At 66.8% G+C, this 57,252-nt stretch carries 47 protein-coding genes, 1 tRNA gene and 1 pseudogene (1 of these 49 only partly in view); 26 read left to right on the forward strand and 23 right to left on the reverse strand.

The annotated features are described in order from the left end of the window. A partial coding sequence (locus V3B48_RS13285) for a host specificity factor TipJ family phage tail protein (protein ID WP_329893866.1) occupies window positions 1-2,981 on the forward strand: 2,981 nt, incomplete at its 5' end. A 21-nt stretch (window positions 2,982-3,002) separates the two neighbouring features. Then, window positions 3,003-6,044 (forward strand): hypothetical protein, encoded by a 3,042-nt coding sequence (locus tag V3B48_RS13290; RefSeq protein ID WP_329893867.1) that lies wholly within the window; start codon window positions 3,003-3,005, stop codon window positions 6,042-6,044. Between the two features lie 31 nt (window positions 6,045-6,075). Here V3B48_RS13290 and V3B48_RS13295 read toward each other — a convergent pair whose 3' ends face one another. From V3B48_RS13295 to V3B48_RS13305, 3 genes are all read right to left on the reverse strand, one after another. Continuing rightward, window positions 6,076-6,741, reverse strand: coding sequence for an SOS response-associated peptidase (locus tag V3B48_RS13295; protein ID WP_329893868.1), 666 nt, complete (start codon window positions 6,739-6,741; stop codon window positions 6,076-6,078). A gap of 72 nt (window positions 6,742-6,813) precedes the next feature. Next, window positions 6,814-7,590, reverse strand: coding sequence for a hypothetical protein (locus V3B48_RS13300; RefSeq protein ID WP_329893869.1), 777 nt, complete (start codon window positions 7,588-7,590; stop codon window positions 6,814-6,816). Window positions 7,591-7,673: 83 nt separating this feature from the next. Beyond that, a complete protein-coding gene (locus tag V3B48_RS13305; RefSeq protein WP_329893870.1) occupies window positions 7,674-8,678 on the reverse strand; it encodes a P63C domain-containing protein in 1,005 nt (334 codons plus the stop codon). Window positions 8,679-8,827: 149 nt separating this feature from the next. On the opposite strand from V3B48_RS13305, the gene V3B48_RS13310 reads away from it, so the two are divergent. Continuing rightward, window positions 8,828-9,340, forward strand: coding sequence for a hypothetical protein (locus V3B48_RS13310; RefSeq protein WP_329893871.1), 513 nt, complete (start codon window positions 8,828-8,830; stop codon window positions 9,338-9,340). A 3-nt stretch (window positions 9,341-9,343) separates the two neighbouring features. Here the strand turns inward: V3B48_RS13310 and V3B48_RS13315 are convergent, their stop codons facing one another. The 5 genes from V3B48_RS13315 to V3B48_RS13335 form a co-directional block, all read right to left on the reverse strand. Then, complete coding sequence (locus V3B48_RS13315) at window positions 9,344-10,552, reverse strand: integrase arm-type DNA-binding domain-containing protein (RefSeq protein ID WP_197656602.1); 1,209 nt, start codon at window positions 10,550-10,552, stop codon at window positions 9,344-9,346. A gap of 156 nt (window positions 10,553-10,708) precedes the next feature. Continuing rightward, window positions 10,709-10,784: transfer RNA gene (locus V3B48_RS13320), tRNA-Ala, on the reverse strand. Window positions 10,785-10,879: 95 nt separating this feature from the next. After that, window positions 10,880-11,812: an alpha/beta hydrolase gene (locus V3B48_RS13325; RefSeq protein WP_329893872.1), complete on the reverse strand. Its 933-nt coding sequence runs from the start codon at window positions 11,810-11,812 to the stop codon at window positions 10,880-10,882. Then, the gene (locus V3B48_RS13330; protein ID WP_329893873.1) at window positions 11,802-12,695 is read right to left on the reverse strand and encodes an alpha/beta hydrolase; all 894 of its coding nucleotides are present in this window, start codon (window positions 12,693-12,695) and stop codon (window positions 11,802-11,804) included. The genes V3B48_RS13325 and V3B48_RS13330 overlap by 11 nt, the downstream gene beginning before the upstream one ends. Before the next feature lie 20 nt (window positions 12,696-12,715). Next, window positions 12,716-13,771: a sugar phosphate isomerase/epimerase family protein gene (locus V3B48_RS13335; protein WP_329893874.1), complete on the reverse strand. Its 1,056-nt coding sequence runs from the start codon at window positions 13,769-13,771 to the stop codon at window positions 12,716-12,718. A gap of 101 nt (window positions 13,772-13,872) precedes the next feature. Here V3B48_RS13335 and V3B48_RS13340 point away from each other — a divergent pair, with 101 nt between their 5' ends. Together V3B48_RS13340 and V3B48_RS13345 are read left to right on the forward strand one after the other, a co-directional pair. Then, the gene (locus V3B48_RS13340; RefSeq protein ID WP_049461862.1) at window positions 13,873-14,454 is read left to right on the forward strand and encodes a TetR/AcrR family transcriptional regulator; all 582 of its coding nucleotides are present in this window, start codon (window positions 13,873-13,875) and stop codon (window positions 14,452-14,454) included. A 180-nt stretch (window positions 14,455-14,634) separates the two neighbouring features. Continuing rightward, complete coding sequence (locus V3B48_RS13345) at window positions 14,635-16,965, forward strand: TonB-dependent receptor (RefSeq protein ID WP_032130294.1); 2,331 nt, start codon at window positions 14,635-14,637, stop codon at window positions 16,963-16,965. Window positions 16,966-17,039: 74 nt separating this feature from the next. On the opposite strand, the gene V3B48_RS13350 is transcribed toward V3B48_RS13345, so the two are convergent. After that, window positions 17,040-18,113 (reverse strand): hypothetical protein, encoded by a 1,074-nt coding sequence (locus V3B48_RS13350; protein WP_329893875.1) that lies wholly within the window; start codon window positions 18,111-18,113, stop codon window positions 17,040-17,042. A gap of 90 nt (window positions 18,114-18,203) precedes the next feature. Then, window positions 18,204-19,283 carry a ribonuclease D gene (gene rnd, locus V3B48_RS13355; RefSeq protein ID WP_032130292.1) on the reverse strand — a complete coding sequence of 360 codons (1,080 nt, stop codon included), beginning with the start codon at window positions 19,281-19,283 and terminating at the stop codon, window positions 18,204-18,206. Window positions 19,284-19,367: 84 nt separating this feature from the next. Between rnd and V3B48_RS13360 the strand changes: the two genes are divergently transcribed. Further along, window positions 19,368-21,254 (forward strand): formylglycine-generating enzyme family protein, encoded by a 1,887-nt coding sequence (locus tag V3B48_RS13360; protein ID WP_049423890.1) that lies wholly within the window; start codon window positions 19,368-19,370, stop codon window positions 21,252-21,254. A gap of 89 nt (window positions 21,255-21,343) precedes the next feature. Further along, the gene (locus V3B48_RS13365; protein ID WP_032130290.1) at window positions 21,344-22,240 is read left to right on the forward strand and encodes a M48 family metallopeptidase; all 897 of its coding nucleotides are present in this window, start codon (window positions 21,344-21,346) and stop codon (window positions 22,238-22,240) included. Between the two features lie 563 nt (window positions 22,241-22,803). Here V3B48_RS13365 and xseA read toward each other — a convergent pair. Continuing rightward, a complete protein-coding gene (gene xseA / locus V3B48_RS13370) occupies window positions 22,804-24,135 on the reverse strand; it encodes an exodeoxyribonuclease VII large subunit (protein ID WP_329893876.1) in 1,332 nt (443 codons plus the stop codon). A 44-nt stretch (window positions 24,136-24,179) separates the two neighbouring features. Next, window positions 24,180-25,250 (reverse strand): tRNA epoxyqueuosine(34) reductase QueG, encoded by a 1,071-nt coding sequence (gene queG / locus V3B48_RS13375; protein ID WP_107431255.1) that lies wholly within the window; start codon window positions 25,248-25,250, stop codon window positions 24,180-24,182. A gap of 23 nt (window positions 25,251-25,273) precedes the next feature. Here queG and V3B48_RS13380 point away from each other — a divergent pair, with 23 nt between their 5' ends. The 6 genes from V3B48_RS13380 to V3B48_RS13405 all read left to right on the forward strand — a co-directional run bounded on the left by V3B48_RS13380 (window position 25,274) and on the right by V3B48_RS13405 (window position 32,810). Continuing rightward, entirely contained in the window at window positions 25,274-26,758 is a 1,485-nt protein-coding gene (locus tag V3B48_RS13380) for an NAD(P)H-hydrate dehydratase (RefSeq protein ID WP_329893877.1), read from the forward strand. Beyond that, window positions 26,755-27,237 (forward strand): tRNA (adenosine(37)-N6)-threonylcarbamoyltransferase complex ATPase subunit type 1 TsaE, encoded by a 483-nt coding sequence (tsaE, locus tag V3B48_RS13385; protein WP_032130506.1) that lies wholly within the window; start codon window positions 26,755-26,757, stop codon window positions 27,235-27,237. The genes V3B48_RS13380 and tsaE overlap by 4 nt, the downstream gene beginning before the upstream one ends. 82 nt (window positions 27,238-27,319) lie before the next feature. After that, on the forward strand, window positions 27,320-28,882 hold the full coding sequence (locus V3B48_RS13390; protein ID WP_329893878.1) for an N-acetylmuramoyl-L-alanine amidase: 1,563 nt from the start codon (window positions 27,320-27,322) through the stop codon (window positions 28,880-28,882). Window positions 28,883-29,003: 121 nt separating this feature from the next. After that, the gene (gene mutL, locus V3B48_RS13395; RefSeq protein WP_121505054.1) at window positions 29,004-30,911 is read left to right on the forward strand and encodes a DNA mismatch repair endonuclease MutL; all 1,908 of its coding nucleotides are present in this window, start codon (window positions 29,004-29,006) and stop codon (window positions 30,909-30,911) included. An 11-nt stretch (window positions 30,912-30,922) separates the two neighbouring features. After that, a complete protein-coding gene (locus tag V3B48_RS13400; RefSeq protein ID WP_049401240.1) occupies window positions 30,923-31,855 on the forward strand; it encodes a DUF1684 domain-containing protein in 933 nt (310 codons plus the stop codon). A 1-nt stretch (window position 31,856) separates the two neighbouring features. Next, complete coding sequence (locus V3B48_RS13405; RefSeq protein WP_285301632.1) at window positions 31,857-32,810, forward strand: TraB/GumN family protein; 954 nt, start codon at window positions 31,857-31,859, stop codon at window positions 32,808-32,810. 74 nt (window positions 32,811-32,884) lie between these two features. Here the strand turns inward: V3B48_RS13405 and phaR are convergent, their stop codons facing one another. From phaR to gluQRS, 3 genes are all read right to left on the reverse strand, one after another. Continuing rightward, a complete protein-coding gene (gene phaR, locus V3B48_RS13410; protein ID WP_032130258.1) occupies window positions 32,885-33,424 on the reverse strand; it encodes a polyhydroxyalkanoate synthesis repressor PhaR in 540 nt (179 codons plus the stop codon). 183 nt (window positions 33,425-33,607) lie between these two features. Then, the gene (gene phbB, locus V3B48_RS13415) at window positions 33,608-34,348 is read right to left on the reverse strand and encodes an acetoacetyl-CoA reductase (RefSeq protein ID WP_049401241.1); all 741 of its coding nucleotides are present in this window, start codon (window positions 34,346-34,348) and stop codon (window positions 33,608-33,610) included. 17 nt (window positions 34,349-34,365) lie between these two features. After that, window positions 34,366-35,286 (reverse strand): tRNA glutamyl-Q(34) synthetase GluQRS, encoded by a 921-nt coding sequence (gene gluQRS / locus V3B48_RS13420; RefSeq protein ID WP_277779460.1) that lies wholly within the window; start codon window positions 35,284-35,286, stop codon window positions 34,366-34,368. Window positions 35,287-35,379: 93 nt separating this feature from the next. On the opposite strand from gluQRS, the gene htpX reads away from it, so the two are divergent. Further along, complete coding sequence (htpX, locus tag V3B48_RS13425; protein WP_032130252.1) at window positions 35,380-36,246, forward strand: protease HtpX; 867 nt, start codon at window positions 35,380-35,382, stop codon at window positions 36,244-36,246. A 655-nt stretch (window positions 36,247-36,901) separates the two neighbouring features. On the opposite strand, the gene V3B48_RS13430 is transcribed toward htpX, so the two are convergent. Next, window positions 36,902-37,729 carry an inositol monophosphatase family protein gene (locus V3B48_RS13430; RefSeq protein WP_049401244.1) on the reverse strand — a complete coding sequence of 276 codons (828 nt, stop codon included), beginning with the start codon at window positions 37,727-37,729 and terminating at the stop codon, window positions 36,902-36,904. Between the two features lie 120 nt (window positions 37,730-37,849). Here V3B48_RS13430 and V3B48_RS13435 point away from each other — a divergent pair, with 120 nt between their 5' ends. From V3B48_RS13435 to V3B48_RS13445, 3 genes are all read left to right on the forward strand, one after another. Beyond that, window positions 37,850-38,620 (forward strand): RNA methyltransferase, encoded by a 771-nt coding sequence (locus V3B48_RS13435; protein WP_049423915.1) that lies wholly within the window; start codon window positions 37,850-37,852, stop codon window positions 38,618-38,620. 76 nt (window positions 38,621-38,696) lie between these two features. Then, window positions 38,697-39,599 (forward strand): phosphate/phosphite/phosphonate ABC transporter substrate-binding protein, encoded by a 903-nt coding sequence (locus tag V3B48_RS13440; RefSeq protein ID WP_032952775.1) that lies wholly within the window; start codon window positions 38,697-38,699, stop codon window positions 39,597-39,599. After that, window positions 39,596-41,722 carry an EAL domain-containing protein gene (locus V3B48_RS13445; RefSeq protein WP_032130248.1) on the forward strand — a complete coding sequence of 709 codons (2,127 nt, stop codon included), beginning with the start codon at window positions 39,596-39,598 and terminating at the stop codon, window positions 41,720-41,722. Before V3B48_RS13440 ends, V3B48_RS13445 begins: the two co-directional genes overlap by 4 nt. Before the next feature lie 73 nt (window positions 41,723-41,795). Here V3B48_RS13445 and epmB read toward each other — a convergent pair whose 3' ends face one another. Next, a complete protein-coding gene (gene epmB, locus V3B48_RS13450) occupies window positions 41,796-42,812 on the reverse strand; it encodes an EF-P beta-lysylation protein EpmB (RefSeq protein WP_049401246.1) in 1,017 nt (338 codons plus the stop codon). Window positions 42,813-42,932: 120 nt separating this feature from the next. On the opposite strand from epmB, the gene efp reads away from it, so the two are divergent. From efp to V3B48_RS13475, 5 genes are all read left to right on the forward strand, one after another. Continuing rightward, on the forward strand, window positions 42,933-43,499 hold the full coding sequence (gene efp / locus V3B48_RS13455; protein ID WP_014037874.1) for an elongation factor P: 567 nt from the start codon (window positions 42,933-42,935) through the stop codon (window positions 43,497-43,499). 197 nt (window positions 43,500-43,696) lie between these two features. Continuing rightward, entirely contained in the window at window positions 43,697-45,040 is a 1,344-nt protein-coding gene (locus tag V3B48_RS13460; protein ID WP_014037873.1) for a TRZ/ATZ family hydrolase, read from the forward strand. A gap of 24 nt (window positions 45,041-45,064) precedes the next feature. Continuing rightward, on the forward strand, window positions 45,065-45,781 hold the full coding sequence (ubiG, locus tag V3B48_RS13465; protein ID WP_049401248.1) for a bifunctional 2-polyprenyl-6-hydroxyphenol methylase/3-demethylubiquinol 3-O-methyltransferase UbiG: 717 nt from the start codon (window positions 45,065-45,067) through the stop codon (window positions 45,779-45,781). Next, the gene (locus tag V3B48_RS13470; protein ID WP_110712927.1) at window positions 45,778-46,473 is read left to right on the forward strand and encodes a phosphoglycolate phosphatase; all 696 of its coding nucleotides are present in this window, start codon (window positions 45,778-45,780) and stop codon (window positions 46,471-46,473) included. The genes ubiG and V3B48_RS13470 overlap by 4 nt, the downstream gene beginning before the upstream one ends. An 11-nt stretch (window positions 46,474-46,484) precedes the next feature. Beyond that, on the forward strand, window positions 46,485-47,189 hold the full coding sequence (locus V3B48_RS13475) for a squalene/phytoene synthase family protein (protein ID WP_071229708.1): 705 nt from the start codon (window positions 46,485-46,487) through the stop codon (window positions 47,187-47,189). Window positions 47,190-47,302: 113 nt separating this feature from the next. Here V3B48_RS13475 and V3B48_RS13480 read toward each other — a convergent pair. The 3 genes and pseudogenes from V3B48_RS13480 to yidD all read right to left on the reverse strand — a co-directional run. Continuing rightward, window positions 47,303-48,127: pseudogene (locus V3B48_RS13480) on the reverse strand (M23 family metallopeptidase); the annotation flags it as partial. Further along, complete coding sequence (locus V3B48_RS13485; RefSeq protein ID WP_010486624.1) at window positions 48,127-49,473, reverse strand: dihydroorotase; 1,347 nt, start codon at window positions 49,471-49,473, stop codon at window positions 48,127-48,129. The pseudogene V3B48_RS13480 and the gene V3B48_RS13485, both read right to left, overlap by 1 nt. Before the next feature lies 1 nt (window position 49,474). Continuing rightward, complete coding sequence (gene yidD, locus V3B48_RS13490; RefSeq protein ID WP_014037867.1) at window positions 49,475-49,729, reverse strand: membrane protein insertion efficiency factor YidD; 255 nt, start codon at window positions 49,727-49,729, stop codon at window positions 49,475-49,477. 272 nt (window positions 49,730-50,001) lie between these two features. Here yidD and dksA point away from each other — a divergent pair, with 272 nt between their 5' ends. Further along, on the forward strand, window positions 50,002-51,231 hold the full coding sequence (dksA, locus tag V3B48_RS13495; RefSeq protein ID WP_329893879.1) for an RNA polymerase-binding protein DksA: 1,230 nt from the start codon (window positions 50,002-50,004) through the stop codon (window positions 51,229-51,231). A 509-nt stretch (window positions 51,232-51,740) separates the two neighbouring features. Here dksA and V3B48_RS13500 read toward each other — a convergent pair. Genes V3B48_RS13500 through cysS form a run of 3 tightly spaced genes read right to left on the reverse strand, consistent with a single transcriptional unit; the run spans window position 51,741 to window position 54,867 of the window. Then, complete coding sequence (locus V3B48_RS13500; protein ID WP_032129395.1) at window positions 51,741-52,988, reverse strand: MFS transporter; 1,248 nt, start codon at window positions 52,986-52,988, stop codon at window positions 51,741-51,743. Further along, a complete protein-coding gene (locus tag V3B48_RS13505; RefSeq protein WP_049423936.1) occupies window positions 52,985-53,437 on the reverse strand; it encodes a SufE family protein in 453 nt (150 codons plus the stop codon). Before V3B48_RS13505 ends, V3B48_RS13500 begins: the two co-directional genes overlap by 4 nt. Before the next feature lie 53 nt (window positions 53,438-53,490). Further along, entirely contained in the window at window positions 53,491-54,867 is a 1,377-nt protein-coding gene (gene cysS / locus V3B48_RS13510) for a cysteine--tRNA ligase (protein WP_329893880.1), read from the reverse strand. A 188-nt stretch (window positions 54,868-55,055) separates the two neighbouring features. Between cysS and V3B48_RS13515 the strand changes: the two genes are divergently transcribed. From V3B48_RS13515 to V3B48_RS13525, 3 genes are all read left to right on the forward strand, one after another. Further along, window positions 55,056-55,625 (forward strand): hypothetical protein, encoded by a 570-nt coding sequence (locus V3B48_RS13515; RefSeq protein ID WP_032129397.1) that lies wholly within the window; start codon window positions 55,056-55,058, stop codon window positions 55,623-55,625. Window positions 55,626-55,942: 317 nt separating this feature from the next. After that, window positions 55,943-56,953, forward strand: a complete 1,011-nt coding sequence (locus V3B48_RS13520) for an N-acetylornithine carbamoyltransferase (RefSeq protein WP_032129398.1) — start codon at window positions 55,943-55,945, stop codon at window positions 56,951-56,953. Window positions 56,954-57,072: 119 nt separating this feature from the next. Further along, on the forward strand, window positions 57,073-57,252 hold the 5' portion of the coding sequence (locus tag V3B48_RS13525) for an argininosuccinate synthase (protein ID WP_049401153.1). It continues 1,017 nt past the right edge of the window; the window shows 180 of its 1,197 coding nt (coding positions 1-180); the start codon lies at window positions 57,073-57,075; its stop codon lies beyond the right edge, outside the window.

Here is a 57,252-nt window from a genome sequence, read left to right on the forward strand (position 1 = left end):
TGCGGGCGAACGTGCGTGGCTACACCGGAGAGGGTGAGCAGCCGATTGAGCTGGAGGTGGACGGCGCGCAGGTTGCTCCAGAGGCGTGGGCAAGCGCCTGGATCGACAACGGCAGCGACGTGCGCATCTACCCGGTCCCTCATTACGAGGGCATTGCCGCAGTGATCTATTGGGTTGTGGTTGCGGTGGTGGCTGCGTATGCCATCTACATGGCCAACAACCTGCCTGGCAGTCGGAACGGGCAGGGCGACAGCCTCAGTCTCGACACGGCGCGGGCGAACACCGCGCGGCTCGGGAGCCCGGTCCGGGAGGTTCTGGGGCGATGCCGCGTTTGGGCCGACTATCTGGTGCAGCCGGTGTCTCGCTTCGTAGGTGAGAAGTCCTATCGAACCCACATGTTCGTGTGCGTGGGGAAGGGCCGACACATCATCCCCGTGGGTTCGGCCCGGCTGGGCAACACGCCCATCAGCTCGTTCGGCAGTGACGTGCAGATGACCATCTACCCACCGGGTGCAGATGTGAGCGGCGACGTGCGCTCCGAGAACTGGGTGAATTCTACCGAGGTGGGGGCTACCGCCTCCGGCACCGCCGGTCTGGATCTGAGCGACACGGCAGACGTTTCTACGGGCATCAACGCAGACTCGGTGACGGTATCGGGGAATGTGATCACCCTGAACAACGCGACAGTCACCGACGCGAACGGTAACGAGCGGCCGACCAGCTCCGTGCCCAGCAGCTGGGTTGTCGGCGCCGTGCTCACGCTAAAGGTCGCGGCTTCCTTCAACGCGACCACCAGCGGCCTTTACTCGATCATCGCCGGCAGTGCTGTGGCGGAACTGGCGCCCTACGTGGGCATGCCGGTTCTGCTGACCTACAACGGAGCCGATTACGCGTTGTTCGTGGCCAGCTACGTTCCCGGCTCTCCCGCAGTGCCCGGTGTTGGTGGCAGCGCGGCCCGTGTGACGGGCTCGGCTGCTGCGAGCAACTTCGACTTCAGCGGTTCTCCGGTCACATTCGGGATCAGCTGGCGGGGAACCACCTACAGCGTGGCGCTGGTGGCCAATTACATCACCTTGGGCGTGCTGCTGACTGCCATCAACGACCAGTTGGTGGACAGCGGCTTGGTGGCTACTCAGTCCGGCGGTGTGGTGACGATTGCTGAGGCGGCCAGCCCGTTTGCTGGCGGGAGCATCACCTACAGCGGACTGCCGGCGCCTGTCTTCGGCAGCAGCCCAACGTCTACAGCAGGTGTGGCCACGACCGGTGGAACGCCGGCAACGCAGCCTCGTATAACGCTGGCCTATGACGGCCCGACCGGAACTGCTTTTGGAGGCCTGCCGCCTGGTGTGGTATCGCTGGCAATGTCGCGCGGCCAAAGTGATTATCGAATTGCGGCCGTGTCCGGGCTCACCTTGGCCGTGGAACGGCTTACAGAGGCTGGCGTGGTCGACACGAGCTGGCCGGGCTGGACCAGCCGGACGGCCACTGACTACAGCGCCACCGGGTTCCAGGAGGGCGAGGATTGGTTGGGACCATTCCTGGTGTGCCCGAACGGCGAAACCACCGATGCGTTTGAGTACGACTTCAACTTCCCCAGCGGCCTGATCTGGTACACCAGCAAGGGCAACAAGCGCACGTTCACGGTCAGCATCCGCGTTGGGTATCGGGTGTATGGCTCGGGCGCGCCCTGGACGGTTCGGACCCACACGTACACGGGATACTCCGAGGATGCGGTGGGCTTCACCGAGCGCATCACCCTCGGAGCCCCTGGACAGGTCGAGGTGCGGGTCAGGCGGGTGACCGAGCGCGGGGGCAATTCGGCACGGGATGCCTGCTACTGGCAGGGCCTGCGCGCGCGCCTGTCGCAGCGGCCGACACGCTACGACGACCTGACGACCATCGGCCTGACGGTGACCACCGGGACGAAGTTGGCGGCGCAGACCGACCGCCGGTTCAACGTGGAAGCTACGCGGCTGTATGACCAGGGCACTGCGCGCAGCATCAGCGGCGCCATGATCCACGTCATGCGGTCCCTTGGACTGCCGGCGGACCAGATCGACACGGACACGCTGCAGCATCTGGAGGACACCTACTGGACGCCACGAGGGGAATTCTTCGACTTCAGCGCGGAGAAGTCCGGCACCAGCGCACTGGACTTGCTGCAGATGGCGGCGCAGGCGGGCATGGGCTACTTCCTGCTGATCGATTCGATGTGTTCGGCAGGGCGGGAAGGGGTGAAGGGGTGGCGAGGCGGGATCTCACCGCAGCGCCAGCTTGAGCCGCTCAGCACGTCGTTCATTTCGCCGGGCCCGGACGACTACGACGGCGTGGACGTGACCTACGTCGACGAGGTGACGTGGGCGGCCGAGACGGTGGAGTGCCGGCTACCGGGTGTGACCGAGCCGTGGAAGGTGGAGACCTACGAGCTGCAGGGTGTCGGCACGCGCGATCGCGCGTACCGGATCGGCATGCGCCGGCTGATGAAGCACCAAGGCCAGCGCCTGACCTACAAGACCAAGACCGAGATGATGGGGTTGGTCTACCAGTATGGCGACCGGGTGAAGCTGTTCGATGACATTCCGGGTTCGAGCACCACCAGCACCATGATCGAGTCGGCCAGGCTGGACGGTACTCGGCTGCTGATCGAGGTGGGTGAGTACCTGGACTGGAGCCTGCCAGCGCCGCGGTGCCTGGTCCGGTTCCAGGACGGAACGCTGTCCGGCGTGATGGTGCCCACCCGCGTGGACGACCACCGACTGACCATCGCCGCCTCGGCACTGCCGGGGGACCACGCCTTCAACACCTGGATCATGGACGACCCGACGATTGACCCGCCCGAGCTGATCTTCTGCGACAGCACGCGCACTGGGTACGACGCCGTGCTGGCCGAACTCACGCCCGGCGAAGACGGCTCGGTGGAGCTGACCGCCCTGCAGTACGACCCCGCCTTCTACCAATACGACGACGCCATCGCGCCGTAGCGCCACTGGAGACGCAGCAACATGACGACCTTCAACACCGGCAATCCGCTGGGTTCGAACTCGCCCAAGGACCTGTACGACAACGCCGAGAACCTGGACAACGGTATCAACGGAACCGCGTTGACGTGGCAGGATCGCCGCGGGGTTACGCGGAAGAGCTGGAACGGTATTGAGACGGATTTTCAGCAGTTCCTTGCCGATGGCAGCACCATCGAGTTTCCGACCTGGGCGGCGGCCAGTGCTGCGGCGGGGGCGGGACAGATTCCGCTGAACCGGCAAGTGGCAGTGATCGGTGATGGCGGAAGCCACACTGACCCTGTTTCCGGTCTGACCGTGAGCAACAGTGGCCGCTATGTGATGGTTGCGGCCGGGTTGCAGTGGCGGGATGCGGATGTGATGTCGCAGAAGGCCAACCGTTATGAGGTTCGCCCAGCGATCAGCCAAGTCGACCCCCTCACTGATGCGGTGCGATCCGGCATGTACGACGAATTGATCTCGCGCGCGCCGACCGCCATTGTCGCGGCCAGCTTGGGGTACTCGTCGTGGACGCAGGCCTTCGATGTGGGAACCGACATTGCGGCCGGTGCCAGTTTCGACGGCGTACGTGCACAGCTGCAGCTCGGGGCAGGGACGACTCACCTGCGCATCTCCGTGTGGCGCCGGTCACTCGCAGTGACTACTCAGGACCGCGCGGGGCCAGGCCTGGCCGGTGACGTGCTGCTATCCCGCAAAGCAGTGCCCGTTTCTGATCTGGGCCTGGCCATCGGTTTTGCGGCGCGGGTGTGGGTTCCGATTCCGGTGGTGATCGCCGAGGCTGGCTACACCTACCTGATCACGCTTGATGCGCGAGACGCATCCGACGCGGCGCTGGGCATGGGTATGGGCTACCTGAGCACCACCGGCCTTTCGCAGCGGCGTATGGGCTACTACCTTTCCACCCCCTCGGCCGGCTTCTGGAGCAACATGGGCGCAGGGTCGGCAATTGCGTGGAGCCTGGGCGCAGCGCAGCTGGTGAAGTCTGCCGATCTGGATGCTCGGGCGACCTCACTGGAAACGTTCCAGGCTGCTATCGATCAGGTGATTCCCAGCGCGCCGCAGACAGTGGCCGCCTTGGCAGGCGAGAGTGCTTTCACGCTCCCCACCGGGCGATACACCTGGGCCATTGGGATCGTCGGTGGACTGGATGTTCCCGACGGCGTTGTGGCAGATGGCGTGAACGTCCCGCTGATCGTTGAGGCAGGCACAGCGAAGGTTGCCGTATGGCTGTACTCGCGCCCGCGCGGCGCGGCGTGGGAGGTGCAACCGCCGGGGTTCACTGGCGACATTCTCGTGGCGAGTGCACAGGGTACGGTAGATGATCTTGGCATCGTGCCCGGGGCGCCCTCGATGGCGACGGTGAATTTTGCGTTGTCGCGCTTCACGGTGGAATCCGGAACTATGTACTACCTCGTCGTGGAGGCGCAGGACGCGAGCGGTGCACGGCTCCTCTCGGCGATCACCTATCACAGCGTGGTGGGTCTGGTTGCCGATCAGTACCGCAAGTTCTGGCGAAGCGGATCGGTGTCGTCATGGTCCAATGGTGCATCTTCGACCACCTTCCGGTTTGCTTACGACCTGACCCTCACTGGCTACCAGCTCGATCAGGACGAAGTCGGCGCCGACGTTTGGCTGGGTGACTCTATTCTTGAGGCGACAGCGCGCTGGCAGGGCACCGAGCTTCGCGTGAAGGGAACTGCCTTGCGCAGTGGCGGTAGGCGAGCCTTGGATGCCACAGTGAGCTTGGCAGCGCTGACCGGCGGCACTGTGACCGATGAACCGCTCACGCTACGGCCGGCGGCCGGAACTGCCAAAACTTGGAGCTACATGCGGGATCGTGTGGCACATGCCGCCCTGACCGGGGTTACCGTCACGGATGCCGCCACCGGCGGTGCTTTGGGCGTGGACACCGATTATTGGGTCATCCCTGCGCTGGGCGCGTTCTCCCTTCCTGGCACCAGTGGTGCGGAAAGGGCGGTACTGGTCAGCTACAGCTGGAAGGCGCGGCGTTACGACTTGGTGGTCTATACCCCGCTTACGGGTGCGGTTTCAGTGATCACGGGAACCGAGCGTGTGCGAGACGCCAGCGAGTTTGTTCCAGCGGCCGGTGTCGGCCAGCTGCCGCTCTTCGCGATCGACGTCGAGGCCAGGGTGATCCTGCCGCTTTGGGACAATGCCCCGGAAGGGGTGAAGCGTCAGTCGCTTGCGGAGTTCCGCGCTGAGCTTGCACGTAACCGGAAGCTGCTCAAGTCGGTGCTGCGCAAGTTGCGGCAGGGCCTGCCGCTCAAGGTGTTGGCCTACGGCGATAGCAACTTCGCGCAGATGGGTGGCCCCTACAGCCTCGCTGCTGTGCGTTCGTCATCCAATACCGTGTTCCATGACCGCACCAAGGATACGGGCGGGCTGCTGGCAAACCCGCCATATGGCGCGGATGTGCTGGCTACGGTTCCGGTGTACGACACGGGCGATGGGGCTGGGGCAGTGCACACCCGGTTTGGCATGGTCTGGGAGCTGGTGCGTGCCATGCAGGCGGCGTACGGCAGCGCCGTGACGCTGAGTAATCGGAGCATTCCCGGCACCACATCGGCAAATGGGACCTACCAAGGGCAGGACAGCGTCAGGCTGGCTGCCGCAGTAGCCGATGTGGGCGCCGGCGATCTGGTGCTTGTGGGGTTCGGCCAGAATGAGTTGGGCCAAGCGTCGACCCGGGCAAACATCATCGCAATCTGCCAGGCCTTCCAGGCAGCGGGTGCTGCGGTGGCGGTCGTAGGCTGCTTCCGGCCGAACGCCAACGACCTCAACGCGGTTCACACCTACGGAAACTGGCGTTACACCCAGCGTGCACTCCGTGAAGCGGCCTTCGCATGTGGGGCAGCGTATGTATCGACCGAGATGCTCTATGACGATGCCGTACAGGGCGCCATGGGGCTTTCGGCGAACGACTTCAGTGCCGCAACCTTCGATGTGCACCCTGGCCCACGCGAGCACGTCCTCTTGGGCGCGCGTCTTTCTTCGTGGTTGGACTGACGATATGGGGCGGGTCCGAATCGGCCCCGCTTTATTCCACCTGCATCAGTAGATCGTCTCGGTTATTGCGCGGCGTATTCACTGCGCGGCTGACGCGATAGGCCTCCATCGCCGGCGGCTCGCTGGCCAGCAGCATCGCCATGGCATCGTCGGGGCTCGCGGCTATCCACTCATCGATCTGGCCGGCCTGTAGCCACACCGGCATGCGGTCGTGGATGTCGGCCGAGACGCCGCTGCTGTCGCCGGTGATGATGGTGAAGGTGCCCAAGTTGCCGTCGGGCAGCAGGGGGCTGGTGCCCTCCCACAGACCAGCGGCCAGCAGCGGCCCCGTGGCGTGGATGAACCAGGGGTCTTTCTTCCCGTCCCCGGGGCTGACCGACCACTCGTAGTACCCGGCCATGGGGACCACGCACCGGCGCTTTTTGAACGCAGACCGGAAGGCGGGCTTGGTGGCCACCGTCTCGATCCGCGCGTTGATGGTCGAACCCTGCAGGCCCTTGGCCTTGGCCCAGAAAGGCAGCAGGCCCCACGCCAGCCGAGTTACCTGCCGGCCTTCGCCGCGGTCCAGGATCACCGACGCGCGCTGCGTGGGCGCCAGGTTGTAGCTGGGCTGGATCTCGGCCAGGCCGGGGGCAAGGTCAGCCAGCCCCGGCTGGCCGAGGTCGACAACGGGGAGCTGGACGAATCGGCCGCACATCCTAGTAGGGTAGGCCTATGATGTTAGTTCGACGTGTTGGGATGTCCTGACTCTGCATTCAGTCGCGCTGATCTAACTGGAAAACAAGGCGAGTTCTTCTGCTTTTTCCTGGATCGTGTCCAGTATTTGTCCAACTTTCGACTCTGCGTGAAGGAAGACGGGTTCGACGTTCATCCCTTCCAGGCCTTCAATCTCGCCGAATATTAGGCTCACACCAAACTGCATATCTCCAATGGATAAATCGGAGTCTGCATCGACCTCCGCAATCATCAACTCACCTCGGGCCTCGTTCCACGGCCCCAGGAGGCTGCCCGAGCCGTTGAGGACAATCTGGCTAATGGTTGCGCTGGAAACAGGCGTTGGATACGCAATGGTCACTCGATGCTTGCTGTGGTTGGCAATGGCATTGATTGCCCACAAGAATTTGTCGCCATCGAGCCTCGGCTGAAACGCGAGAATTGCATCAAAAATCTCCTTTGGGATCTCACGGCTTATTCCAGTCAGTCTCCCAGCAAGCTCTTGCTCTGTTTCACCAAAGGGGAATGCACATTTCCTGCCACTTTTACCTGCCGCCTTTGCAACGGCATAACACGCCTGGTCTAGGGCCTTTCGCAGTTCCTCAAATGCATCGTTTACCGTTGCACCGACTGCGATTGGCGTTCTCTTTGTCCTTCTCAATACAGTTCTGCGTTTCCCGTTCTCGGGGTCTGTTTCTGTAGTTAATGAGAAGGCTCCGGACTTGGCATGTTGCTCAACATGACGTCTGATCTCGCGAAATCGGACGTTTGCGCGCGCAAGGTGATACCTCGGGCTCTCCATCGGATGCACATTGTAAATTCCGTTTGCCATTGGTCAGTGATTCGATCTGCAGGTTGAATGTAGGTGAGAACACGCTTGTCAGTGATCGTGCGTCGCTTTAGTGCTGTACCTGCTCAGTCTGGATCACTGAGGGGGAGCTCCAGCGTGTCACCCTTCTTGGGGAGCACTTGGTCGACCATCTTCACGTATCTCTGCCACCCATGCCCGCTGGCAATCGCCAAGCGCTGGAACATGATCAGCGAATGGAGGTGCTGGGCAAGAAGAGGGTGGCCGACGTCATCCGATAGCCACTGATGCAGTTTGTTAGGCCGGGCGCCGGTCTCGTTCTTAGGCGAGCGCATTTCGAGTTCTTTTAGGACACCGGTTCCGAGCCGGTCATAGACCAAGTCACGAGTGTAATGCGCGACTACGCTGAACCGGTTCTTCTTCATCCCGGGCCAAGTCCAGCCCTTGAGCTTATAGATGTTCTCGTAGAACTCGTCTGGGAAGCGCTTGCTCCACGCGGCAAGCTCTTTGCGAAGAACCGCGTCCAGGTACTGCTGAAGAGCATCGCGCGGCCTGACTTCCTGATAGCCCGTCGCCTCGTCGACCAAGGCGATAATGCCGAGTTGAGACAGTGCCCGAACAAGGACTTCAGCCTGCTGCGCCACGACGAGCTGCGTGGCCGTCAGAGCCTTGGCCTCACGCGCGCGCAAATAGATGTCGCAGACGGCTGGAAGAGCCTCAGCGCGGAAGGCTTCTGACACGACCCCCTTGGTGCTACGCACTTCGGTCCCGGTCAGTATCTCTTTCAAGTCATTGTTTATAAAGGGGTGAAGGTTCCCGGCCTCGATAAAAACCGGCAGTTCGGTCCCGGTGTATTTGCGGCCTCGCCATGGGCGCTTGAGCGCCTTCATGATTCCTCGCGTGCTGATGTAGCGGTTGCCGTCTTCCAGCACGTAGCAGGGGATAGGAACTCCAGCGATGGTGAGCGTCCCCTCATGGGTTGCCTTCTGGGCGCCTCCCCACCGCGCTTCGGCGGCCTTCCTAGCAATCTCGGAGCGCTTGCTTTCAGACAACGCAGACGCCCGAGCCTTACCCCCGGCGGACTGTGGACTCTCGGTGGATTCGTCGGTCATAGCAAGCACTCCTATGGTTGATGCTTGCAATATGCCCTAGCAAGCATGACGACGCAAGATGCGTGCGATGTGAGGTCTAGTCCAAACGGTTCAGGCGAGTAGCGGCCGCGTTCGCAGCATCTGCGACGGTCGGCCGTATCCTTCCGGCCATGCTTCCCTCGCACGGCTACCAAGGCTTCCGCACCGCCCCGATCCCCTCTGGCTGGGTCCAGACGGGTGAGCGCTGGGCGCTCTGGTTTAACGGCCGCGAGACGGCCAGCGTTACGCCTGATGACGGCCCTGGCGTCCGGCTATGGATGGAAGGCCAGAAGATGTGGCAGGTGAAGGAAGTGCGCGCGGCCAACGTCCGGCAGGCGAAGCGCTACGCCGAGCGCTGGTGCGCCGCCAGGCTGTATCCCGAGCTGCCTCTGCGTGAGGCGGTCGCTCGGCTGACCGACAGCACGCCGATCCAGTTGCCCCCGCCACTGCCCGGTCTGCCGCCAACCCGCGAGCAGAAGCAGCAGGCCCGGCGCCTGGCCGAGGCCGGAGCGAAGGAGGTCGAGCGGATCAAGGCGGCGCTTGAACCGCGTAAGCCGCCGGCAGAGACGAAACCTCGAGCGAGGGACGTCCGCAGCAAGGCGTGGGTGAGGGCGGGGCTGCAGCAGTTGCGGCGAGGCGTGTAGGCGTCAGGCGACCCGCAGCTGCACCACGTTCCCATCGCGCAGCCGGTCCAGGTAGTCCGCCCACTCCTGCATCATTCGGGCGCGCTCTTCCAGGTGCTTGGTCCGGTTGTATGCTCGGCCGTCCGGGTCCTTGACCATATGCGACAGCTGGTGCTCGATGATGTCGGGCCGGAATCCCAGCACCTCGTCAAGGATGGTCCGCGCAGTAGCGCGGAAGCCGTGCCCGGTCATCACGTCATCCTCGAACCCCATCTTGCGCAGCGCGGTGTTCACCGTGTTCTCGCTCAGCGGTCGCTTCGGGCTGTTCCGCCCTTGGAAGACATACTGCCCTTTGCCTGTGAGCGGCTGAATCTCGCGAAGGATGGCCAGGGCCTGCCTCGAAAGCGGGATCAGGTGCTCCCGGCGCCGCTTCATGCGGCCGGCAGGGATCAGCCACTGCCCGGCGTCCAGATCGAATTCCGACCATTCCGCCTTCCGCAGTTCGCCGGGGCGCACGAACACCAGCGGCGCCAAGGCCAATGCCCAGCGTGTAACCTGCCTGCCGCGGTATGCGGGGATGGCGCGCAGCAGCGGCACCAGCTCTCGGGCCTCGGTGATCGCTGCATAGTGGTTCCGTGGCGTCGGCTGCAGTGCGCCGCGCAGGTCTGCCACCGGATTGCGCTTGGCCATGCCGCAGGCGATGGCGTACCGCATCACCTCCCCGCACTTCTGGATGACCCGGTGCGCTGACTCGATGGCGCCGCGCTTCTCCATCCGACGGGCGAGTGCAAGGAAGTCGGGTGCCTCCAGCTCAGCGGCTTGCCGGCTACCGATCCACGGCAGGATGTCGTTCTTCATCCAGGCCTCGACCTTTACCCGGTAGTCGTCGGACCAGATCCGGCCATCCATGAACTCGCGCGCGATCGCGCCAAAGGTCTGAGCCTCCATGCCCGCCTTCGCCGCGGCGGCCTCCTTCTTCTGCTGGTTCGGGTCCACGCCCTGGGCAAGCAGCCGCCTCGCGTCTTCGCGACGGTTCCGTGCCAGCTGCAGGGGCACCTCGGGGTAGACCCCCAGCGCTAGGCGCTTCTCCTTCCCGTCGAAGCGGTACTTCATTCGCCACCAACGGCTACCGCTCGGGGAGATCTCCAGGTAGAGCCCGCCGCCGTCGAACAGCTTCTGGGTCTTTCCAGTCGGCTTTGCGCGCCGAATTGCGAGGTCGGAGAGTGGGGGCATCGATCTTGGGGGCATTGGGCGGATGCCCCAAAATATGCCCCCGCCGTCTCACCAGCTGCAACGCATTGGACCGGTCTGCACCGTGCAACGAAAAAGGCCGGAAGCCCTGTTATTTCAGGGGTTCCGGCCTTCTGAGTGCATTGCCGCACTGAATAGTGGTGGAGCCAAGGAGGATCGAACTCCTGACCTCGTCATTGCGAACGACGCGCTCTCCCAGCTGAGCTATGGCCCCACGGCAGGCTTTCAGTGTAGCGCCGCCTGCCGGGCTTGCCAAGCGCCGGACCGGGACGGCGGCAGGCGTTGATCTGCCGCCGTCCCCCAGCCGGTTCAGGCCAGCGCCTGGCGCAGCAGATCGCCCGCGCGCTGTATCGCCATGCCGGTGGAAGCGGCCACGCCCTGCAGGTGGATGCAGGCGTGGATCATCCCCGGCAGCCGCTCCAGCATGCAGTCGACACCCGCAGCCTGCAGGCGGTGCGCGTACTGCTCGGCCTCGTCGCGCAGCGGATCGTGCTCGCAGCTGAGTACGGAGGCAGGCGCCAGCCCCTGCAGGTCGGTTGCGTGGGCGGGCGAGGCCAGTGCCGGCGGTGGATTCAGATCCATCCCACTCAGATAGGCCTGCCAGCAGCGCTGCATCAGTTCGGCGCTGAGGTAATAGCCCGTGGCGTAGTCGCGGTAGGAACCGCTGCCCATGCCGGCATCCAGCGCCGGGTACAGCAGCAGTTGGTGGCACGGTTGCGGCAGGCCCCGTTCGCGCAGCAGCAGGCAGCAGGCGGCGGCGAGGTTGCCGCCGGCGCTGTCGCCACCGATCGCCAGCCGCCGTGGGTCCAGGCCGAGGCGCTCGGCGTTGTCCTGCAACCACCGCCAGGCGTCGGCGACGTCATGCAGTGGAACCGGGAACGGGTGCTCCGGCGCCAGCCGGTAACCCACGGCGACAATCACGCAACCGCTGGCATTGGCCAGCGCGCGGCAGGGGCCGTCATAGACCGCCAGCGAACACTGGAACCAACCGCCGCCGTGGGCGAACAGCAGAGCCGGTACCGGTCCATCGGGAAGCCCTTCCGGCGTGTAGAAACGCAGCTCCAGCGCATGCCCGTCGCGCGCGATTACCGTGTGTTCGATCACATGCGCAACCGGCTGTGGTGCTCCCTGCAACTGTGGCAACGCGCTCTCGCTGATCGCCCGCAGTTCGCGCAGGTCTTCCGGCAGCGGATGGACGGCGACGGCGTCGACAAACTGCTGCAGCGCCGGTTCAAGCAGCATGGCGTGCCTCCTGCAGGAACGGCAGCAGCTGTGCAAGGAACGCCTGCGGCGCTTCTTCCATGATGAAGTGGCCGCAGCCCGGCACGATGCTGCCGCGCACATCATCGGCATGCGGCTGCAGGGTCAGCATCGGCGCATCGCCAGTGGCGTGTTCGGCGCCGATGGCCAGTACCGGCATCGGCAAACGGTGCTGCGCACGCTGCTTGTTCTGGCGGATCGTCTCCGGAATCGCGCGATACCAGGCGAATCCTGCGCGCAATGCGCCCGGACGGCTGTAGGCGGCAATGTAGGTATCGGCGGCCACCGCATCGCGCCGGTACGACCAGCGATCGAACATGAATTCCAGGTAGGCGCGCTCGCGACCGGTGATGAGCGCCTCGGGCAGGTCGGCCACCTGGTTGAACATGAAGTGCCAGAGGAAGATGTTGTCGGCCGGTGCAGCAAAGATGCCCGGTTCCGTGGCCAGGCCGGGAATCACCGCTTCGGTGACGGCCAGCTGGCGCACCGCCTGCGGCTGGTCGCTGGCCAGTGCATAGGCGATCCACATGCCGATGTCATGGCCGACTACCTGGTAACGGTCATGGCCCAGCGCCTGCATGGTCCGGTGCAGTACGGCGGCGGCGCTGCCGGTGTCGTAGCCGTGGGTCGGGCGATCGGATTCGCCGATGCCCGGCGGATCCACGGCAATCGCTTCGAAGCCGGCTTCGGCCAGCGCATGCAGCACGTGGCGCCAGGCATACCAGGTCTGCGGCCAACCGGGAATCAGCAGCACCGGCTCGCCATGGCCGGCGGAAACACAATGCACGCGCTGGCCGTCGATACGCAGGTAGTGATGGCGCAGGGCATCGTCGCCGGCAGTGCCAGCGGAAGAAAGGGTGTTCATGGGGGTTGCTCCGTTGGGGCTCAGGCGATGCCGAGCATCTGCTGCATCTGTGCGGTGCTGATCGGTGCACCGGCGAAGTCGTCGAAGATCTTGTCGGTGACCGGAATGATGTGGTCGCGGATGAATGCGGCACCTTCGCGCGCGCCGGCTTCCTGGTCCTTCAGGCAGCACTCCCATTCCAGCGTTGCCCAGCCCTGGTAGTCGTACTGGGCCAGCTTGGAGAAGATCGACTTGAAGTCGACCTGGCCGTCGCCCAGTGAGCGGAAGCGGCCGGCGCGCTCGGTCCAGTCGGCATACCCGCCATAGATGCCCTGGCGGCCGCTCGGGCGGAACTCCGCATCCTTGACGTGGAACATGCGGATCAGCGGGTGGTAGATGTCCAGGTACTCCAGGTAGTCCAGCTGCTGCAGCACGAAGTGGCTGGGATCGAACAGGATGCGGCAGCGCGGGTGCTGGTCGACGCGTTCGAAGAAGCGCTCGAAGCTGGTGCCGTCATGCAGGTCTTCGCTGGGATGGATCTCGTAGCAGAGGTTGATGCCGTTGTCCTCGCAGGCATCGAGGATCGGCCGCCAGCGTCGTGCCAGTTCGTCGAACGCCGCGTCGATCAGGCCCGGCGGGCGCTGCGGGAACGGGAACAGATACGGCCAGGCGAACGAGCCGGAGAAGGTGCCCATGTCCTGCAGGCCGAGACGGCGTGACGCGCGGGCGGCCAGGTGCAGCTGCTGCTGCGCCCATTCGCTGCGGGCCTTCGGGTTGCCGCGCAGTGCTTCGGGGGCGAAGCCATCGCAGAGTTCGTCGTAGGCCGGATGCACGGCCACCAGCTGGCCGAGGATGTGGGTGGTCAGTTCGCTGACCTGCAGGCCGTGCTCGGCCAGGGTGCCGCGGAGGTCGTCGCAGTAGTCCTGGCTGTCGGCAGCCGTGGCCAGGTCGAACAGGCGTGCATCCCACGCGGGAATCTGCAGCGCCTTGAAGCCGTGGCCGGCGGCCCACGCGGCAATGCCGGCGAGGCTGTTGAACGGGGCCTGGTCGCCGGCGAACTGCGCCAGGTGCAGGCTGGGGCCCTTGAGGGTCTGCATGTGTTGCTCCAATTATTTGTTGATCAACAAAGAATAGGCGCGACCCTCGCGGTGGTCAACACCCGCGTTACACTGCGCGCCTCACTGGAGCAGGCAGGCAGATGGCAGGGCGACCGCGCGAATTCGACAGGGACCAGGCGTTGCGCAAGGCGATGCTGCTGTTCTGGCAGCACGGCTATGAAGGCACGTCGATGTCGGCACTGGTGGAAGCACTGGGCATCGCCTCTGCACGCATCTATGCCGCGTTCGGCAGCAAGGAGCAGTTGTTCCGCGAAGCCGTTGCGCTGTATGAGGAAGGCGAGGGCGGCTTCGCGCCGCGCGCGCTGGAGCAGGCCACGCTGCGCGAGGCGATCGGGTCCATGCTGCGTGACGCCGTGTTGACCTACACCCGGCGCGGGCGGCCACACGGTTGCCTGGTGGTGTCCTCGGCCAGCAGCGTGTCGCCCGATGGCGAGGGCGTACGGGACTGGCTGGCCAGCCATCGTCGCCAGCGTACGGCGGCGATCATTGCGCGGCTGCAGCAGGCGCAGGCCGAAGGGCAGCTGGCCGGCGATGTGGCGGTGCAGGCACTGGGCGATCACTTCGCCACGGTGCTGCACGGCATTTCGGTGCAGGCCCGTGACGGCATCAGCCGCGAGCGGCTGCTGGCGATGGTCGATGTGGCGTTGACCCCGCTGCCCTGAGTCAAGCCTTCGGGGCGTGCCGAATGCCCGGTGACTGTGCCGAAACCGCTTGTTTCGCCGGGTTTGGGTGCTACGCAACGAAATCGTAACAATTTGGGGGATAATGGCGGCTTGCGCAGTTATCCTCCTTTTTGCCGCCCGGCTCGCGCAGGCCGCACGGACGCCTCCTCAGAGCATTTCATGCCCTCCCATTCCGATTCCCGCCGCCTGTCGGGTATGTCGTCTTCCTTCGTTTCCTTCCGCCGCCATCCGCTGGCCCTGGCCTGTGCCGGCCTGGCCCTGGTCGGCAGCTTCGGCGCCGCCGCACAGGACAGCGCGCCGACCCCGACCGGCCTGGACACGATCACCGTGACCGCCGAACACCGTGAGCAGAACCTGCAGGAAGTGCCGGTCTCGGTGGGCGTGGTGCAGGGCGAGCGCATGCGCGACTTCACCGCCGGCGGCGACGACACCCTGCTGGCGCTGTCCGGTCGTGTGCCGAGCCTGTATGCGGAAACCACCACCGGCCGCATCTTCCCGCGCTTCTACATCCGTGGCCTGGGCAACATCGACTTCTACCTCGGTGCCTCGCAGCCGGTGTCGATCATCCAGGACGACGTGGTGCTGGAACACGTGGTGCTGAAGTCCAACCCGGTCTATGACGTGGACCAGGTGGAAGTGCTGCGCGGCCCGCAGGGCTCGCTGTTCGGCCGCAACACCACCGCCGGCATCATCAAGTTCGACACCCTGAAGCCGACCCAGGACTACACCGGCCGCGTCAGCGCCAGCTACGCGTCCTACAACAGCGTGTCGATCGACGGCGGCTTCGGTGGCCCGATCAACGACATCGCCTCGTTCCGTGTGTCGGCTCTGTACCAGCACCGCGACGATTACGTCGACAACACCTACAAGGGCCCGAGCGCCGACGGCACGGTCAGCCCGAAGAAGAACGCCATGGGCGGCTTCGATGACCGCAACGTGCGCGCCCAGCTGCTGCTGACCCCGAGCGACCAGTTCTCGATCCTGGCCTCGGCCCACGCCCGTGATTACGAAGGCACCTCAACCCTGTTCCTGCGCGGTGCGCTGACCAAGGGCTCGAACAAGACCGACGTGCCGCGCGACAAGGTCGCCTACGACGAAGCCGGCAACAACCCGCAGGCGTACAAGACCTATGGCGGTTCGGTGAAGGCGCGTTATGACTTCGGCGCGATCGACTTCACTTCGATCACCGCCTACGAAACCACCTCCGGTTACAGCCGTGGCGACACCGACGGCGGTGCCGCGGTGAACTTCCCGGTCAACGGCGTGCCGAACGGCTACGGCCAGTCGATGGGCCGCATCCGTGACCTGGACCAGTGGACCCAGGAATTCCGCCTGGCCAGCCATGACGACAGCGCCCTGCAGTGGCAGGCCGGTGCGTTCTACTTCAACGGCAGCGACACCACCGACTTCTACCAGCGTGCATGGTTCCTGCAGGGCGCGGCCCGCAACCCGAACAACTGGGTGCGCCTGCGCAACAAGAACACCTCGTGGGCCGGGTTCGGCCAGATCAGCTACGCCTTCACCGACAAGTTCACCGTCACTGCCGGCCTGCGCCAGACCAAGGACGAGAAGCACACCCGCCTGCTGAAGACGGCTGACACTGCCGCTGGCGTGGTCACCTACAAGGGCCGCACCGACGTCAAGATGTCCGACACCACCCCGAGCTGGGATCTGAGCGCGATGTATCAGATCACGCCGGACGTGAGCGTCTACGCCAAGGTCGCACGCGGCTTCCGCGGCCCGACCATCCAGGGCCGTTCGGCGGTGTTCAATGCCGACTTCACCACCGCTGATTCCGAGACCATCCTGTCCTGGGAAGCGGGCGTGAAGAGCAGCCTGTGGGACAACCGCCTGCGCCTGAACGCCACCGCGTTCACCTACACCGTCAACGACATCCAGCTCAACGGCAACGATTCGGACGGCAACGGCGTGCTGTTCAACGCCGACAAGGCCAAGGCCTACGGTTTCGAAGCGGACATGGAGCTGCGTCCGATCCCGAACCTGACCCTGAGCGCCGGCCTGAGCCTGCTGCACAGCGAGATCAAGGACAAGCGCGTGTACGCGCAGGTCTGCGGCCTCAATGGCCAGGTGGTCTGCACCGTCGGCGACCCGACCATCAAGGTCGGTGCCAACACCTTCGCGCAGATCGACGGCAACCCGCTGCCGAACGCGCCGAAGTACAACGTCAACCTGGCGGCCCGCTACGACTTCCCGGTGAGCGACGCCGGCACCATGTTCGTCTCCACCGACTGGAACAAGCAGGGTTACACCAGCTTCGTGCTGTACGACAGCAAGGAGTTCAACTCCAAGGGTGACTTCGAGGGTGGCCTGAAGATCGGCTACTCGGGCAACTACGGTGCCTACGAAGTGGCGCTGTTCGCGCGCAACATCACCAACGAGAAGAACCTCAAGGGTGTGATCGAGAACTACATGGCCGCGGTCTACAACGAGCCGCGTACCGTCGGTGTCTCGCTGAACATGAACTGGTAAGCCCACCCCGTCGTGTAACGGAAACGGCGCTCATCGAGCGCCGTTTTTCGTTGCTGGCCAGGCATCATCCGTGCTCAAGGCGTGGCGCTGACGCCCTTGCCCAGCGCTGCATCGGACGGCGCACTGGGGCCCAGCACCTGCAGCTGCATCGCCTCCATCCGCTCCAGTACCTTGCGGTGCTTGCCGTTGAGGCCGCGCGAGGTGATTGCGATGTGCTTGCGTGCAGCGTCCAACGGCGCGGGTTGGTAGTGCACCCTGAAGCGGCGCAGGGCGCAGCCCGTCAGCTTGTCGACCGGTGCGCAGTCGTTCGCGTTGAAATCGATATCGCCGTCGGCGGCAACAATGAAGGGGCTGAGCAGGATCTGCCCTTCGTGGGCAGTGAAGGCCAGTGGCGCGTGGGCCTTGGCGATGACCGCCTGGATGCGTACGGCAGGGATGTCTTCAGGGACGATCCTGTCATCCCAGTAGCCTTCGGTGGGGCGCGAGGTTTCATAGTTCTGGGTGCCCCATGCCACGCAGTTGCCGGAAGCCACGTGCACCGAGATGCAGACCTGCTGGGAGTGCTGATCGGTCAGGACGCCCGGTGGTACCCAGACCTTCTTCCAGGAATAGAAACGGTAGTCGACGTCGGCAAGGCGGGTGGCGCCGATGTCCTTCGATACTTCGTCCATGGTCCCCAGCGGCTTCAGCTTGGCCACGCGGGTGTTCAGGCGGTAGTTCTCCGCACCGTTCAGCAGATAGGTGCCCGGCGGAATCAGATGCACCTCGAACACGTCCATCAACACCGTCCGCTGCGGGCCGGTTTCCAGTTCGTTGGTGTTGAACAGCTGCACATAGCCCTGGGAGGGAATGTCCTTGTGCTGGAAGGACACCCGCGTCGAGAACCCGGGCAGGTCGGTCGAGCGGTTGCCCAGATGAAAGCCGGGGACCGGAGAGCCGACGCCTGGCCCGCCGTTGTGCACGACATACGGGGCCGGCACCAGCACGGCAACCAGACCATCGCGGGTGGCACCGTCAATGATGTCCACCAGCTTGGCTGTGTTCTCCTTTTCCTGTGCATAGGAAAGCGGTGCGGCCTGCCCAGCGCATGCCAGGACCAACGGGGTTAGCAGCAGTGCGCAGGCGGTCGCGATCTTGAGGGTCTGCATCGACGTCTCCTTGTCAGTACCGGCAAACCCTAGCACGGCCCCAGCAGGCCTGAGGTGCACGGCGCCGACGTGGTCCGGCGCCTTGTGCCATCAACGTGCCGGCAGCAGCGCCTGCAGTCGCGATTCCAGTTCCTGCTGGCGCCAGCCGGCCAGTGCTGCCGGCCATTGGCGGCGTTCCAGATAGCTTTCCAGATGCTTGCGGGAGGCCAGCACGCCATCCGGCAGGCCCAACTCGCGGCTGCGCTCGGCCACCGCGTCTTGAAGCTTCTTCACCGCCTGCTTGTTGCTGTCGTTGGCGGGTAGCGCCAGCGGTGCCCCGGCCTCATCGGCCAGCGGTGTGGACAGCGCCTGCCAGACCGCGCCGGCCAGCTTGCGCGGTGCCTTCGGGAACTGCTCGAACAGCTTGCCCAGCGCAGCCTCGTCGGCCGGTGGCGTGCGCGCCAGGGTGGCGGCCAGTTCGTTGTCCAGGATCCAGCTTCGCGGGCGGTCGCTGTTGCGTGCCTGCACATCACGCCAGCGCAGCAGGCGCAGCAGGCGGTGCTGTGCGGCCGCGTCGAGGAACTGCGCCGAGCGCATCGCCAGATGCGGCCAGCGGTCTTCGTCATTGGCGACGCTGGCCAGCAGGCGCTCGCCATCGTCGTGCAGCCACTGCTGGCGGCCGAGTGCCTGCAGCTTGGCATCAATGGCATCATGCAGCGCGAACAGGTGCTCGACGTCGTCGGCGGCATACTGCAGCTGCGACTCCGAAAGCGGGCGGCGCATCCAGTCCGAACGGGTTTCGCCCTTGGCCAGGGCGACGCCGGTGATTTCCGCCACCAGCTTCTGGTAGCCCATGCCGCCGCCGATGCCGGCCAGCGCAGCACCGATCTGGGTGTCGAACAGCGGTCGTGGCAGCACGCCGCACGCCCACTTGAACGCGACCAGGTCTTCGCTGGCGCTGTGCATCACCTTGGTGATGGATTCATCGGCCAGCCACGGCGCCAGCGCCTCGGTCATGCCGGGAATCAGCGGGTCGATCAGCAGGATGTCCTGCCCGACCGCCATCTGCACCAGGGCCAGCTGCGGCCAGAAGGTGCGCTCACGGATGAATTCGGTATCCAGGCCGATGCGGGTCGGGCGCTGCTGGAAGTACGCATCCAGCTCGGCGGGGGTGGTGATCCAGGTTGCCACGGGTCAGGGCCTACTACTCGGGTTTGCTCAGGCAGGGGAGAATAGCCTAACGTCGGTGCGCGTCCGTGCCGAAGGAGGCTCTGCTTGCGTTTTTCGTTGTCGCCCGTGCTGTGCACCGCCCTGGCCTTGGCCCTGGCCGGCTGCACGCCGTCGCCCCCCACGGCAACGGACCGGAGTGCCGGGGAACAGGCGCGCCCGTCCGCGGACGCAGACAGCGACGAGCGCCCGCAGGCCGGGCAGGGCAGCGTGACCATCGCCGGTGAGGATGCCGCCGAGGATGTACAGCAGTGGACGCCGCCGCGGGTGGACCGCCAGGGCCGCAGCCTGGCCCAGTTGCGCCGCGCCGCCGAGCAGGCGTTCGCCGAAGGACGGCTCTATGAGGATGCCGATGCCGCCATCCCGCTGTGGCTGGCGGTACAGGAAGAGGATCCGGATGACCGCCAGGCTCGCCAAGGCCTGCAGCGCGCCCGCCAGCGCCTGCAGCAGCAGGCGGATGCGTTGCTGGTGCGGCCGCTGAAGCAGCGCGAGGCGCTGGCTGAGGCCAGCCGCCAGGCGCTGGTGTTGCTGACGCTGGCGCCGAAGGACGAAAAGGTGCGTGCGCTGCAGGGACGGGTGGAGCTTGCCCAGCGTGTGGTGGCCTATAACCGCGCCGGCGAAGAGGACCTGCGCTCGGACCGGATCGGTGAAGACGGGGATGGGGCCATCGGCAACTTCCGTGAGGCACTGGCACTGGATGAGGACAACAGCCGCGCACGGCAGGGACTGGCCGCGGCCGAAAGTGGACTGATCCGCCGCGCCGAAGACGCGGCACGCACGCGTGATTTCGCCAGCGCCGGCACCTGGCTGGCCGAAGCGAGCAAGGTGCGCGACTCGTCGCCCACCATCGCCGACGCGTTCGAGCGCATCGAGCAGATCCGTGCGGCGGCATTGCTGCAGCTGCGCGATGACGGCCTGCGCGACCTGTCCACGCCGCAGGGCCTGAAGCCGGCGCGCGAGAAACTGGCCGAGGCCCTGCGCATCGCCCTGCCGGGAGACGCGGTGGTGGCCCAGCTGCGTGAGCGTATCGACCTGGCCACCCACTACGGCAGCTTCCGCCCTGGACAGGTGTTCAGCGACGCCATGCGCGATGGCGGACGCGGGCCGCAGATGGTGGTGGTGCCGCATGGCGGTTTCCAGATGGGCGCCGGCGATGCCGAGCCGGGCTCGAGCGATGCCGAGCGACCATCGCACTATGTGCGCTTTGATCGAGGCTTTGCGATGGCGATCACCGAGGTCACGGTCAGCGATTTCCAGCGCTACGTGAAGGCGACCAATGCGCGCCCACGGGCGACGCGGCGCGGCCATTCGGTGGTCTATGACGAACGCAGCGGCAACTTCATCCGGCGCAGCGGCGTGGACTGGCGCTCGGATTACGACGGTGGCCGCGCGATGGCCAATTCGCCGGTGATGCACGTCAGCATCCGCGATGCCGAAAACTATGCGGCGTGGTTGTCCGAGCAGACCGGGCGCAGCTACCGGTTGCCCAGTGAAGCAGAGTTCGAGTACGCGCTGCGCGGTGGCAGCAGTGGTCGCTACCCCTGGGGCGATGCCGGCACGCCGCCGCCGGGCAGCGGCAATTTCACCGGCAGCAAGGACGTGTCGCCGTCCGGGCGGCATTGGCACAACGCCTTCATCGGCTATGGCGATGGCTGGTGGGGGCCGGCACCGGTAGGGAGTTTCCAGGCCAATGCCTTCGGCCTGCACGACATGGGCGGCAATCTCAGCGAATGGGTGGCCGATTGCTGGCATGCCAGCTACCGGCGCGCGCCCTCCGATGGCGCCGCCTGGTTCAACCCGGGCTGCCGCGCACGGGTGATCCGGGGCGGCAACTGGGCCAATGCGCCGGAGCAGACCCGTGCCGCCTGGCGGCAATCCCAGGACTCGGATACCACCAACGCGCGCATCGGCTTCCGCCTGGTGCGCGGCATCTGATCGGCGGCCGGCTTCACCCGTTGCTGGCATCGGCGCACTAAGATTGCGCCGTGCCCGCCGGCCGGCGGGGCCTGCTGGAAGCCGACCCGATGCGCAATGATCCCTTCTCCCGCTCGCCGCAAGGCCCGCAACGGCGCGGCCTGTTCGGCAACATCCGCTGGTGGGTGCTGTTGCTGGCCGCCGGCTATGCGGTCTTCTACTGGTTTTCCAACCGCACGGTGGATCCGTATACCGGCGAGAAGGTGATGATCGACAGCAGCCTGGATGCGCGGCAGGAGACCGCTTTGGGGCTGCAGGCCTACCAGCAGATCCTGTCGCAGGAACGGCCGATGGATCCCAATGCGCCGATCGCGCGCGATGTGCGCGACATCGCCCAGCGGCTGATTGCCAAGGTCGATGTGGTGGAGACCGCGCTGGCCCAGGAGCACGGCGTGCAGCCGGCGCATTTCGCGCGGGATTTCCAGTGGGAAGTGAATGTGATCCCATCCGAGCAGGCCAACGCGTTCTGCCTGCCGGGCGGCAAGATGGCGGTCTACACCGGGCTGGTGCCGGTGGCGCGCACCCGTGATGCGATGGCGGTGGTGATGGGCCATGAGATTGCCCATGCGCTGCTGCGCCACGGTGCACAGCGGATGGCCCAGCAGAAGCTGACCCAGATCGGGCAGGTGGCCGGCGCCGCCAGCGGCATGGATGCGCAGCAGCAACAGATGATGATGTCGGCGATGGGTTATGGGTATCTGCTGCCGTATGCGCGCAGCCACGAGACGCAGGCCGATGAAGTGGGGCTGATGCTGGCCGCAGCGGCGTGCTTCGATCCACGCGAGGCGGTGCCGCTGTGGCAGCGCATGGGCCAGGCCAGCGGTGGCCAGGCGCCGCCGGAATTCTCCTCGACCCATCCCAACCCGGGTACCCGCATCCAGAACCTGCAGGCGTTGATGCCGAAGGCGCTCGAGTACCGGCAGAAGTTCTGCGAGCAGGCAAAGTAGAGGGTTGTTCGGCAGGGCTGCGCCCTGCACCTGCCGAAGCAACAGCAACAGCAACAGCGTGCATTCCGGGGGATGGCGGGGTGGGTCCGGTTGCGGGAGACGCCGTAAACCCGTCCATGGGGGCTTGGCCGCGGCATCCATGCCGCGGACACTCCCGCAACCGGACCCACCCCGCCTTCGACAGATTCTCGCAATCTGTTCGCTCTTCTGTAGAGCCGAGCCATGCTCGGCTCAAATCGTTCCGATATCGAAATATTCGATTCCGATCGAGATTCATCCACGCATGCGTGGATCTACCGTGTCGACCAAGGTCGACAACTACCAACAGCCTCCGGAATCTGTCAGAGGCGGGGGGGGGGGGGGGGGGGGGGGGGGTGGGCGCGGGCGGCGCGCCGCCCCCGGCCCCCCCCCCCCCCCCCCCCCCCCCCCCCCCCCCCCCCCCCCCCCCCCCCCCCCCCCCCCCCCCCGCCATCCCACGGAATACTCGCTTTTGACGTTGACGTTGACGTTGCCTTGGCTTGAAGCCTCTGCAGGTGCAGGGCGCAGCCCTGCCGAACAACCCTTTACTTGACCTGCACCTCGATCACGCCGTCGCCAACACGGGCCTGCAGGGCGTCCCCCGGCTGCACCTGGTCGACGTGCCGCACCAGGGCACCGTCGTCGCTGCGGGTCAGGATGCTGTAGCCACGCGCCACGGTCGCCAGCGGGCTGACGGCTTCCAGCGAACGCGCCAGCCCGCGCAGGCGCAGTGCATCGCGTTCCAGAAGACGCTGCATCGCAATCTGTGGGCGCCCGCGCAGGGCAGCCAGGCGGCGCTGCATCGCGTCGAGCTGGCGTTGCGGATGGTGCCCGCGCAGCACCGCCGCCGCATGGCGCAGGCGCGCGGCACGGCGTTCCTGCTGCTGGTTGAAGGCGGCATGCAGGCGCCGACCCAGATCCAGTTGGCGGCGGCGCAGCAGGTCCAGCCGCGCCTGCGGGCTCTGTGCGTTCAGGCGCAGCAGGGCGCGGTCGGCGCGCTGCATCGCCTGCTGCATCGCATGCCGTTGCAGCTGCACCATGCGCGCTGCAGTCCGGCGCAGGCGCAGGGCCAGTTCGCGCTGGTCGGGTACCAGCAGTTCGGCCGCCACCGACGGCGTCGGTGCGCGCAGGTCGGCGGCAAAGTCGCTGAGGCTGAAGTCGGTTTCGTGTCCCACCGCCGACACCACCGGGGTGCGGCTGGCGGCGATCGCTCGGGCCAGGGCTTCATCGTTGAAGGCCCACAGGTCTTCCAGCGAGCCGCCGCCGCGGGTCAGCAGGATCACGTCGTAGCGGCCACTGGCGTCGGCGGCCTGCAGCAGGCGGGTGATCTGCGCGGCGGCACTGCTGCCCTGGACCAGGGTCGGCAGCAGGTCCACTTCCAGCAGTGGGAAGCGGCGGCCGAGCACGCTCAGCACGTCGCGTACGGCGGCACCGGTGGGCGAGGTGATCACTGCCAGGCGCTGCACGTGCGCCGGCAGCGGCCGCTTGCGTGCGGGGTCGAACAGGCCCTCGGCCTCCAGGCGTACCTTCAGCTCCTCGAAGGCGCGGCGCAGCGCGCCTTCGCCGGCTTCTTCCATGTGGTCCAGCACCATCTGGTACTCGCCACGGGCGTCGTACAGGGTCACCTTGCCGCGCACCAGCACGCGCATGCCTTCGCGCGGCACGAACTTCAGGTACTGCGCCTTCATCCGGAACATTGCTGCGCGCAGCTGCGCACGTGCGTCCTTCAGGGTGAAATACAGGTGCCCGGAGGCAGGGCGCGCCACGCTGCCCAGTTCGGCCTCGACCCAGATCGCCGGGAAGCTGCCTTCCAGCAGGTCGCGGGCCAGGGTGTTGAGCTGGCTGGGGGTGAGGATGTCGTTGTTGCGTGGCTGCATGGGAACGGCGTGCTGCGGGCGGAACGGGGGCTCAGGATCGCACGTCAGCGCACCGTGTGCTGGCCCAGCGCCCACTGCACGTGTTCACGCACCAGCGGCGAGGGATCATCGATGCGGGTATGCAATGCGGCGAGCGCTTCGGCAGAGGACGGTGCGTTGCCCAGGGCCACGGCGATGTTGCGCAGCCAGCGTTCATGGCCACTGCGCCGGATCGGGCTGCCTTCGGTACGGCGCAGGAACTCGGCTTCATCCCAGGCGAACAGCTGGTCCAGCCGCGCGGTATCGAGGTTGTTGCGCGCGCGGAAGTCGGCTTCGTCGGTACGCTTGGCGAACTTGTTCCAGGGGCAGACCAGCTGGCAGTCATCACAGCCGTAGATGCGGTTGCCGATCAACGGCCGCATCTCTTCGGGAATGGCGCCGTCGTGCTCGATGGTCAGGTAGGAGATACAGCGCCGCGCGTCCAGCCGCTGCGGGCCGGTGATGGCCTGGGTCGGGCAGACATCGATGCAGCGCGTGCAGGTACCGCAGTGTGCTGTGGCCGCTGCATCGATCGGCAGCGGGATATCGATGTAGATCTCGCCGATGAAGAACCAGGAGCCGCCATGGCGGTCGATCAGGCAGGTGTGCTTGCCGATCCAGCCCAGGCCGGCATTGCGCGCCAGTGCGCGTTCCAGCACCGGGGCGGAATCGACGAATACGCGGTAGCCCAGCGGTGCCACTTCATCGTTGATCTGCGTGGCCAGCTTCTGCAGGCGGTTGCGCATCAGCTTGTGGTAGTCGCGACCCAAAGCGTAACGGGCCACGTAGGCGCGGCCCGGGTCGGCCAGGGTTGCCCAGGCTTCGGTGTCGTCCTTGTGGCTGTAGTCCATGCCCACCGAGATCACCCGCACGGTGCCGGGCAGCAGTTCGGCCGGGCGCGCGCGCAGGGTGCCGTGGCGCGCCATCCAGTCCATCGTGCCGTACAGGCCCTGGCCCAGCCAGTCGGCCAGGTGCGCTTCATCCTCGCCCAGCTCGATGCCGGCGATGCCACAGCGCTGGAAGCCATGCGCACGGGCGAGTTCACGGATGCGCTGCACGGCCTGGGCCGGATCGACAGGGGCGGGGACGGGGGACATGTGCACCAGTATAAAATCCCCGCATGGCCAACCTTGCCGATCTGTTCGATTCCGCTGCCGCGCGTGCGCTTGATGCGCAGGCCTCGGCGCTGGCCGCAGAGGGCGGTTGGGGCCTGATGGCACAGGCCGGCCAGGCCGCCTGGCAGTGCCTGCTGCAGCATTGGCCGCAGGCGCAGCGGATTGGCGTGGTGGTTGGTGCGGGCAACAACGGCGGCGACGGCCATGTGCTGGCCCGCCATGCGCTGCAGGCCGGACGTGAGGTGACGGTGATCGCCTTGCCGGGGAAGCCACCGTCAACCGCGCTGGCACAGCGTGCAGCATCGGAATTCACATCCGACGGCGGCACCATCACCGATTTCGACGGCGCGCTTCCCGAGGCCGATATCTGGGTCGATGCCCTGTTCGGGCTGGGCTTCGATCGCGTGCCGGAGGGCGTGGCGAAGACGCTGATTGCCGCGCTCAACGCGCAGGCGGCACCGGTTCTGGCGCTGGACGTCCCCAGTGGCGTGGATGCCGACCGCGGCGCCGTACCGGGCGAGGCGGTGAGGGCGGCGCTGACCGTGCAGTTCATCGTGCCGCATCGCGGGCTGTACACCGGCGATGCGCTGGACCATTGCGGGCGGAAGGCGCTGGCGCCGCTGCAGCTACCCGCGGCCGCATGGCAGGGCGTGTCACCCGCTGCGCAGCTCTGGACGCAGGTGCGCCTGCCAGCCCTGCTGCCGCCGCGCCGCACCAATACCCACAAGGGCGAATCCGGGCACGTGCTGTGCGTCGGCGGCAACCATGGCAGCGGCGGCGCCATCGCGATGGCGGCCGAAGCCGCCTTGCGCGCGGGTGCTGGATTGCTGAGCCTGGGCACCCGCCGCGACCACGTTGGCCCGTTGCTGGCTCGGCTGCCCGAGGCCATGACCCATGCACTGGAAGATGGTGACGCGCTGCCGGCACTGCTGGACAAGGCCAGGGTGGTGGCGATCGGCCCCGGTCTGGGCCAGGACGAATGGGCGCGCGCACTGTTTGCGCGGGTGCTGGCCAGCGCCAGGCCACTGGTGGTCGATGCCGATGCACTGAACCTGCTGGCGCAGGATCCGCGCGCGCTGCCCGACGCCATCCTTACGCCACACCCGGGCGAGGCCGCGCGCCTGCTGGGTTGCAGCACGTCTGACATCCAGGCCGATCGCTTCACCTGCGCACAGGCACTGGCCGAGCGCTTCCACGCCGTGGTGGTGCTGAAGGGCGCCGGCAGCATCGTCGCAGCGCCGGGGCAACGGCCACGACTGATCGCGGCTGGCAATCCCGGCATGGCCGTGGGTGGCATGGGAGACCTGCTGACAGGCATCATCGCCAGCCTGCGTGGGCAAGGCCTGGCCGCCTTCGATGCCGCCGCCGCTGGTGCGCTGTTGCATGCGCTTGCCGGCGACGTCGCTGCCGCCGACGGCGCGCGCGGCCTGCTTCCAACTGATCTGCTGTCGCCGCTGCGGCGACTGGCCAACCCGGAACTTTCCCGATGATCGATTTCTTCCTTGCCGACAGCGATGCCACTGAACTGCTCGGGCAGTGGCTGGCCGCCACCCGACCGCCGCAGGCGCTGGTCGAACTGCGCGGCGACCTGGGCGCCGGCAAATCCACCACCGCCCGCGCACTGCTGCGCGCACTGGGCGTGCAGGGGGCGATCCGCAGCCCGACCTACACCCTGGTCGAGCGCTATCCGCTGGCCAGCGGTGGCGAGGCCTGGCATCTGGATCTGTACCGGATCGGCCAGGCCGGCGAGCTCGATTTTCTCGGACTGGACGAGGGCAGCGCGGTGTTGTGGCTGGTGGAATGGCCGGAACGCGGCGCTGGCGCGCTGCCGCCGACCGACCTGGTGGTGGCGCTGGAGATCGAGGGGCAGGGGCGTCGCGTCCGTCTCACTGGAGCCAGCGACGTCGGACATGAATGGCTGGAACGGCTCCCCCAAGGGGGCGACTTGCAGGCCATTTCTGTCGGCTGACGAGAACAAACACCGGCAGGTTACGGATTATTAAGGAAAAAGGTGTTGCATTCCGTTCAGCGCGGTGATTGAATCCTGAGCCATGCGCCCGGGGAACCGTCTCATTGCCATCTGTGCCGCCGTCGGACTGAGTCTGGCGAGCGTCAGTGCGTGGGCCGGTGAAGTCCGTCAGGTCCTGCTGAATACCGGCGCCACCGGCACCCGTGCCGAGATCTCGCTGGTCGGCAGTGGCGGTTACAAGACCTTGTCGCTGGCCGGACCGAACCGCCTGGTGGTCGATTTCCCGGACTCCAGCGCCATACGCAACCTGAAAATGCCGGCCGCGCAGGGCGTGGTCACGGCGGTGCGTACCGGACAGCCGGTGCCGGGGACCTTCCGTGTCGTTTTCGACCTCGCTGAATCGGTGGCGCCGTTCCGCCCACAGATGCAGCGCGAAGGCAATGAATCCAAGCTGGTGATCGAATGGCCGGGCGATGGCCCGGCCATGGCCGCCAGCCGCCCGCCAGCGACGCCGGCGGTGCAGCCGCAGGCACCGGTCAACACGCCCGCACCGACGCCGGCCGAGAGCGCGCAGTCGCGCAACGACGCCGCGCGCGCCACCGCGCTGTTGACCGCGCAGGTACAGCAGCAGGCCAGCGCCGCCGCTGCCACACCGGCTACTCCGACCCCGGCCCCGTCCACTGCACCGGCCCAGGTCGCGGCAGCGGGCACGGCTGCCAGCAGTACGCCGTCCGCATCGCCGGCTGCGATCCTTGCCGGCCAGCGTACCGCCGCCGTGGTAACCACGCCGCCGGCCACAGCGCCTGCACCGGTTCCGACCACGGTGGTGCCACCGCGTCCGGCCATGCCCAGCGATGCCTCGCGCATCCGCATGCAGGCTGGCATGCGCCACCTGGTGGTGGCCATCGATCCGGGCCACGGCGGCCAGGACCCCGGTGCGATCGGCCCGACCGGCAAGCGCGAGAAGGATGTGACCCTGGCCGTAGCGCGTGAACTGGCCCGTCAGGTCAACGCGACGCCGGGCCTGAAGGCCTACCTGACCCGCGACAGCGACGTGTTCATTCCGCTGCCGATGCGCGCGCAGAAGGCGCGTGCGAACAAGGCCGACATCTTCATTTCGATCCATGCCGACGCGGCGGAAAACCGTTCGGCCACGGGCTCGTCGGTGTACGTGCTGTCGACCAAGGGCGCCTCTTCGCAGCGCGCCCGCTGGCTGGCGGACAAGGAAAACGCGGCCGACCTGGTCGGTGGCGTGCGCCTGCAGCAGACCGAAGGCACGCTCGCCAACGTGCTGCTGGATCTGGCCCAGAGCGGCTACATGAAGGCGTCCGAGGACGCCGCCGGCCATGTGCTGGGCGGCCTGAAGCGGATCGGCAACAACCACAAGCCGAACATCGAGCGCGCCAACTTCGCGGTGCTGCGTACTTCGGACATGCCGGCGATGCTGGTGGAAACCGCGTTCATCTCCAATCCGGATGAAGAGCGCCGCCTGATCGACCCGGCCTACCAGCGCAAGATCGCCGGTGCGGTGCTGGACGGCGTGCACACGTTCTTCAGCCGTCAGCCGCCGCCGGGCACGTTGTATGCCGCCCGGGCCCAGGCCGAGATCGACGCCGCCGGCACCATGGCCGGCGGCAGCAAGTAACCCGCCGAAGGCGGGTTACTGCTTTCTGTAGAGTCGAGCGGCGCTCGACTGGGCCTTCCCGGTAGCCCGTCAGTCGAGCATGGCTCGACTCTACCCTCGGCCGCTCCGTTATCATCCCCGCATGACGTCTGCTACCCATCCGCGCCCGATCCGGCCGTTGCCGGAGATCCTCATCAACCAGATCGCCGCAGGTGAAGTGGTCGAACGTCCTGCGTCGGTGGTCAAGGAACTGGTCGAGAACGCGATCGACGCCGGCGCCAGCCGCGTCGATATCGACCTTGAGGAGGGCGGTGTCCGCCTGATCCGCATCCGTGACAACGGCAGTGGCATCGCACCGGAACAGTTGCCACTGGCGGTCTCACGCCACGCCACCAGCAAGATCGCCGATCTGGACGATCTTGAATCGGTGGCCACGCTCGGCTTCCGTGGTGAGGCGCTGCCCTCGATCGCATCGGTCAGCCGCTTCACCCTGTCCTCGCGCCGCGCACATGACGAACACGGTTCGGCACTGCAGATCGAAGGCGGCAAGATCGGCGAAGTGACCCCGCGCGCGCATGCGCCCGGCACCACGGTGGAAGTGCGCGAGCTGTTCTACAACGTGCCGGCGCGGCGAAAGTTCCTGCGCGCAGAACGCACCGAACTGGGCCATATCGAAGAATGGCTGCGTTCACTGGCGCTGGCGCGGCCGGATGTCGAACTGCGCGTGTCGCACAACGGCAAGGCCTCGCGCCGCTACAAGCCGGGCGATCTGTATTCCGATGCGCGCCTGGCCGAAACACTGGGCGAGGATTTCGCCAACCAGGCCGTGCGTGTGGATCACAGCGGTGCCGGCCTGCGGCTGCACGGCTGGATCGCGCAGCCGCATTATTCGCGGGCCAGTGCCGACCAGCAGTACCTGTACGTCAACGGTCGCTCGGTGCGCGACCGTAGCGTCGCCCACGCCGTGAAGATGGCCTATGGCGATGTGCTGTATCACGGCCGCCAACCGGCCTACGTGCTGTTCCTGGAGCTTGACCCGACCCGCGTCGACGTCAACGTGCACCCGGCCAAGCACGAGGTGCGCTTCCGCGACTCGCGGCTGGTGCATGATTTTGTCTACCGCACGCTGAAGGATGCGCTGGCCGATACCCGCGCCGGCATGTCGGTGCAGGACATCGGCGCCGGCTCCGCGCATCCGGTGGATGCAGGCGCGGCACCGATGCTCTCCAGTGCGGGTGCCTCCGGTTTCGGTCTGGTACGCGGTGCCGCACCTGGGGCCGGTTCGAGTGGTGGCGGTGGTGGATTCTCGGGTTGGCGCCCGCAGCAACCGCTGGGATTGCAGGTGGCCGATGCACCGGCGGCTTATGCCGCGCTGTATGCCGCACCGGCCGGCGCCGAACGCGGTGCTGCGCTGCCGCCGATGCCGACCGAGAACGGGCTGCCGGTCACCAGTGCCGACGCTGGCGTGCCACCGCTGGGCTACGCGATCGCGCAGCTGCATGGCATCTACATCCTGGCCGAGAACGCCGAAGGCCTGATCGTGGTCGACATGCATGCGGCACACGAACGCATCGGTTACGAGCGGCTGAAGAACGCGCACGATGGCATCGGCCTGCAGTCGCAGCCGTTGCTGGTGCCGATCACGCTGGCGGTGGGCGAGCGCGAAGCCGACACCGCCGAGAATGAAAGTGAAACCCTGGCCGCACTCGGCTTCGAAGTGACCCGTGCCGGCCCCGGTGCGCTGCACGTGCGCAGCATTCCGGCGCTGCTGGCGCATGCCGAACCGGAAGGCCTGCTGCGCGATGTGCTGACCGACCTGCGCGAACACGGCCAGAGCCGGCGCGTGGCCAGTGCACGCGACGAACTGCTGTCGACCATGGCCTGCCATGGGGCGGTGCGCGCCAACCGGCGCCTGACCGTGCCGGAAATGAACGCGCTGCTGCGCGACATGGAAATCACCGAGCGGTCCGGCCAGTGCAACCACGGCCGGCCGACCTGGGCCCGTTTTTCGCTGGCGGAGATCGACCGCTGGTTCCTACGCGGACGTTGAGGGGAGCATCGATGCGTTATCGGGGAATGGGCGGCCTGCTGGCCGCTTTGGTGTTGGCCGCCTGCAGCCCGGCAACGCCGCCGGCACCGGCCTCGGCCGCGGAGGATCCGTCCTATGCCGCCGAGCAGCAGCAGTGGCGGGTGGCACGCTATCAGGACCTGACCCGGCCCGATGGCTGGACCGCGCTGGTCGGCCTGCACTGGCTGCAGAACAAATCCCACTTCGTCGGCAGCGGCGCGACCAATGGCATCCGCCTGGCGGTTGGGCCGGACAAGCTGGGCCTGCTGCGCCGTGAAGGCAGCCAATGGTGGTTCACGCCCGAAGCCGGTGTGGATGTCAGCCATGATGGCCAGCCGGTGCGCGGCCGCATCCGCATCGACACCGACAAGGATGCGCAGCCGACGCTGCTGGCTTTCGATGGCGGCAAAGGTCAGCTCAGCATCATCCGCCGCGGTCCGCGCGATGCGCTGCGGGTCAAGCACGCCGATGCGCCGGCACGTCGCGATTTCGGTGGGCTGGAGTACTGGCCGGGCGGCCCGGACTGGCAGGTGCAGGCGCGCTTCATCGCGCACCCGCCGGGCAAGACCCTGCCCATCGTCGACATCACCGGCCTGACCACCGAAATGCCCAATGCCGGCGCGGTCGAGTTCCAGCGCGATGGCCGCAGCTGGCGGCTGGAGGCGATCGGTGCGCCGGGGCAGCCGCTGTTCCTGATCTTTGCCGATCGCACCAGTGGCCGTGGCAGCTATCCGGCCGGTCGCTATCTGGATACCGATGCCCCCGCTGCCGATGGCACCGTGCGCATCGATTTCAACCATGCCTACAACCCACCGTGTGCGTTCACCGCCTACGCGACCTGCCCGTTGGCGCCACCCGAAAACCGGTTGGACCTGCGTGTGGAAGCGGGCGAGAAGGCGTACCACCTGCCTGAAGGAGAAGGCTGATATGCCGATCAGATCCCTGTTGCGTGCCTCCGTTCTGTTGGCGGCCTGTGCGCTGGCACCGCTGGTTGCAGCGCGTACCGTGCAAGCCGATACCACTGGCGCAGCGGCGGCCAAGCCGCCGGTGCCGTTGCTGTGGAAAGTGACCGGTCCGGGCGATTCGCGCCTCTACCTGCTCGGTTCCTTCCACCTGCTGAAGCCGCAGGACTACCCGTTGTCGCCCGATGTCGAACAGGCGTTCGAGGCTTCGCAGCGGGTCGTGTTCGAACTGTCGCCGGAAGACATGCAGTCGCCACAGTTGGCCAGCCGCATGGTGCAGGCTGCGGTGCGCACCGATGGCAGCGAGCTCAAGCGCGATCTCGATGCCGCGACCTGGCAGAAGCTGCAGGTGTTCGCCACCGAAAACAAGCTGCCGCTGGCGCAGATGCAGGGGATGAAGCCGTGGTTTGTCGGCCTGAGCATTTCGGTCGGGCAGATGCAGAAGCTGGGCCTGGACCCGGCACTGGGCCTGGACCGTCACTTCATGGAGCGTGCGCAGAAGACCGGGCGCAAGACCGCGGGACTGGAAGACATCGACACCCAGATCGGCATGCTCGACGGAATGACGCTGCAGGAACAGCGACAGATGCTGGCCGAAGCGCTGGACCAGGCCGGCAAGGCCGACGAGCAGGCACGCCAGCTGCACGACGCCTGGCGCCGCGGTGACGAGCGCGTGCTGTGGACCCGGATGGCGGCGGAAATGCGCCAGCAGTATCCGCAGCTGTATCAGCGCATCAATACCGGCCGCAATGACGCCTGGGTGCCGAAGCTGCTGCCGTACCTGCAGGCAGGGCAGGGCGGTACGCTGGTGGTGGTGGGCACGCTGCACCTGCTGGGCAACGACGGCGTGGTCGAGAAGCTGAAGGCGAAGGGTTACAAGGTCGAGCGCGTATGCACGGGGTGCAAGGCGAAACGCTGACGTATCGTTGGCGCGATGCCAAACAAAACGGCGCGCCAGGGGCGCGCCGTTTTCGTATCAGCCGATGCTGCAGCTCAGCGGCGGGTCTTGCCGCCGGTGCCGGTGCCCGGTTCGTTCGGCTTGTTGCCGGTACCTGCGCCGGTTCCCGTTCCGGTGCCGCCCGGACGCGGGCCACCGAAGCCCGTGCCCATGTTGCGCTGGAATTCCTGCCACAGCTCCAGGTTGCGCTCGGTCAGCTGGTTCATCATCGCCCACGGGGTCTGCCCCAGCAGGTTGCCCATCTGCTGGCGGAACTGCTGCTGCTGGTCGAGGAAGACCTGCATGCTGCGCTCCAGGTAGTTGCCCATGAAGCCCTGCAGGGAATCGCCGTAGAAGCGGATCAGCTGGCTCAGCAGCTGGGTGGACAGCATCGGTTCGCCGTCCTGTTCCTGGTCGGCGATGATCTGCAGCAGGACCGATCGCGTGAGGTCGTCGCCGCTCTTGGCGTCGCGGACTTCGAAGTCTTCACCGTCCAGGATCAGCTGGCGCACGTCCTCGATGGTGATGTAGCTGGAGATCTCGGTGTCGTAGAGACGGCGGTTCGGATACTTCTTGATGATGCGGGTCGCAGCCATGAAGCGGTACTCGTCACAGTAGACGCGCAGCATGGCGCAGTGCAGCAGCCGTTGCAACCGCCTCAGCCCCCGCCAGGCTTGGCTTTCGGCGGCGATCATGTTGCGCAACAAGGGTTTGCGTGCTGCGCAGCATGACCATCGGCAGGGGCCGGCGGCGTTCGCAGCGAGGGCCCGCTGCGCGGCTTACCAACCCATATGGTGGCCGCCGTTGATGTCCAGGTTGCTACCGGTGATCCACGAGGCTTCATCGGCGACCAGGAACGAGACGCCGTAGGCGATTTCCTCCGGCTTGCCCAGGCGTCCGGTGGGGATGTCGGCGATGATCTTGGCACGCACCTCCTCCGGCACCGCCATCACCATGTCGGTAGCGACGTAGCCGGGCGAAATGGTGTTGACGGTGATGCCGAAGCCGGCGTTCTCGCGGGCCAGCGAGATGGTGAAGCCGTGCATGCCGGCCTTGGCCGCCGCGTAGTTGGCCTGACCGTACTGGCCCTTCAGGCCGTTGATCGAGCTGATCTGGATGACCCGGCCCCAGCCGCGGCGGCGCATGCCCTCGATGACCGGACGGGTGACGTTGAACACCGAATTGAGATTGGTGTTGATCACATCGTGCCACTGGTCTGCGCGCATGCGGTGGAAGGTGGTATCGCGGGTGATGCCGGCGTTGTTGATCAGGATCTCGACCGGACCCAGTTCGGCCTCGACCGCGCGCACCAGCGCTTCGGCGCTGTCCGGATCGGAGACATCGCCCGGGAAGATCGACACGCTGTAGCCGCGTTCGGTCATCGCCTGCTGCCAGGCGCGGGCCTTGGCCTCGTCGCGGTAGTTGGTGGCGACCCGGTGGCCCTGGTCGGCCAGGCGTTGGCAGATGGCGGTACCGATGCCGCCGGTTCCGCCGGTGACCAGTGCGACGCGAGATGTCATGGAGTGCTGTCCGGGTATCAGGTGGGGGAAGGGTGATTCTGCAACATCGGCGCGGAAAGTGCGCCGGCCGGCAACAGGATGTCGCTACGCGACAACCGCGCCGGGTCGAAGGCCCGCCGAGCGGCGGCCAGCAGCGCGTCCAGATCGTGTGCCTGCGCCAGCGCCTCAGGGGCTTGGCCGAGCAGCTGCCAGAGCTGGCGCAGCACCGGCAGCGGGCGTTCGCTATCCACCGGCAGCGCCGCCAGTGACTTGGACAGCTTGTGGCCCGGTGTATCCAGCAGCAGCGGCAAGTGCCAGTAGCGCGGCACCGCCAGGCCCAACGCCTGCTGCAGCAGGATCTGCCGTGCGGTGGAGTCGAGCAGGTCGGCACCGCGCACCACTTCGGTCACCCCCTGCGCGGCGTCATCGACCACCACCGCCAGCTGGTAGGCCCAACAGCCATCGGCGCGGCGCAGCACGAAGTCGCCGACCTCGGCATGCACGTCCTGCTGCTGCGGGCCGCGCAGGCCATCGTCGAAGTGCACAAGGCTGCCGGGCGGCACGCGGAAGCGGACGGCCGGGTCCGGTCGTGGTTGCCGGGCGACGCAGCGATGATGGATGCCGCCGCCGGCGGCAAGGTCGCTGCGGCTGCAGTGGCAGACAAAGGCCTGGTCGCTGGCGAGCAGTTCATCCAGCGCGGCCTGGTAGGCCTCGCCGCGCGTGCTCTGCCAGAGTACCGGGCCATCGTGGACCAGGCCGAACGCGGCCAGCGCCTGCAGCTGTGATTCCGCCGCACCGGGCACGGTGCGCGGCGGGTCGACGTCTTCGACGCGCAGCCGCCACAGGCCGCCGTGATGGCGGGCGAGCAGCCAGCTGCCGAAGGCGGCGAGCAGGGATCCGGGGTGGAGCAGGCCGGTCGGCGAAGGGGCGAAGCGGCCGCAGGGAATGGGGGAGGTCATGCTGGCTGAATCGTCGGTCAGGTTGGCGCTTGAATTCAAGCTGACCGCACCGCAAATTGATCGATATCGACCCCTTCCGAGCCGGAATTTCCCATGTTCACCCGTATTGCCCTCTTCCTGGCCACGAACTTTGCCGTGCTGATCCTGGCCAGCATCGTGATGTCGCTGTTGGGAACCGACCCCAGCAAGATGAGCGGCCTGCTGATCATGGCCGGCATCTTCGGTTTCGGTGGCTCCTTCATCTCGCTGCTGCTGTCCAAGTGGATGGCCAAGCGCTCCACCGGCGCGGTGGTGATCACCGAGCCGCGCAACCAGACCGAGCGCTGGCTGCTGGCCACCGTCGAGCGCCAGGCCAAGGCGGCCGGCATCGGCATGCCCGAAGTGGCCGTGTATGAAGGTCCGGAGATCAATGCCTTCGCCACCGGTGCCAACCGCAACAATGCGCTGGTCGCGGTGTCCACCGGCCTGCTGCACAACATGAGCGAAGACGAGGCCGAAGCGGTGCTGGGCCACGAGATCGCCCACGTCGCCAACGGTGACATGATCACCATGGCCCTGCTGCAGGGCGTGTTGAACACGTTCGTCATCGTACTGGCCCGCGTGGTCGGCGGCATCATCGACAGCGCGCTGTCGGGCAACCGCGAAGGCGGCGGCCGCGGCTTTGCGTACTACATCATCGTGTTCGTGCTGGAGATGGTGTTCGGCCTGTTCGCCACCATGATCGCGATGTGGTTCTCGCGCCATCGCGAATTCCGCGCCGATGCCGGTGGTGCCTCGCTGGCCGGCCGCCAGAAGATGATCTCGGCGCTGGAGCGCCTGCAGCTCAACCACGGCCAGAGCACGTTGCCGACCCAGATCGCGGCGTTCGGTATTGCCGGTTCGACCGCGAAGAAGCTGTTCATGAGCCACCCGCCGCTGGAAGAGCGCATCGCCGCGCTGCGGGCGTCGACGGTGGCGTAAGCCTCCGTACTTCCGCGGTAGCGCAGGAACGCCTGGCCTCGCGCCGGGCGTTTTTGTTTGCGCGCGCACGCATGGGTGGTGCCGGGATCATTTCCGCGACCGCGGAGGGGTGTCACTTTCTTTGCTCGTGCAAAGAAAGTAACCAAAGAAACACGCCGCCGGGGCGCGAGCCGATGCTGCGCATCGGTACCCTGCGCTCCTCGGTCCGTCGAGGGACGGTGCGGGAACTCGCTGCGCTCAGACACCCGCATCTCTTCGCCCTCGCCGGACCTGCGGTGCTCGGCTCGCTCAAGGCGGACCCAAGGTCAAATGCCACAGCCGCACCCGGTTGACCCACGCCACGCGTGGATGCTGTTGCCGTTGATCTTGACCTTCCAGTCCGCCTTGAGCGAGCCGAGCATCGCAGGGGAATCAGGGGCGAAGAGGCGCCGGTGTTTGAGCGCAGCGAGTTCGGCGCCGTCCCCTGATTCGCCGAGAAGCGCAGGGTACCGGCGCGTAGCGACGGCTCGCGGCTGGCGGAGCGTTTCTTTGGTTACTTTCTTTGCGCGCAAAGAAAGTGACACCCCTCCGCGGTCGCGGAAACGAATCTCCGTGCGCACAAACGAAAACGGCACCTTCGCAGGTGCCGTCTCCATGAACCGCGTCTACGCGCAGATCAGAACTTCGCGTCGAACTCCGCCGCGTAACCGGTGTTGACCAGTACCTTCTGCAGCGACTCGGCCACCTTCAGGTTGCCGGCCACGATCTGGTGGGTCTCCGGACCGCGGTTGTCCATGCGGCCCAGGGTCGCGCCCTTGAAGTCGCAGACCTTGCCGCCCGCTTCGCGGACCAGCAGCAGGCCGGCAGCGATGTCCCATGCCTTCACGCCGGCTTCGAAGTAGGCGTCGGCGCGGCCGCAGGCCACGTAGGCCAGGTCCAGTGCCGCCGAGCCGGTGCGGCGGATGTCTTCGCCGTGTACCAGCAGGGCGTCGACCGCCTTCAGCTGGGCGCTGGCGCGGTTGCGCTCACGCGGCGCGAAGCCGGTGTGGATCATGGTGCCTTCCAGATCCTTGCGTTCGGCCACGCGGATGCGGCGGTCGTTCAGCACGGCGCCGGCGCCACGGCTGGCGGTGAACAGTTCATTGCGCAGCGGGTCGAAGATGACCGCATCGGTCGGCTCGCCATTCTCGACCAGGGCGATCGACACGCAGTAGTGCGGCACGCCGCGCAGGTAGTTGCTGGTGCCGTCCAGCGGGTCGATGACCCACATGTGGCGACGCTCGCCCTGCACGCCGCCTTCCTCGCCGAATACACCGTATTCGGGGTAGGCGCGCTTGAGTTCCTTGACGATGACCTTTTCCGCGTCCGCATCCACTTCGCTGGCGTAGTCCATCCGGCCCTTCTGCACCACGTTCAGTGCCTCGAGCTTGTTGATGTTGCGCAACAGGACGTTGCCGGCGAGGCGGGCGGCCTTGACCATGACGGTTACGGCGGGTTTCTGCATGGCGTGGGCTCCCGGAAAGGCAGAAGAGATGGACTGGCGGGGGAAAAGAGCGGGTCCGGCGCAGTGGCCGGCCGCACAGTTTACCATTGGTCATCGTCCAGCTCGACCTTTTCCCTGTTCATGTCCCAGTTTCCTGCCGCCACCCGCCTCCGATTCGTCCTGGTCGGTACCCAGCACCCCGGCAACATGGGCGCCGCCGCCCGCGCCCTGAAGACCATGGGCCTGGCCCGCCTGGTGCTGGTTGCCCCCGAAAAGCCACTGGACGAGGAGGCCTTCCGTCGCTCGGCCGGTGCCGAAGACGTGCTGGGGGATGCCCCGGTGGTGGCCACCCTGGCCGAGGCGGTGGCCGATTGCCGCCTGGTGCTGGGCTGCACCGCCCGCGCACGCCGCGTCCAGCTGGAGGAGTACCTGCCGGCCGATGCCGCTGCCCGCGCGGTGGCCAAGGCCGGCGAGGGCGCCGAGGTGGCGCTGGTGTTCGGCCGTGAGCGCACCGGCCTGACCAACGAGGAACTGCAGCTCTGCCATGCAGCGGTGCACATCCCGTCCGACCCGGAGTTCAGCTCGCTCAACCTGGCTGCCGCCGTGCAGGTGCTGGCCTATGAAACGCGCATGCAGCTGCTGGGCGCGCAGCCGGCCACCGATGCCGAGCCTGGCTTCCGCGAACAGGCGGCCAGCCACGAGCAGATGGAGAGCTTCTTCGCCCAGCTTGGCGACACGCTGGACGAGATCGATTTCCACAAGGGCCGCGCCCCGGAATCGGCGATGCGCAAGCTGCGCCGCCTGTTCCTGCGCAGTGAGCCGAGCGAGCAGGAAGTGCGCCTGCTGCGCGGCATCCTCGCCGACACCCAGCGCATGGCGCGACTGGCCCAGGCAGGCGGCAAGGACAGCTGACGACGTTCTCATTTTTTCGGGTAGTCTGTCCGGATACCCAGGGGGGATGAAGCCTGTGTCGGGTCTGCGAAAGGCAATGCAGGGGGGACTGCTGAGCCTGGCCATGGTCCTGCTGGCCGGGACGGTGCGTGCAGCACCGGACCCGGTGCTGGTGCTGGGCCGGATCAGCGATGATCCCAAGGCCCATTACGAGCAGCTGCAACCATTGCTGGACTACGTGGTGGCGCGCATGCACGACGTTGGCATCAAGGAGGGGAGGATCCTGATGGCACGCGACCCGCAGCAGATGGCCAGCTATCTGCGGCGGGGCAGGGTCGACTGGGTCACGGAAACCTCCGGTACGGCGGTGGCGCTGGGCCAGCGCAGTGGCGCCCGTCCACTGCTGCTGACCGAGCGCAACGGCGTGCGTGATTACCAGACGGTGTTCTTCGTGCGCCGCGACAGCCCGATCCAGCGCGTGCAGGATCTGCGGGGCCATCGCCTGGCCCTGCAGAACACGGCGTCCACCAGTGCCTATCTGGTGCCGGTGATGACGTTGCTGCAGGAGGGCCTGTCGCCCCAGATCCTGGCCGGTGCATGGGACATGCCGGGCCGGGACAGTGTGGGTTACGTATTTGCACGCAGCGAGCTGAACATCGCGACGTTCGTGCACAAGGGGGTGGTTGACGTGGGGGCGGTGAGCAGCGTGGACTGGAACGACGAGCGGCGGATGCCGGCAGCGTTCCGGCGCGACTTCCGCGAGCTGCTGCGCACCGAGCCCTACCCGCGTGCGGTGGAGATGGTCCGCGCCGACCTTGATCCACGCGTGCGCGATCGCCTGCAGGAAGTGCTGCTGCAGGCAGCCAGCGACCCGCAGGCACAGGGGGCGCTGCATCGGTTTTTTGGCACTTCCGGGTTCCACCGCGTCGATGCGCATGCGCAGCAGCGGTTGGATGAATTGAAACAAGGATTGACGCGCGTGCGGATGGAAGTGGAATGAAGTGGCTTGGCTCGGGGATGCAGGCCCGGTTCCTGCTCGCGATGGGCGGGGCGATGGTCGTGGTGATCGCGATCCTTGCGGTGTTGTTGGGGCGGCAGGCCGCGATGCAGGGCGAGGTGCGCAACCTCAGCGGCGGCGTCATCCATGAATTGTTCGACCGCAGCGTGCGCAGTCGCGGCGAGGCGATGGCGCGTGAGCTGTCCGACGCGCTGGCCAACCCGTTGTACTACCGTGACCTGGACCAGGTGGGCGTACTGGTGCGCAGTACCGCGCGCCAGCCCGTGGTGCGCTATGTACTGGTGTTCGATGAACGCGGCCGGCTGGTACACGATGGCTCGGTCGAGGTGTCTGGATTCGGTCAGCCGATGGCCGATCCACTGGCACCCAAGGCCGCGGCCGCGCAGATGCTGGTCGTGCAGGAATCGCCGAAGGTGCTCGACAACACCATGCCGATCATGATCGGCAACCAGCGCATTGGCGGCGTCCGGGTCGGCATGGCGCTGGATGAGGTGCAGCAGCGCGAGCAGGCGGCCAACGCCACCCTGGGCGAGCGCCTGCAGCAGGTCGGCAGCCGTCACCTGGGCTGGTTGCTGCTGATGCTGGGCCTGCTGGTGGTGATCGGCGTGGTGGTGATCCTGTACGTGCAGCGCACCCTGGTCGCGCCGATCCGTGATCTTGCCGTCGCCGCCCGCCGCATCGAGGCCGGTGACTACCAGACACCCCTGGCCGAGAACACCCGCGACGACGAGGTCGGCGAACTGGTCCGCGGTTTCGCCCGGATGCGCGATGCGATCGCACGCCATGACCGCGAAGTGCGGCGCATGGCCTATACCGACGCGCTGACCGGGCTGACCAACCGGCTGGCATTCCGCGAGGCGCTTGATCATCGGTTGATGGCGGCCCGTGCCGCCAATCACCGGCTGGGCCTGCTGTTCGCCGATATCGACGATTTCAAGCGGGTCAATGACACCCTTGGCCACGAGGCCGGCGATGAGGCATTGCTGCAGTTCGCCCAGCGTATCGGCCGCGCGGTCACCGAGGCCGGGGGCGATGAAGCCCTGCTGGCCCGCTTCGGCGGCGACGAGTTCGTGATCCTGGTCGGAGATGGCGACGTGGCGGCCAATGCGCGGCTGCTGGCCGAAGTGCTGGTGCGCGAGCTGGGCAAGCCGCTGGTGGTGCAGGGCAGGGAACTGTTCCTGGGCACCTCGATCGGCGTGACCCTGTTCCCCGACGATGCTGCCGATGCGACCACGCTGCTGAAGAACGGCGACATCGCCATGTACCAGGCGAAGATGGCCGGCAAGAACTGCTATCGCTATTACAGCCGGGCGATGGACCATGCGGTCGAGCGTCGCGTGCATATGGAACAGGAGCTGCGCGGCGCCTGGGAGCGCGGTGAGCTGCGCCTGGCCTACCAGCCGATCTTCCGCATGCGCGACCGCCGCATGGTCGGTGTTGAAGTACTGCTGCGCTGGCAGCATCCGACCCTGGGCACGATCCCGCCCTCGGTGTTCATCGAGGTGGCCGAGCAGAGTGGCCTGATCGAGATCATCGGCCCGAAGGTGCTGCGTGCGGCCTGCATGGAGGCCTCGCAGTGGCCGCGCGGGGCAGCGGGCGATGATCTGTTCGTGTCGGTCAACGTGTCACCGCGGCAGCTGCGTGGCGGCGAACTGCCGGCACTGGTCGCGCAGTGCCTGCATGAGTCCGGGCTGCCGGCGTCGCGCCTGCACCTGGAGCTGACCGAAACCGCCGTGATCGGCGACGAGATGGTTGCCGCGCAGCTGCTGGACAAGCTGCACCGCACTGGCGTGAAGGTGTGGCTGGACGATTTCGGTACGGGCTTCTCCGGGCTCAGTCATCTGCGCCAGGTGCCCGTGGACGGCGTGAAGATCGACAAAAGCTTCGTTGCCGACATGCAGCGCGATCCCGACGACCTTGCGCTGACCACGGCGATCATCGCCATGGCCCACGCGCTGGGCATCACCGTGGTGGCCGAGGGCATCGAGCAGCAGGCACAGTTCGAGCTGCTGGCGCAGCGCGGCTGCGACCTTGGCCAGGGCTACTGGCTGAGCCACCCGGTGACCGCCACCGAAGTGGTGCGGATGATCGAATCGGGCGTCTGACCCCAAAAAAGGGGACGGAGGGAATTAAGTCGCAAATGCATAAGCGACTTAATTCCCTCCGTCCCCTTTTTTGTTACAGCGGGCGCTTGCTTGGGTCGCCGGGCAGTTCGCGCACCAGCTTGGGGATCAGGTAGCCGGACAGGCGTGCGGTCAGGCCGGCAATCAGCGCCTTGGCCTGGGTGTCGTCCACTTCGAAGTGGGCCACGCCCTCGACCCGGTCCAGCTGGTGCAGGTAATAGGGCAGCACGCCAGCAGCAAAGCTGCGCTCGCTCAGGTCCTGCAGGGCCTGCACGCTGTCGTTGACCCCGCGCAGCAACACCGCCTGGTTCAGCAGTTGCGCACCGGTGCCACGCAGGCGCGCCATGGCCGCGTCCACGCTGGCGTCGAATTCATTGGCATGGTTGGCGTGGACCACGATTGCCAGTGGCCAGGGCAGGCTGCCCAGCCAGGAGACCAGTTCATCGTCCACGCGTTCCGGCAGCACGATCGGCAGCCGGGTATGGATGCGCAGGCGGCGGATGTGCGGTATCTGGCGCAGGGCGTCGGTCAGTTCCACCAGCTTGTGCGTGGCCAGCGACAGCGGGTCACCGCCGGACAGGATCACCTCGTCGATGTCCGGATCGGCCGCGATGGCGGCTACGGCCTCCTGCCAGCCGCCCTTGGCGGCGTTCTCCGCGCCATAGTCGAAGTGGCGGCGGAAGCAGTAGCGGCAGTTGATCGCGCAGCTGCCGGTGGCGACCAGCAGGGCGCGGCCACGGTACTTCTGGATGACGCCGGTGGCCTTCTTGGCGGCGCCATCGCCCACCGCATCGAAGCTGAACCCGGGCGCCGGGTGCATTTCCTCGTCGATCGGCAGCACCTGGCGCAGCAGCGGGTCGGCCGCATCGCCGGGGCGCATGCGGGCCACGAAGCCCTCCGGCACGCGCAGCGCGAACTGGGCCATGGCCGCCTCCGAGACACCCAGCGCGGCCGGGTCCAGCTGCAGCCGGGCCAGCAGGGCGTGCGGGTCGCGCAGCGCCTGGCGCCAGAGCTGCTGCCAGCGCGCGGGCGCACCTGGCGACTGGGGCCGTGGGAAGGCGGAAAGCTGCATGGAGAGGGGGCCTGCGGTTATCATGGGGGCAGAAAAACAGTCGCCCACCGGCATCCGGTGGGCTTTCCATTCTAACGGCTCGCCGCACCCGCGGCGTTTTTGCCACTCAGGAGTTTACGCATGGCCAGCTACGGCATGAACGACGTCAAGAACGGGATGAAGATCCTGGTCAACAACCAACCGGCCGTCATCATCGACACCGAATACGTCAAGCCGGGCAAGGGCCAGGCCTTCACCCGCGTGAAGTACCGCCTGATCAAGGACGGCCGTACCCAGGAAGTCACCATGAAGTCGACCGACTCGCTGGATGCAGCCGACGTCGTCGATACCGACATGAACTTCATGTACAGCGACGGCGAGTACTGGCACTTCATGGACCCGGAATCCTTCGAGCAGGTCCAGGCCACCAAGGCCGGCATGGGCGGCGCCGAGAAGTGGCTGAAGGGCGAAGAGTCCTGCGTGGTCACCCTGTGGAACGGTGAGCCGATCTTCGTGCAGCCGCCGAACTTCGTTGAACTGAAGATCACCGAAACCGATCCGGGCGTCCGTGGCGACACCTCGGGCGGCGGCGGCAAGCCGGCCACCCTGGAAACCGGCGCCGTGGTCCGCGTGCCGCTGTTCGTGAACCAGGAAGAAGTGATCCGCGTCGACACCCGTTCGGGCGAATACTCCGCACGCGTCAAGTAATCCGGCGCAGCCGGATTACGGTAGTGCCGGCCGCTGGCCGGGTACGCGCCATCGCATTCGCGCTGGCGCTCCCATGATCTGCTTCGGCAGATCATGGGCCCCGCTTCACGAGTCTCCAGACCCCGCCGCTTCGCGGCAGCCCCTGACTCAGGGGCGTGTCCCCCAGAAGTATCTCGCCCCACAGCCAGTGAGCCCGCATGAGCGATAGCCCGCACCTCCCCGAAGCCTGCGACCTGCTCATCGAAGCCGGTTACGTCGTTCCGATCGAGCCGCACGCGGTGGTGCTGGAAGACCATGCCGTTGCCGTGCGTGGCAGTGAAATCGTGGCCATCCTGCCGCGTGCCGAGGCGCGCGCGCGGTTCCGCGCCACCCAGGTGGTGAGCCGCCCCGAGGCTGCCCTGATGCCGGGCCTGGTCAATGCGCACACGCACAACCCGATGACGCTGCTGCGCGGCGTCGCCGACGACCTGCCGCTGATGACCTGGCTGCAGCAGCACATCTGGCCGGTGGAAGCGGCGGTGATCGGCCCCGAATTCGTTGCAGACGGCACCACCCTGGCCATCGCCGAGATGCTGCGCGGCGGTACCACCTGTGCCAACGAGAACTACTTCTTCGGCGACGTGCAGGCCGCGGTCTACAAGAAGCACGGTTTCCGCGCGCTGGTGGGCGCGGTCATCATCGATTTCCCCACCGCCTGGGCCAAGACCGATGACGAATACTTCGCCAAGGCCGGTGAACTGCACGACCAGTGGCGCACCGATCCGCTGATCGGCACCGCGTTCGCGCCGCATGCGCCCTACACGGTCAACGATGCCAACTTCGAGCGGGTGCGGATGCTGTCCGACCAGCTCGACATGCAGGTGCACCTGCACACCCACGAGACCGCGCAGGAGATCAACGATTCGATCAAGCTGCACGGCCAGCGCCCGCTGGCGCGGCTGGATCGGCTCGGCCTGGTCAACGACCGCCTGATCGCGGTGCACATGACCCAGCTGACCGATGCGGAAATCCACCTGTGCGCCGAACGTGGCGTCAGCGTGGTGCACTGCCCGGAATCGAACCTGAAGCTGGCCTCCGGTTTCTGCCCGGCCTGCGCCCTGCAGCGCGCCGGCGTGAACCTGGCGATCGGCACCGATGGCTGCGCCAGCAACAACGACCTGGACATGTTCAGCGAGAACCGCACCGCGGCGATCCTGGCCAAGGCCGTGGCCGACGATGCGACCGCGCTCGATGCAGCGACCACGCTGCGCGCCTCCACCCTGGGTGGCGCCCGCGCACTGGGCTTCGGCGACCGCATCGGTTCCATCGAAGTCGGCAAGCAGGCCGATCTGGTCTGCGTCGACCTGTCCGCGCTGGAAACCCAGCCGCTGCACAACGTCCTGTCGCAACTGGTGTACGCCACCGGCCGCCAGCAGGTCAGCGACGTCTGGATTGCCGGCAAGCCGAAGCTGGTGCAGCGCGAGCTGGTCGGCATGGACCTGCCGGGCATCATCGCCAACGCGCGCCAGTGGCGCGAGCGCATCCGTCATATCCGCGCCTGAACCCCGGCGCCGCAAGGACCCCTCATGACTGCCCCCCACGCTTCCTCCAATTTCGATCAGGCCGAGCTGGACAAGTTCGCCGCGCTGGCCAACCGCTGGTGGGACGCTGACGGCCCGCAGAAGCCGCTGCATGCGCTGAACCCGGTGCGCCTGCAGTACGTGGCCGATCGCGTGCCGCTGCGCGGTGCGCGCGTGCTCGACATCGGTTGTGGTGGCGGCCTGTTGAGTGAAGCGCTGGCCCAGGCCGGTGCTGACGTCACCGCCATCGACCTGGCCCCGGAGCTGGTCAAGGTCGCGCGCCTGCATGCGCTGGAAAGCGGCGCCAAGGTCGATTACCGGGTGCAGGCTGCCGAAGATCTGGCCGCCGAGCAGCCGGGCAGCTTCGATGTGGTCACCTGCATGGAAATGCTCGAACACGTGCCCGACCCGGGCGCGATCATCGAGGCCTGCAAGCGCCTGCTGAAGCCGGGCGGCCACCTGTTCCTGTCGACCATCAACCGCACCGCCGCCGCCTTCGCGGTGGCGATCGTCGGCGCCGAGTACGTGGCGCGGCTGCTGCCCAAGGGCACGCACCACTACCAGGAATTCATCAAGCCGGCCGAGCTGGCGCGCTGGCTGCGCGAGGCCGACATGCAGCTGGTGGATGTCAGCGGCATGGCCTACGAGCCGTGGCGCAACCAGGCCCGCCTGAGCAGCCGTACCGACATCAACTACCTGGCCTACGCGGTCAAGCCGGCATGACCGCGGCCCGCTTCCCGCGCGCGGTGTTGTTCGATCTGGACGGCACCCTGCTGGACAGCGCGCCGGACTTCGTCGCCACCTGCGACGCGATGCTGGCCGAGCGTGGACGCGCACCCATCGATCCGGCCGCGCTGCGCCCGGTGGTGTCGAAGGGCTCGCGGGCGATGGTCTCGGCTGCGTTCCCGGAACTGGACGTTGCCGCACGTGACGCGCTGATCCCGGAATTCCTGCAGCGCTACGAAGCATTGATCGGCCAGCACGCAGTGCTGTTTGATGGCGTGGCCGGCATGCTCGCCGCGTTGGACGATGCCGGTACGGTGTGGGGCATTGTCACCAACAAGCCTGAATACCTGGCGCGCTTGATCCTGCCGCAGCACGGCTGGCAGCAGCGCTGTGCGGTACTGGTGGGTGGTGACAGCCTGGCCGAACGCAAGCCGCATCCGCTGCCGTTGCTGCACGCCGCGCAGGCCATCGGCATTGCCGCCGAAGACTGCGTGTACGTGGGTGACGACGAGCGCGACATCATCGCCGCGCGTGCCGCGGCCATGCCGTCGGTGGCGGCGTTGTGGGGCTATCGCCTGCACAGCGACGATCCGCTGGCCTGGCAGGCCGACGTGCTGGTCGAGAACGCCGAACTTCTGCAACTGGCCAGCCTCTGGCCGACCCGGCCGGCAGCCCCGGCCCAGCCGTAAGGAATCACGTAGTGAGCAGTACCGCGCTGGACAGTTTCCTCGACAAGTGGCGCAGCCGTTGGCCGGAATGGTCGGTGGCCGCCCCGTTCGTGGCCGAATCGCAACGCGAGCTTGCGGTGGCGTGGTTCGCGCTGCTGCAGGAATTCGACGACATGCTCAACACCAGCGGCGACCCGTTGCCGGCCGACGCCAAGCTGGCGTGGTGGGGCGAGGAGCTGCGCAGCTGGGCCGCGCATCGTTCGCGCCACCCGCTGGGCCGCCTGCTGGAGCCGGTGCGTGCGCCGTGGGCGCAACTGGCCGAAGCGCTGCCCGATCTGGTTGAAGCGCGTACCGTCGCGCTGGATGCAGCCGGTGCCGAGCGTGCGCTGGCCCATTACGCTGAAGCCGTGGCTGCGGTGGAGGCAGCCCTGTTCGCGGACAAGCCGCGAACTGGCGCCGGTCGTGCGGTGCAGCTGCAGACCCTGGCCCAGCGCCTGCAGGATGCCGGCGTAGCCGGTGTGCCGCGCAGCCTGCTGGACGGTGATGCCAGCACGGCCGCACAGCGCTGGGCGCAGCATCTGTTGAAGGGCTGGGGCAGCCGCGTGCCCGGCCCGCGCCCGCGCCGCGTGTGGTCCAGCCTTGCGCGTGCACGCGTTGCCGCGCAGGCGGCAGGCAAGCCGATCGAAGCCACGCCGGTACGCACCCTGCTGCGTGTGTGGTGGGCTGCTCGCGGCTGATGCCGCTGCGCTCGCCGGGCATGGCCCGGCGCTACCGGGCGCGGTAATCGGGGCGCGCCGGGCCATGCCCGGCGGCCGTTCGTCGCGCGGGACGTGCGTGGCCGCCCCCGCCGCGGATCGATACGGGTATCGAACCAGTTCATGCCCCAGTGCAGGTGCGGGCCGGTGGCACGACCGGTGGCGCCGACCGCAGCGATCACCTGGCCCTGTTCCACACGGTCGCCAACTTTTACGTCGATGCGCGACAGGTGCAGGAAGTTGGAGCTGACACCGAAACCGTGGTCGAGCAGCAGCGTGCCGCCGGTCAGGTACAGGTCGGGGCCGGCGAAGGTGACGATGCCGGCCGCCGGCGCTTTCACCGGCGTGCCGGTCGGTACCGCGATGTCCATGCCGGAATGACCTGCGCCGGGCTGTCCGTTGTACACGCGTGCGTTGCCGAAGCGGCCGCTGATGCGGCCCTGCACCGGCCAGATGAAGGTCTGGGTGAAGTCGGTACGGTCGTCATCACGGGCACGCGCGGCGGTCACCTGTGCTTGTTCGCGCTTGATCCGCTCGGCAATCGCCGGCGGCGGGTTGACCGTCTTCGGCGGCACGCCGTTGACCCGCTCGGTGGGCCAGTCGCGCGGGGTCACCGCAATGGTCGCGGTCTCGCTGCCACCATCAGGGCGTTGCACCTGCACGTGCAGCGGACCCTTCTCGTCGCGGCCGATGCCGAACACCACGCTGCCATAGCCGCTCACCCGCAGCTGGCGGCCGGCGTACTGCGCGCGGCTGCCGGCAGGTACCTTGCCGATCACCAGTGCGCCCTGCGATGCGCTGGCCGGGAACACCACCCGGCTGTCGATCAGGCTGCCGATGCCGTCCTGTGCCTGCGCCGACGGTGCGGTGAACAGGGGTGCGGCCAGCAGCAGCGCCCCGATCAGAAGTGCGGAGCGCATCAGCGGTCGTAGGTCATGCGCTGGCCGGCCGGCTCGCCCACCAGTTTGCTGCCGTCCCACACCAGTTGGCCATTGACCCAGGTGGAGGCCACGCGCGAACGGAAGGTCGTGCCTTCAAACGGCGACCAGCCGCACTTGGACAGCACGTCCTCGCGCTTGACCGTGAACGGCACGTCCTCGACCAGCACCAGGTCGGCGAAGTAACCCTCGCGCAGGAAGCCACGTTCTTCCACGTCGAACAGCTGTGCCGGCGCATGCGCGAACTTCTGCACCACCTGCTCGCGGGTCAGCTTGCCTTCGTGCACCCGTTCCAGCGCGGCCACCAGCGCGTACTGCACCAGCGGCAGGCCCGACGGCGCCTGTGCGTAGGGCTTCTGCTTCTCTTCCCAGGTGTGCGGCGCGTGGTCGGTGGCCAGCACGTCCAGCACGTCGTCGGCCAGCGCGGCGGTGATCGCCTCGCGGTCGGACACTTCCTTGATCGCCGGGTTGCACTTGATCAGGTTGCCCTTGGTCGCATAGTCCGGGCGCGCGAAGTGCAGGAAGTGCACGCAGGTTTCGGCGGTGATCTGCTTGCGGCTGCCGTCGGCGCGGATCAGCGGGCCCTTCTCGAACAGCGCCAACTCGTCGGCGGTGGAGATATGCAGCACATGCAGGCGGGTGCCGTGCTTGCGCGCCAGCGACATCGCCAGGCGGGTCGACTTGATGCAGGCCTCGCGCGAGCGGATGTCCGGGTGCATGTCCGGGGTCAGCGCATCGCCGTACTTCTCCTGGAAGGCCTTCAGGTTGGCATCGATCATCGGCGTGTCTTCGCAGTGCGTGATGATCGGGGTCGGGCATTCGCGGAAGATCGCGTCCAGCGTTTCCGGGTTGTCGACCAGCATGTTGCCGGTCGAAGCACCCATGAACACCTTCACGCCCGGGGCCTTCTTCGGGTCCAGGGCACGGATGGCGTCCAGGTTGTCATTGCTGGCGCCGTGGTAGAAGCCGTAGTTGGCCCAGGCGCGGCCGCGCGCGAGCTCGTATTTGGCTTCCAGGATGGTCGAATCCAGCGTCGGCGGATTGGTGTTGGGCATGTCCATGAAGCTGGTCAGGCCACCGGCCACCGCAGCCGCCGATTCGCTGGCGATGTCGCCCTTGTGGGTCAGGCCCGGTTCGCGGAAGTGCACCTGGTCGTCGATCATGCCAGGCAGCAACCAGCGTCCGGCTGCGTCCACCACCTGCTCGCCGTCGCGCGGCGCCAGCCCGTTGCCGATCTGCGCGATGCGGCCGTTCTCGATGCGCAGGTCGCCGTCGAAGGTGCGGCCTTCGTTGACCATGCGGGCGTTGGTGATGAGGGTGGAGGACATGTCAGTGTTTTCCTGTGCAACGGCAAGAGGGGGCGTTGGGGGACTCGGGCACGGGGTCGAAGCCGCCGGGATGGAACGGGTGGCAGCGGCCCAGCCGGCGCGCAGCCAGCCAGCTTCCGCGCAGCGGGCCGTGCCGCGAGATGGCGTCCATCGCGTATTCAGAACAGCTCGGCACGAAACGGCAGCGAGGCCCCAGCAGGGGGCTGATGAAGCGCTTGTAGAAGCGCAGCAGGGCAATGAGCAGGCGCGAGATCACCCAGTCATCTTATGCCAGTTGGCATGAAGGCCGCATTTGTGCAGGATGGGCCGTTGGTCGCATGTCGCCGATGGCCTGCGACCGGTACCAGTACCTTCGGGTGCTGGCCAGGTTCCGTACCGCGCAAGGCGGTCCGTGTTCGTCGGACTGCCTCCAAGGGCGCCTTGACTCCAGGACTGAATGGAGCAGGGGGTCGAGGTTGCTGCTGCGGGTCGGGTAGGCTATAAAGGCCCGCTTTCCCGGGCCCCGGGGAATCCAAGGAAGAGCGTTTCGTGGCTGCTAAAAAAACTGCAAAGAAGGCCGCAACGGCCGCCAAGAAAACCGCCAAGCCTGTTGTGAAGAAGTTGGCGGCAAAGCCCGTTGCCAGGAAACCGGCCAGCAAGCCGGCGACCAAGGCAGCGTCCTCGCAACCGGCGGCCAGGAAGGCCACCGCAAAGAAAACGCCGGTCAAGGCAACCAAGCCGGTGGCGAAGAAGGCTGCTGCGCCCGCCAAGGCCAAGCCTGCTGCTGCCAGCAAGAAGGCGCCGGTGGTGAAGAAAGCCGCCAGCAAGGCCGCGCCGGTGAAGAAGGCCGCCGCCAAGCCGGTGGCGAAGAAGGCAGCAGCCAAGCCGGCGCCGAAGGCGGTGGTGAAGAAGGCTGCGGCCAAGCCGGTCGCCAAACCTGCAGCGAAGAAGGTTGCTGCGGCTAAACCGGTGGCCACGCCTGCCGCTGTAAAGAAGGTCACCAAGAATGTTGCCGCGCCGGCCGCAAAGCCGACCCCGGCCCCCGTAGTGAAGTCCGCACCGAAGCCTGCCCCCAAGCCGGCTCCGGCCAAGCCTGTCCCGGCCAAGACCGTGGCAGTGGCAGCAGCCCAACCGGCCCCCAAGCCGGCCCCGGCCGCCGCTCCTGCTGCTTCGAAGGCCCCGCAATCCAAGAATCCCGTGCCCGTTTCGAAATCGCCTGCCAAAACCGCCGTGAAATCCGATTCCGCCCCGAAGACCGTGTCGCGCCCTGTCGGCAAGGTTGCCGTGGCCGTCGCCGCCCGCTCGGCGGCACCGGCCCCGCGCAGCAAGTACAAGGTGGTCGAGTACAAGACCGACGAGGCCACCGGCCGCCCGATCCTGCCGACTGGCTACAAGCCGTCCTCGGAAGAGGAATACATGAGCCCGCTGCAGCAGGAGTATTTCCGTCAGCGCCTGCAGAACTGGCGCGCGGACCTGGTGGAAGAGTCCAAGCAGACCATCGAGAACCTGCGCGAGGAAGTGCGTGACATCGGCGACGAAGCCGAGCGCGCGACCCGCGAGACCGAGAACTCGCTGGAACTGCGTACCCGCGACCGCTACCGCAAGCTGATCGGCAAGATCGACAGCACCCTGAAGCGCCTGGAAGCCGGCGACTACGGTTACTGCGTCGACACCGGCGAAGAAATCGGCCTGGAGCGCCTCGAAGCGCGCCTGACCGCCGAGCGCACCATCGACGCCCAGGAGCGTTGGGAGCACCTGCAGAAGCAGCAGGGCGACTGATTCCTGATCGTTGTATGGTCATGCGAAAAACCCGGCCTCGGCCGGGTTTTTTGTTGGGAGGTGGTTGGCTGGGTAGAACGGCGCCTTCCGGGTATAGGAGGGAGCCTGTGTGCGCGGTTGCTGTAAAGCCTAGCCCATGCCCGGCTCGGGTCGAAGGCGCGGGCAAAGAAGAGCAAAAGCAAAAGCAGCCAAGCATGGCTTGGCTCTACCAAGGGCAGTCATGCGTGCGCTCGCGGCTGTTGGGTCCGCCTTGTAGCGAGCCGAGCACCGCAGGGGAATCAGGGGCGAAGAGGCGCCGCTGTTTGAGCGCAGCGAGTTCGGCGCCGTCCCCTGATTCACCGAGGAGCACAGGGCACCGGCGCGCAGCGCCGGCTCGCGGATGGCGGCGCGTTTCTTTTGGTTACTTTTCTTTTCGCGCGAAAAGAAAAGTGACACCCCACAGCGGTCACGGAAAGAGCCCGCCGGGCATGGCCCGGCGCTACCGGCGCGTGGGCGCGCGGAAATCCGCTCTATTGCAGGTCGCGAAGATTCAGTTTCCGCAACGTCGGGTTCTTCCACGCCGTGATCCCGGCCACGCTCAGCACCGCGAACCCACCCAGCACCACTGCCGGCACCAGGCCGAGCAGCTTTGCCATCGTGCCGGCATAGAACGCGCCCAGTTCGTTGGACGAACTGATGAAGATGCCGTTGATCGACGACACCCGGCCGCGCATTTCTTCCGGTGTGGCCAGCTGCAGGATGGTCGAGCGGATCACCACCGACACGCCATCGAAGGCCCCATAGAACAGCAGGATCAGCGCGGACAGCCAGAAGTGTTGCGACAGCCCGAAGCTGATCACGCACAGGCCGAAGCCGGCCACCGCGAACAGCAGCACGCGGCCGGCATTGCGGTGCAGCGGGTGGCGCGCCAGCCACAGGCCAACGCAGACCGAGCCCAGCGCCGGCATTGCGCGCAGGATGCCCAGGCCTTCCGGACCGTGGTGCAGGATCTCGTGCAGGAACGCCGGCAGCATCGCCACCACGCCGCCCAGCAGCACCGAGAACATGTCCAGCGCCATCGCCCCGACCATGATCCGGTTGCCGACCACGAAGCGCGCGCCTTCAGCGATGCTCTTGAAGATCGGGGCGGCCGGACCGGTATGCACCGGTTCTTCCACCTTCAGCGTGGCCAGGCAGGCCATCGCCACCAGCGCGAAGCCCGTGGCCACCGCGTAGGACAGGCCCTTGCCGCCGAAGCCGACCAGCACGCCGCCCAATGCCGGACCGGCCACCATGCCGGCCTGGAACACCACGGCGCCGAGGCCAGCGCCACGTGCGAACTGGTCACGGGCCAGCACGCGGGCGAACAGTGCGTTGTAGATCGGCGACAGGAAGGCGCGGACCATGCCGGTCAGCGCAATGGCCGCATAGATCGGCCACACGCCTTCGAACGGCAGCCAGCCCTTGGCCACGCCGGTCAACACCAGCGCGGTGGCGATCAACCCGGAGCAGGCGACCATGCCGAGCCGGCGGCGCGGCAGGTGGTCGACCAGATAACCGGCGAACGGTGCGACGCAGAAGAACGGCAGCACCTCGGCCAGGCCAACCAGGCCCAGCGAGAACGGATTGCGGGTGACTTCGTAGATGTGCCAGCCGACGGTGACCGCGACCACCTGGTAGGACAGCATCGCGAAGATGCGGTAGGCCAGCAGCTTGGCGAAACCGGGCCGGGACAGCAGCCCCAGCGCGGTGTCTTCGGCCGTGGCGGGTTCGCTCACGACGGGTCGCGCTGCAGCTGGGCCTGCGCGGTCTCGCGGATGAAGGCCAGCATCGCCGCCACGCCGTTGCTGCGGGTGGGCGAGAGGTGGCGGGCCAGGCCGATGTCCTGGATGTAGCTCGGTTCGGTGGCCAGGATCTCCTGCGCCGAGCGCCCGGAGTACACGCGCAGGGCCAGGAAGATCAGGCCGGAAACGATGGCCGAATCACTGATGGCGTGGAAGCGCAGCGACTGCGCATTGCCTTCCGGCACGATCCAGACCATCGACTGGCAGCCGAGCAGGCGGTGCTCTTCGGTCTTCCATTCGTCCGGGAAGGCGGGCAGCTTGCGGCCGAGGTCGATCAGGTACTGGTAGCGCTCGGACCAGTCGCCGAAGAAGCCGAATTCCTCGGCGATGGCGGTCTGGGCCTCGGCGGCGGTGGGTTCAAGCGGGAACGGGGAGTCAGTCACAACAGTCTCTACAGTGGAGCGTGGCCGGCGGACCGGCCACGGGGCAGGGTGGGTCAGCCGCGCTTGCGCGACCAGCGCACGCCCTGCGGGGTGTCTTCCAGCACGATGCCTTCGGCGGCCAGCTGGTCGCGGATGGCATCGGAACGGGCGAAGTCGCGTGCCTGCTTGGCGGCGGCACGCTCGTCGATCAGGCCCTGGATGCGGGCATCTTCGCCATCATCGCTGGCCGCGGTGCCGAACCACTGCGCTGGATCGGCCTGCAGCAGGCCCAGGGCCAGGCCGGCACCGAGCAGTTCGCCCTTCAGGCGCGCCTGTTCGGCCGGGTCGGTGGCCCGGCGTGCATCGGCGGCGATGCGGGCCACTTCGGCCAGTGCCTGCGGGGTGTTCAGGTCGTCATCAAGAGTCGCCTCGACCGTGGCCGGGATCGCCACGACCGCCTCGACCGACGCCAGCTCGCGCAGGGTGCCGTACAGGCGGTCCAGGGTGCGCACCGACTGCTCGATGAGGCCATCGGACCAGTCCAGCGGCTGCCGGTAGTGGGCCGACAGCAGGGCCAGGCGCAGCGCTTCCGGCGGGTGCTGGCGGACCAGGTCGTGCACGCGTTCGATGTTGCCCAGCGACTTGCTCATCTTGGCGCCGCCGAAGTTGAGCATGCCGTTGTGCAGCCAGAAGCGGGCGAAGATCTTGCCGCCGTGGGCGCATTCGCTCTGCGCAAGCTCGTTCTCGTGGTGCGGGAACTGCAGGTCGACGCCGCCGGCATGGATATCGATGGTCTCGCCCAGGTGGGCGGCGGCCATCGCCGAGCATTCGATATGCCAGCCCGGGCGGCCACGGCCCCAGGGAGACTCCCAGCCAGGGAGGTCGTCGCTGGACGGCTTCCACAGCACGAAATCACCCGGGTCACGCTTGTACGGGGCCACGTCGACGCGGGCACCGGCCAGCATTTCGTCCGGATCGCGGCGCGAGAGCTTGCCATAGCCTTCGAAGCTGGCCACCGCGAACAGCACGTGGCCTTCGGCGGCGTAGGCATGACCATTGGCGATCAGCTGCTCGATCATGGTGATGATCTGCGGGATGTGCGCGGTTACTTCGGGCTCGATGTCCGGCGGCACCACGCCCAGCGCGGCCATGTCTTCACGGTAGGCGGCGGCGAACCTGTCGGTGATGGTGCTGATCGGCACGCCCTGCTCACGCGCGGCGTTGTTGATCTTGTCGTCCACGTCGGTGATGTTGCGCGCGTAGCGCAGGCCACCGAAACGGCGTCGCAGCAGATCGGCCAGCACTCCGAACACCACTGGGCCACGGGCGTTGCCGATGTGCACGTAGTTGTAGACCGTCGGGCCGCACACATACAGGGTCGGACAGGCCGGATCGAGCGGGGTGAACGGTTCGAGCTGGCGAGTCAGGTTGTTGTGCAGGCGCAGGGTCATGGGGCTGTGGCTGGGGGACAAGCCTGTGATTTTAGAACGTGTCGGCCCCCTTTGGGGGCACCGTCTGCCACCGGTGGACGCCGGGTCCAACCCGGGTGGGGTGGGCAGGAGCAGCGTGGACGGGTAATGTTCAGCCCCTTGCGCTCGCCACTGCCTACACTATTGCCGTGTCCTTGCTCCCTTCGCCAATGAAATCCACCGCGTTGCTGACCCTGGCCTGCCTGTCGGCGCTGGCCGCCGTGGCCCAGGCGCAGGAGGCCGAGCCCCGCAACCGGGTGGTGATCGTGGAGAACGTGAAGTTCGACTACGCGCAGGTACTGAACGTCGAACCCGTGTTCCAGACCCTGCGCGCGACCCGTACCGAAGAACACTGCGAGCCGGTCTCGACCCGGACCCTGGCGCCGGTGAATGTCACTGGTGAGGAGCCGGTCGAGGACAAGGGCCGGATCAGCCGCTTCTGGGACTCGGTACGCTCGATGTTCAAGCGCAGCGATGAAGAGGTCTCCGAGGATACCGCCGCCGAGTCACCGGCTCCGGCGCCGGCACCGGCCAACAATGGTCCGATGCTGACCCGCGACTGTCGCATCGTGCCGGTGGGACGTGAATTCCGCCGGCCCATCGCCTACGACGTGGACTACGTCTACAAGGGCACCAAGTACCGCTCGCGGCTGCCGGAAGACCCCGGCAACCGGCTCAAGATCCGGGTGTCGATCACCCCCTGGGTCGGCCCCGAGCAGGGCGCCGCCGGCAATCCCTGATTCTGCGACCCCGGCCCCTTGCGTCGGCCCCGGCCGCATGCAAAGATGGATGACCATGAAGCTCACCGACTTCCAGCACGACAGCAGCGCAGCCCGACAGGCGTCGGGCATGACCTCGCGTGCGCGTCGACCGGAACCCCACATCCTCGCTGGGTAACCGGAGCTTTTTGCTGTTCGTCCGAAAAAACCCAGCCCGCCGGCTGGGTTTTTTCGTTTCCGCGTCATGAAAGCTGCAACTGCAACCTTTTCGTTCCACCTTTGCTTCCTGTTTTCCCTTCCACCGCGTCGAACCCGGCGCCGCCACGCAAGGAAAGATGATGTCCCCCAAGCACTTCCTGAACACCCAGGACTGGAGCCGCAGCGAGCTCGACGCGCTGCTGACCCAGGCCGCGCTGTTCAAGCGCAACAAGCTCGGCGACCAGCTCAAGGGCAAGTCGATCGCGCTGGTGTTCTTCAATCCGTCCATGCGCACCCGCACCAGCTTCGAACTGGGTGCGTTCCAGCTGGGTGCCCACGCGGTGGTGCTGCAGCCGGGCAAGGATGCGTGGCCGATCGAGTTCAACCTCGGCACGGTGATGGACGGCGATACCGAAGAGCACATCGCTGAAGTGGCCAAGGTGCTGGGCCGTTACTGCGACATCATCGCCGTGCGCGCGTTCCCCAAGTTCATCGACTGGGCCTACGACCGCCAGGACATCGTCCTCAACAGCTTCGCCAAGTACTCGCCGGTGCCGGTCATCAACATGGAGACCATCACCCACCCGTGCCAGGAGCTGGCCCACATCATGGCCCTGCAGGAGCACTTCGGCACCCAGGACCTGCGCGGCAAGAAGTACGTGCTGACCTGGACCTATCACCCCAAGCCGCTGAACACCGCCGTCGCCAATTCGGCGCTGACCATCGCCACCCGCATGGGCATGGACGTGACCCTGCTGTGCCCGACCGCCGACTACATCCTCGACGACCGCTACATGGGCTGGGCCGAGCAGAACGTGGCCGAGAGCGGCGGCTCGCTGAAGATCAGCCATGACATCGACAGCGCCTACGCCGGTGCCGACGTGGTCTACGCCAAGAGCTGGGGCGCGCTGCCGTTCTTCGGCAACTGGGAACCGGAAAAGCCGATCCGCGACCAGTTCAAGCACTTCATCGTGGACGAGCGGAAGATGGCGCTGACCAACAACGGTGTGTTCAGCCACTGCCTGCCGCTGCGCCGCAACGTGAAGGCCACCGATGCGGTGATGGATTCGCCGCAGTGCATCGCCATCAACGAAGCCGAGAACCGCCTGCACGTGCAGAAGGCGATCATGGCGGCGGTTGCCGGGCGCTGAATCAAACAAGGGGTAGAGCCGACCGTTGGTCGGCTGCTCCCGCAGCGGCGCATCCAACATTTCAGCCGACCAGCGGTCGGCTCTACCGAATTCCCATCCCCCAAGTGGACCTGATCCCCATGAGCAACAAAGACGTCGTTCTCGCCTTCTCCGGCGGCCTGGATACCAGCTTCTGCGTGCCGTACCTGCAGGAGCGCGGCTACAACGTGCACACCGTGTTCGCCGACACTGGCGGCGTGGATGATGAAGAGCGCGATTTCATCGAGAAGCGCGCCGCCGAACTGGGCGTGGCCAGCCAT

Origin of the sequence: Stenotrophomonas sp. SMYL20, from assembly GCF_036320045.1 — a bacterium.
GTDB lineage: Bacteria > Pseudomonadota > Gammaproteobacteria > Xanthomonadales > Xanthomonadaceae > Stenotrophomonas > Stenotrophomonas maltophilia_A.

Bases quoted from the DNA above. Each gene is read 5' to 3' on its own strand.
- V3B48_RS13290 (WP_329893867.1), top strand. From the start codon at position 3,003: ATGACGACCTTCAACACCGGCAATCCGCTGGGTTCGAACTCGCCCAAG.
- V3B48_RS13295 (WP_329893868.1), bottom strand. From the start codon at position 6,741: ATGTGCGGCCGATTCGTCCAGCTCCCCGTTGTCGACCTCGGCCAGCCG.
- V3B48_RS13300 (WP_329893869.1), bottom strand. From the start codon at position 7,590: ATGGCAAACGGAATTTACAATGTGCATCCGATGGAGAGCCCGAGGTAT.
- V3B48_RS13305 (WP_329893870.1), bottom strand. From the start codon at position 8,678: ATGACCGACGAATCCACCGAGAGTCCACAGTCCGCCGGGGGTAAGGCT.
- V3B48_RS13310 (WP_329893871.1), top strand. From the start codon at position 8,828: ATGCTTCCCTCGCACGGCTACCAAGGCTTCCGCACCGCCCCGATCCCC.
- V3B48_RS13315 (WP_197656602.1), bottom strand. From the start codon at position 10,552: ATGCCCCCACTCTCCGACCTCGCAATTCGGCGCGCAAAGCCGACTGGA.
- V3B48_RS13325 (WP_329893872.1), bottom strand. From the start codon at position 11,812: ATGCTGCTTGAACCGGCGCTGCAGCAGTTTGTCGACGCCGTCGCCGTC.
- V3B48_RS13330 (WP_329893873.1), bottom strand. From the start codon at position 12,695: ATGAACACCCTTTCTTCCGCTGGCACTGCCGGCGACGATGCCCTGCGC.
- V3B48_RS13335 (WP_329893874.1), bottom strand. From the start codon at position 13,771: ATGCAGACCCTCAAGGGCCCCAGCCTGCACCTGGCGCAGTTCGCCGGC.
- V3B48_RS13340 (WP_049461862.1), top strand. From the start codon at position 13,873: ATGGCAGGGCGACCGCGCGAATTCGACAGGGACCAGGCGTTGCGCAAG.
- V3B48_RS13345 (WP_032130294.1), top strand. From the start codon at position 14,635: ATGCCCTCCCATTCCGATTCCCGCCGCCTGTCGGGTATGTCGTCTTCC.
- V3B48_RS13350 (WP_329893875.1), bottom strand. From the start codon at position 18,113: ATGCAGACCCTCAAGATCGCGACCGCCTGCGCACTGCTGCTAACCCCG.
- V3B48_RS13365 (WP_032130290.1), top strand. From the start codon at position 21,344: ATGCGCAATGATCCCTTCTCCCGCTCGCCGCAAGGCCCGCAACGGCGC.
- xseA (WP_329893876.1), bottom strand. From the start codon at position 24,135: ATGCAGCCACGCAACAACGACATCCTCACCCCCAGCCAGCTCAACACC.
- queG (WP_107431255.1), bottom strand. From the start codon at position 25,250: ATGTCCCCCGTCCCCGCCCCTGTCGATCCGGCCCAGGCCGTGCAGCGC.
- V3B48_RS13380 (WP_329893877.1), top strand. From the start codon at position 25,274: ATGGCCAACCTTGCCGATCTGTTCGATTCCGCTGCCGCGCGTGCGCTT.
- tsaE (WP_032130506.1), top strand. From the start codon at position 26,755: ATGATCGATTTCTTCCTTGCCGACAGCGATGCCACTGAACTGCTCGGG.
- V3B48_RS13390 (WP_329893878.1), top strand. From the start codon at position 27,320: ATGCGCCCGGGGAACCGTCTCATTGCCATCTGTGCCGCCGTCGGACTG.
- mutL (WP_121505054.1), top strand. From the start codon at position 29,004: ATGACGTCTGCTACCCATCCGCGCCCGATCCGGCCGTTGCCGGAGATC.
- V3B48_RS13400 (WP_049401240.1), top strand. From the start codon at position 30,923: ATGCGTTATCGGGGAATGGGCGGCCTGCTGGCCGCTTTGGTGTTGGCC.
- V3B48_RS13405 (WP_285301632.1), top strand. From the start codon at position 31,857: ATGCCGATCAGATCCCTGTTGCGTGCCTCCGTTCTGTTGGCGGCCTGT.
- phaR (WP_032130258.1), bottom strand. From the start codon at position 33,424: ATGGCTGCGACCCGCATCATCAAGAAGTATCCGAACCGCCGTCTCTAC.
- phbB (WP_049401241.1), bottom strand. From the start codon at position 34,348: ATGACATCTCGCGTCGCACTGGTCACCGGCGGAACCGGCGGCATCGGT.
- gluQRS (WP_277779460.1), bottom strand. From the start codon at position 35,286: ATGACCTCCCCCATTCCCTGCGGCCGCTTCGCCCCTTCGCCGACCGGC.
- htpX (WP_032130252.1), top strand. From the start codon at position 35,380: ATGTTCACCCGTATTGCCCTCTTCCTGGCCACGAACTTTGCCGTGCTG.
- V3B48_RS13430 (WP_049401244.1), bottom strand. From the start codon at position 37,729: ATGCAGAAACCCGCCGTAACCGTCATGGTCAAGGCCGCCCGCCTCGCC.
- V3B48_RS13435 (WP_049423915.1), top strand. From the start codon at position 37,850: ATGTCCCAGTTTCCTGCCGCCACCCGCCTCCGATTCGTCCTGGTCGGT.
- V3B48_RS13440 (WP_032952775.1), top strand. From the start codon at position 38,697: ATGCAGGGGGGACTGCTGAGCCTGGCCATGGTCCTGCTGGCCGGGACG.
- V3B48_RS13445 (WP_032130248.1), top strand. From the start codon at position 39,596: ATGAAGTGGCTTGGCTCGGGGATGCAGGCCCGGTTCCTGCTCGCGATG.
- epmB (WP_049401246.1), bottom strand. From the start codon at position 42,812: ATGCAGCTTTCCGCCTTCCCACGGCCCCAGTCGCCAGGTGCGCCCGCG.
- efp (WP_014037874.1), top strand. From the start codon at position 42,933: ATGGCCAGCTACGGCATGAACGACGTCAAGAACGGGATGAAGATCCTG.
- V3B48_RS13460 (WP_014037873.1), top strand. From the start codon at position 43,697: ATGAGCGATAGCCCGCACCTCCCCGAAGCCTGCGACCTGCTCATCGAA.
- ubiG (WP_049401248.1), top strand. From the start codon at position 45,065: ATGACTGCCCCCCACGCTTCCTCCAATTTCGATCAGGCCGAGCTGGAC.
- V3B48_RS13470 (WP_110712927.1), top strand. From the start codon at position 45,778: ATGACCGCGGCCCGCTTCCCGCGCGCGGTGTTGTTCGATCTGGACGGC.
- V3B48_RS13485 (WP_010486624.1), bottom strand. From the start codon at position 49,473: ATGTCCTCCACCCTCATCACCAACGCCCGCATGGTCAACGAAGGCCGC.
- cysS (WP_329893880.1), bottom strand. From the start codon at position 54,867: ATGACCCTGCGCCTGCACAACAACCTGACTCGCCAGCTCGAACCGTTC.
- V3B48_RS13515 (WP_032129397.1), top strand. From the start codon at position 55,056: ATGAAATCCACCGCGTTGCTGACCCTGGCCTGCCTGTCGGCGCTGGCC.
- V3B48_RS13520 (WP_032129398.1), top strand. From the start codon at position 55,943: ATGTCCCCCAAGCACTTCCTGAACACCCAGGACTGGAGCCGCAGCGAG.